Here is a 56,867-nt window from a genome sequence, read left to right as displayed (position 1 = left end):
TCGCCCTGCTGCCGGACGGCGGCTGCCCCGAACTCGAACGCGCCCTGAGCTTCGAGGAGTTGGCGGCCCGTCGGCCGCCGTCGGCCTCGCCCCTGCGCTCGCCCGCGCTGATCGGCGCGGACCGTGCGGCCGGGGTGACGGTGCACCGCCTGGTGCCGGGGGCCCGCTCGGGCGCCGAGCTGGCGCTGGACGGGGAGTTCGACGACGAGCTGTGCCGCGAGGCAGGCCGTGCGGTGGGCGCTCTGCACGGGCTGGGCCCCGCCGAGGACGTGGACACCGGTGAGGCTCCGCTGCCGCCGCTCGCCTGGTTGAAGGCGCTGCCGTGGAGTGCCGTCCAGGAGCGGAGCATGGCGCAGATCGCCGCCTGGCAGCTGGTCCAGGACGACACCGAGGTGGTCGCGGCCCTGCACCGGTTGCGGGACCTGGAGAAGACCGTGCCGCACGCGCCCACGCACTGCGATCTGCGCTTCGACCAGTTCATCCGGGCGGAGGAAGGCACCGGGGACCTCTACCTGTGCGACTGGGAGGAGTTCCGGCTCGCCGATCCCGCGCGGGACGTGGGCGCGTTCGCCGGGGAGTGGCTCTTCCACGCCGCGTACTCCGTGTTCGCGCCGACGGGCGAGGGCACCGGGCAGCCGGAGCCCGCCGCCGGGTTCGGGCTGACGCACGAGGAGATCGTCACGCGCGGCTCGGCGAGCCTGCGCCGCCATCTGCCCAGGATCGGCGCCTTCTGGCAGGGCTACCTGGAGAGCCGTACACCCGACGCCGGGCTGCCCGAGCGGGCCGCCGCGTACGCCGGGTGGCACATGTACGACCGCCTCATCGCCACGGCCGAGTCGCACGCCACGCTCAACCCGGTCGCACGGGCCGCGGCCGGCATCGGCCGGACGGTTCTGCTCGACCCGGCGACTGCGGCGCGCACGCTGGGCCTGACCTTGCCGGGAACTGTCGTCTCGGCCCCCGTCCTCCCGGGCCCTCCCCTCCCGGACCACCCCCTCTCGAACGGGAGCAGCCCCCGATGACCCTCGCCGCCCCCCTCACTCCCGTCACCCCCCTGGACCCCCCGGTGCCTGCCGCTTCCCCCGTCGCCCGGCACCGGGGTCTCGCCCCACGGCTGGCCGCCGCGCTCACCGACGTCAGCGTCGTGCCGGGTGCCCGTGAGGCCGCCGTCGCCGGGCGTACGGTGACCGCCGACAGCCCGCGCGATCTGCGGGGCCGGCTCACCAACGCGCTGTACGAGGAGCTCCACGCGGGCCGCCATCAGGGCGGTGCCCTCCCGGACGGTCCGCCGCCCCGGCGCACCCTGCGCGACCCCGAGCTGGAGCGTCGGCTCGCGGCTGCCGTGCCGCATCGCAGCACGCCCACCCGGGGCCGCCTCGTCGAGGTGCTGCGGCGGCCGGACGGCGACCAGCTCGTCGTACGTCTTCCGGAGGTCACCGCGCGCGTGCCGGCCGACCGGCTGCTGAGCCCGGCCACGCCGCCCGCGCCGGGCGAGTACGTCGAACTCGCGCTGGACGCCGCACGGCCCGCGCTGTCCCCCGGGTTCTTCTACGTCATGGGGTCGCGCCCGCTGCCCCGGCCCGCCGGACCCGTACGCCGTCTCTTCCTGCACGCGCGGGACGCGGACGCGGCGGTCGTGCTGTGGGGCCTGGCACTCGACGCGCTGGAGGCCGTCGGAGCCCGGTATCACGCGAAGGTGCTCTCCGATCCGCAGGACTTCCCGCGCCGCGATTCCGTGGTCGTCTATCTGCACGGCGACCACCGGCCCGGCGAGCGCGCGGTCGCGGACGCCGTGGCTCCGCACGCGGCCACCCTGACCGGCGCCGACACCTCGGTCTTCACCGAGGAGCCGGTTCCCGGTGTCGCCGCCGCCTGGGATCCCGAGGATCCGCGCCCCGGCCAGAGCGGCATGAGCTTCGGCCAGCACCGCGCCTTCGCCCTCGCCTCCGGGCTGATCGCGCACGCCCTGGCCAACGGCTCCGAGGGCGGTACGCGTGAGGAGTACGTCGTACGGGCCTTCCGCGAGGCGGGAATCGACCCGCTGCATCCCCAGAACAACCTCGACACCCGCTCGGGAGACGGACGATGACCACCAGCACCACGACCACCGAAGCCTCCGCGCTCCCCGAGGCCGGCGGGCTCGGCACCGCCCTGACCACCGCCTACAGCGACGCGATCGCCGAGGTGTACGACGAGATCTACCCCTCCACCCCGGACCTGGAGGACATCGCCGACTTCCTCCTCACGCTCACCGCACCCGGCGGATGCGTCCTCGAACTCGGCGTCGGCACCGGCCGGGTCGCGCTGCCGCTGGCCGACAAGGGTTTCCGGGTACACGGCGTCGACTCCTCCGAGGGCATGCTCGCCCGGCTCGCCGAGAAGGACCCCGAGGGTCGGATCACCCCCGTGCACGCCGACTTCGCCGCGCTCGACCTGGGCCGTACCTTCGACGTCGTCCTCGCGCCCTTCAACTCGCTGTGCTGCGCGGTCACCCCGGACGAGCAGATCGCCCTCATACATGCCGTGGCCCGGCACACCGCGCCGGACGGATGCGTCGTGATCGAGACGTTCGACCCCAGCGACTACCACGTCCAGAAGAAGAACGAGATCAGCACCTATCCCGTCGCCGGGCGCGGAGCCATGATCGAGTCCATCGGGGTGCTGCCCGCCTCGCAGAACATGATGGTGCACAACACCCTCTTCCTCGACGGTGAGCCGCCCAAGTCGGCGACCACGGTGATGCGTTACCTGTGGCCGAGCGAGCTGGACCTGCTCGCCGGGATCGCCCGCCTGGAGCTGTCCGCCCGCTACTCCGGCTGGCGTGAGCAGCCCTTCGACGGGGGCGACAGCCGCAAGATGTGCGTGTCCGTGTACCGGCCGCTGCCGTGAGCCTGCGGCCGGAGACGGGGGTGCGGCTGATCACCGAGGAGCTGCCCGGACGCGGGCTCGTGGCCGTGGCGCTGACCGTGCGCGCGGGCGGCGACGACGACCCGGCGGGGCGGCACGGGATGGCGCACCTCGTGGAGCACCTGATGTTCCCGCGCGACGACGATGCCGACGGATTCGTGGCCCTCGTCCAGGAGGCGGGCGGCATGTGCAACGCCGAGACCCACCGCGACCACACGGTCTTCCACACCGTCGTCCCCGCCGACGCGCTGCCCGACGTCCTCGCCCTGGAGGCCCGACGGCTGCTCCGCTTCGGGCCGTCCACCGCGACCGTACGCTCCGAGGCGGCCGTCATCGGCGAGGAGATCCGCGCCGCCGACGCCGGGAACCGCCTGTGGGACACCGTCCTCGCCGCGCTCCACCCCGGTGCCCGGGACGCCTACGGCACGACGGCGGAACTGCGGGACGCCACGGTGGCGGAGGCGGAGACCTTCTTCCACCGCCACTACCGGCCCGAGCGGGTCGTGCTGTCCGTGGTCGGGGACGTGGACGCGGGGCGGGTGGGGGAGCTGGTGGAGCGAGAGTTCGGCGCGTGGACGACGCCTGCCCCGGAGATCGCTTCCGCCGCCGAGGCACCCGCCCAGCGGGAAGCCTCCCGCCGCCACCCGCCCGGCGCCACCTCCTCCCTCCCTTACGCCCGCAACGGCGTCGCGATCGGCCACGCCCTGGCCGACCCGAACCGACGGGGCCTCGGTCCGTACCTCGCCCAGATCGTGCTCTGCGAGGTGCTGCGCCGCCGGATTCCCCGACTGATCGCCCGTACCGGCGCATGGGACGGAGCGAGCGTGCACGCCGGCTACCAGGGCCAGTGGCTCGCCTCGGCCGCGCCCGACCTCGCCCTCGTGCTGCTCGGCCGGGCGCCGGGCGCCGGTCCCGAGGACGCCCTCGACCCGTGGCTGGACACGCTCGCCGACATGGCCGCCACCCCGCCGGACGAGCCCGAACTCAGGCGCGCGGTGGCCGTGTTGCGGGCGGCCTGCTACCGCCAGTCCGACTCACTCGCCACCCGCGCGGTCACCCACGGCCGCGCGACCCTCCTCTTCACCCCGGCGGGCGACACGACCCCCGACACCATCCCGGCCCGCCTGGCCGCCGTCACCGCCGCCGATGTGTCGGCCGCCGCTCGGGACCTGTTGGGCGCGTCCAGGTCCGTGCATGTCTTGGAGGGAGGAGCCGTATGACCGCGTGTTTCTTCGCCTGGGCGGGTGGTGCGGGCTCCGACGCCGCCCCGGCCCGCCTGGCCGCCGTCACCGCCGCCGATGTGTCCGCCGCCGCTCGTGACCTGCCCGCCGCGCCCAGGTCCGTCCCCGTTCCGGAGGAAGTCGCCGCATGGAAGGGAGCCGCCCTATGACCGCGTCACCCGCCCCCGGTCCCACCCTGCGCACCGTCCTGCCGAACGGCCTGGACACGGTCGTCGTGACCGTCCCGGACGCGCCCCTCGCCGAGATCCGCCTCGTCCTGCCGTACGCCCGTACCGAACCCGCCCTCGCCGCCGTGCAGGAGCTGCTCGCGGCCGGGCTCGGCACCGCTGGCGTCACCCGTGACCGCCGGGCCGTCGCCGACCGGGCGGCCGGTCTCGGTGCCGAGTTCAGCACGGTGGTGACCGCCGAGCAGCTGGTGCTGTCGGTGAGCGTGCTGGCGGAGGGGCTGGCGGGCGCCCTGGAGCTGCTCGCCGATCTGCTGCTGCGGCCGGCGTACGACCACCCGGCCGGGCCGCCGTCACGAAGCGGACCCGCACCGCGGGCGATCCCCGGCCCCCGCACCCGTCTGCGCCGCGCCCAGCTCCGCCATGCCTTCGGCGGCCCGCACCCCTTGGTGGACGACGGCCACCCCACCGGCACGGCAGAAGACGTCGACCTGCTCGCCTTCCACCGCCGGGCCGTCGTCCCGGACGGTGCCGTACTGCTCATCCTCGGCGGCCAGGACCCGGACCGCGTCCTGGCCGCCGTACGGGAGGAGTTGGCCGAGTGGACCGGCGGCCCCTCCGGGCTCACGCTGCCGCCGTTCCCCCGCCCCGAGCCCACCCCCGGGCGCCTCGCCCTGCACGACCCGTCCGCCGACCAGGCGCTCCTGCTCACCGCGGGCCCGGCCGTTCCCGTCCCTGACCCCGGCCACACCGCGCTGCACCTCGCCCAGACCGTGCTCGGCGGCCACGCCACCTCCCGGCTGACCCGGCGGCTGCGTGAGCGGCACGGGCTCGCGTACGCGGTGGACGCCCGGATCAGGCAGAACGGCGCGGGCTGCTGGCTGGAGGTCGACTGCGTCGGTGCCGTCGGCACGGGGGACCGGCTCGCCGAGGAAGTCGCTGCCGCCATGGGTGAGTTGGCCCAGGCCGGTCCCACCCCGGAGGAGGCGCACCGGGTACGCCGGTACGCGGCCGGGTTCACCCGGTTCGCCCTCGCCACCCGGGCGGAGGAGGCGAGTGCCCTGGCGGGGTTCGCGGCGAGCGGGATGGACCTGGACTGGCTGACGCGCTACCCGGACGCCATCGCCGACGTGACGGACCGGCACATCGCCGAAGCCGCCGCCCGCTTCCTCGACCCGGCCCGCACCCTCGTGGCCACCCTCGACCGCACACCCACAGGAACCCGCCCGTGACCGCACCCATGACCGCACCCATGACCCCATCCGACCTCGCACCCGAGCCCGCCCCCACCCCCGTCCCCGCAGTCCCCTCCGTCCCCGCCGTCCTCTACCCCCTCCAGCCCGACCACCCCGAACTCGTCGCCCCCTTCGCCGAGTTGGTCGCCCGCACCGACGCGCGCCGCCTCTGGCTCTGCCAGTCCTTCCGGTCGGAACCGCACCAGGTGCTGGCGTACCTGGCGGGACTGGGCCACACCGTCCCCGTGGGCACGGCGGTCACCCTCCTCCCCCTGCGGCACCCGTACGAGGCGGCACTCCAGGCCCGTTCCCTGGCCCTGCTCACCGGGCGGCCGGTGGTGGCCGGGTACGGCATCGGCACCCCCGAGTTCGCGCACGGGCTCACTCCGGAGCCGTATCGCAGCCCGCGCACGGCGGTCGGGGAGTACGTCACCTCCGTACGGGCCCTGCTGAACGGCGAGAGCGTGGCGCACGACGGCCCGTACCACCGGCTGCACGCGGCGCTCCCGCCGGTCGGGCCGCACGCGCCGGTGGAAGTGGGCGCCGGGGTGCTCCGCCCCGGCATGGCCCGTACCGCGGGCGCCACCGCGGACGTGGCGATCACCTGGATGACCCCGCCGGACTACCTTCGCGACACCCTCGCACCGCGACTGGCGGCCGGCGCCGCCGAGGCGGGCCGCGCTACCCGCCCCCGTATCGCCACGGCCGTCCACGTCGCCGTCCGCCGCCCGGGCCGCGACCCGCGCCGCATGGCGGAGGCGGCCGCGGGCACCCATCTGCGCGCCCCGCACTACGCGGACATGCTGCGTCGCGCCGGCCTGGACGTCGACGGCCCCGACCCGGCGGCGGAACTCCTGCGCGCCGACGTGGTCGTCACCGGCACCCCGGACGAGATCGCCGCGACCCTGGCCGCCTATCGCGCCGCCGGCGTCGACGAGATCCTCCTCAACCCCACCGCCGTCCTGCTCACCGAGGGCGTCCACGCGGCGGTGGCGGACCTGGAGGAGATCATCGCCGCCTGCCGTTCGACGGACCGTACGTCGTCTGGCTTGGTTCGTTCGGTCCTTTGAACGAGAGCCGGACAGTCGTCGCGAGAGTGCCCTGGCCGCGACTCGCGCGGAATGGAGCGCTTGTACGGATCTTGGTCGACTCTGCGATCGAGGTTCGGTGGAGAGGGTGTAATGGGTGTTTGGAGGCAATCCGTCATGTCTTCACATGCTCAGCGGAGCGTGGCGTTGCGCACTCGTTAAGTAGTTCGGCTTGACGCTGGGGGGCGACGACGCGTTGGCTTTTCAGACACCTGGGCGCAATGGCGCGTCCGTGTCCCGAAGGCACCAGAAGTGAGCTCCTCTATGCGTCCCTTGCGCCCCCTGCGTCGTACCGCCACCGCCGTGGCCGCCGCATCCACGATGACCCTCTCGCTGGCCGCGTGCGGGGCTCTGGGCGTCACCGGGGACAGCAGCGAGGCGAGCCCGACCAAGGGGAACGACGTCACCGTGGGGCTGCTGCTGCCGGAGACGGCGAACACGCGCTACGACAAGTTCGACTTCCCCATCATCAGGAACAAGGTCCTGGAGCTCACCGACAAGCAGGGCCGGGTCGTCTACAAGAACGCGGACGCGGACGCGTCCAAGCAGACCGAGCAGCTCCAGCAGATGATCGACGACCAGGTCGACGTGATCCTGCTGGACGCCGTCGACTCGCACGCCATCGCCGGCGGAGTGCAGAAGGCCAAGGACGCCGGGATCCCGGTCATCGCCTACGACCGCCTGGCCGAGGGACCGATCGACGCGTACGTCTCCTTCGACAACGAACTGGTCGGCGAGGTCCAGGCGCGCACCCTGCTGGAGGCGATGGGGGAGGTCGACTCCTCCGACAAGATCGTCATGATGAACGGCTCGCCCACCGACCCGAACGCCAAGCAGTTCAAGGCGGGCGCCCTCTCCGAGCTCAACGGCACGGTGGACGTCGCCAAGACGTACGACACCAAGGACTGGAAGCCGGAGAACGCCCAGGCCAACATGGCCGAGGCGATCAAGGCGATCGGCGCGAACAACATCAAGGGCGTCTACTCCGCCAACGACGGCATGGCCGCCGGCGTCATCAAGGCCCTGGAGGCCGCGGGCGTGACCGAACTGCCGCCGATCACCGGGCAGGACGCCGAACTCGACGCCGTCCAGCGGATCGTGAGCGGCGAGCAGTTCATGAGCGTGTACAAGTCGTACCCGCAGGAGGCCGAGAGCGCCGCACAGATGGCCGTGGCCAAGGTCCAGGGCAAGGACATCCAGTTCGACTCCCTCACCCAGGACCGGGTCGACAGCCCCACCGACAAGGACATCCCGTCCCTGCTGGTACCCGTGGTCGCGCTGACCAAGGACAACATCAAGAAGACCGTCCTCGCCGACGGGATCTACGAGCTGTCCGAGATCTGCACGGCCGAGTACAAGGCGGGCTGCACGGCGATCGGGCTCAGCAAGTAGGGCTCGCGGACACGCCCTGAAGCGGGGCCCGTCGGTCTTCCGGCGGGCCCCTGCTTCTGCCCGTTCACACCACCCGCGTGAACTCCACCGTCACCTCCGGCGGCCCGCCGGGCACACCCCGGTAGATCCCCTTGTGCGGAGTGACGTCGTCGTAGTCACGCCCCCGGCCCACCACCACATGGGACTCGTCGGCCCGTGTCCGGTTCGTGGGGTCGTAGCCGCACCAGTCGCCCGCCCAGTACTCGATCCAGGCGTGGCTCTGCCCTGCCACCGGACGGTGCAGTTCCGCCTCTCGCTCGGGGTGCAGATAGCCGGAGACGTACCTCGTCGGCAGCCCCAGCCCGCGCAGCAGGGCGATGGTGACGTGGGCGATGTCCTGGCAGACGCCCGCGCCCTGCTCCCAGGCCTCCGCGGCGGACGTGTTCACTCCCGTCGCGCCGGGCAGATACGACACCCGGTCCGCGACCAGCGACGACACGGCGACCGCCGTCCCGTGCGGATCGAGGCCGGCCGCCGCCTCCCGCGCCTTCTCGATCAGCCCGGCCGGGACCGTCGTACGCCCGGTCGTGTTCGCGAACTCCAACAGGCGGGAGCTCGCCGTCCGTTCGGCCACCTCCGCCCACCCGGGCGCCTCGGGGAGCGGGCCCGGCGGATGGGTCTCGACCAGGCTGGAGGCGGTGATGGTGAGGTCGGCGTGCGGGTCCATCAGGTCGAAGCCGGTGACCTGGGTGCCCCAGTAGTCCCAGTACGCCCAGGTGGTCGCCGCCGGGCTGATGGTGACCCGGGCGTCCAGGGTGGTCTGGCTGGGCAGCGTCAGCGGGGTCATGCGGACCTCGTTGTGCGAGGACGCGGCGGGCTGGGCGTAGGGCACGCGCGTGACGTGCTTGATGCGGAGGCGGCGCGACGCGGTGGGGTCCGCGGTCAGGGGAGCCGTGGTCATGGTCACGCTCCTTCCTGGGCCCACTCGACGGGCCCCTGGTACGGGAAGAACCGGTCGGCCACGGCGTCCATCGAGGCCATGCAGGCCTGCTGCAAGTCCCGCAACAAAACGGGCAGTTGGTCTTCCAGGGCGTGCGTGTCCAGGTATTCGAGGCGGGTGCGCATCCGGCCGATCGGGCGGCGCGCGGGGTCCTGGCGGGGCCGGCCCAGCGCGGTGAGGCACTCCTCGGCCGTGGTCAGGGCGTGCAGCGCCGAGCGCGGGAACTCGCGGTCCAGCAGCAGGAACTCCGCCACCCGCGGGGTGTCGCCGAAACCGCCGTACACGCGCGCGTACGCCTCGTCCGCGCCGGACGCGCTCAGCAGGGTCGGCCAGTCGGGTGCGTGGGCGGCGTCCAGCACCCGCACCGACAGCAGCCGTACGGTCATGTCCACCCGCTCAAGGCTGCGGCCCAGCACGACGAAACGCCAGCTGTCGTCCCGGCTCATGGTCGAGTCGGCAAGACCGAAGAACAGCGCCGCGCGTCTGCGCACCAGCTCCAGATAGGCGTACGGCCCCGTCCGCCGGGCCGCCAGTCGCTGGTCGGCGAGCGCGTGCCACGTCGAGTTCAGGCACTCCCACATCTCCGACGAGACGGCCTCGCGGGCACTGCGCGCGTTCAGCCGGGCGGCGCCCAACGCGCCCTCGATGGAGCCGGTGGAGCGGGCGTCGAAGGCCAGCTGGTCGAGCACCTGCTGCATGTCCACGGGCTCACCACCCGCGTCCATACCGAGGATCGCGTACAGCGACCGGCAGGCCACGTCCTCGTCGCGCCAGGGGTCCTCCAGCATGCGGTGGAGGTAGGCGTCGAGGATGCGGCCCGTGGCGTCGGCGCGCTCGACATACCTTCCGGTCCAGGTCAGCGCCTCGGCGATGCGGGAGAGGATCACGTCGTTCACTGCTGCTGCGCCCCTTCCTGTACGACGGTGGGGGTGCCGTCGGGTCCGAGCTGACGTGGGGCGACGTCGGGCAGTACGGCTGCCGGCGCCGCCGGTCGCTCCGCCGGGCCCTCCGCGAGCACCCAGGTGTCCTTGGAGCCGCCGCCCTGACTGGAGTTGACGATGAGGTTGCCCTCCTGGAGAGCGACCCGGGTGAGGCCGCCGGGCAGCACCCAGACATCGTTGCCGTCGTTGACGGCGAAGGGCCGCAGGTCGATGTGGCGCGGTGCCATCCGCTCGCCCGCGAGGGTGGGGGAGGTGGACAGGGCGACCGGCCGCTGGGCGATGAAGCCGCGCGGATCGGCGATGACGGCTTTGCGAGTGCGTTCGATGGTGTCCCGGTCGGCCTTGGGGCCGATGACGATGCCCTGCCCGCCGGCGCCGTCGACGGGCTTGACGACGAGCTGCTCGATCTGGTCGAGGACGGCCTCCAACTGGCCTGGCTCGTCAGGCCGGTAGGACTCGACGTTGGGGAGGATCGGTTCCTCGCCGAGGTAGTACCGGATGAGGTCCGGGACGTAGGTGTAGAGGAGCTTGTCGTCGGCGATGCCGTTGCCCACGGCGTTCGCGAGTGTGACGTTGCCCGCCATGGCCGCGCCCATGATGCCCGGGCAGCCGATCACCGAGTCGGGGCGGAAGTGGAGGGGGTCGAGGAAGTCGTCGTCCAGGCGCCGGTATACGACGTGGACGGGCACCTCGCCGCGCGTCGTCCGCATCCAGACCCGGTTGCCGCGGCAGACGAGGTCGTGTCCCTCGACGAGCTGCACACCCATCAGCCGGGCCAGCAGGGCGTGCTCGAAGTAGGCGGCGTTGTTGGGCCCGGGGGTCAGGACGACCACACGCGGGTCCTCGACGCCGTCGGGGGCGGCCGCGCGCAGGGCGGCGAGCAGCTTCTGCGTGTACCCGTCGACGGGCAGGACGTGCTGCTCGGCGAAGAGGGAGGGGAAGATCCGGGTCATGGCACGCCGGTTCTCGATGACGTACGAAACGCCACTGGGCACACGGACGTTGTCCTCCAGCACCCGGAAGTCCCCGGCCTCGTCCCGCACGAGGTCGATGCCGGCGACATGGATCCGGACCCCGCCCGGTGGTTCGATCCCGTGGGCCGCTCTGTGGAAGTGCGGGGAGTTGAGCAGCAGCCGCCAGGGCACGACGCCGTCCTCGAAGGCACGGGCGTGCCCGTAGGCGTCGGCGAGGTAGGCCTCCAGGGCCCTGACCCGTTGGCTCACCCCGCGTTGTATGAGATCCCATTCGAGGGCGTCGAGGATGCGAGGCACGAGGTCCAGCGGCCAGGGCCGCTCCTCGCCCGCGAAGGCGTACGTCACGCCCCGGTCGGTGAACGCCCGGGCCATCTGGTCGGCCCGGAACCGGAGTTCACCGGGCTCGATCGGCTGAAGTGCAGCCAGCACCGGCTCATAGGCGGTCCTGACCTCACCCGGCCGCTCAAACATCTCGTCCCACGCGTCGGCCAACGCGTACGCGTCAAATATGTCCGCCATGGCCTGACGTTAAGTGCGGTCTGTAACACGGTGATCTCTGACTGATTTCCGGGAGGTGCACGCGGAAGGCCGGCGTCCGGGTCGCCGGGGCGGTCGGGTTCACCGCCCGGGGTGAACCGGGGGCGGCTTTGCTGCGCACACGGCAAAGGCTGGGATGAGACCATCAGCTTGTTGCAACTCGACCGGCGGAGGCCCGGAAATAGCGGGGCGTACCGGTGGTTTACGGCGCCCGACCCGGCGGGAGCCGTGTTGCGGAGCACGGCCGGTCCGCGCATAGTTGCGCTGCGGAAGCGCGAGCGAACCGTACGCCCGAGGGGCTGTGCACGGTGGGCCCCTCGACCAGGGCCACGCCCTGTCGAGGCGCCCCGGCAGGGGTGCCGGCACCGCGCACCGGAGGCGGCGAGCCGGCGAGAGAGGCAAGAACCGGGGGTGGATGGGCGATGGCCGGGCACGGGACGGAGGAGCATCCACACGGTGCCGACCGACTGTGCGAGGCCGGGGATCGCGTGTATTCCCGGGCCGTACGGCGCGGCCGTGTGCCGCGCCCGGACGCCGAGCAGGTGCCCTGCCTGCTGGAGTTGGCGCTGCTGCACCCCGACCCCGACGACATGGACTGGCTGGTCCCGACGTCCCCGCAGGAGGTCATGACGCGGCTGCTGCGCGGGGTGTACGACGAGGTCAGCGCGAGCCAGCGTCGGGTGGGCTCGGCGGTGGCGGCGTTCGAGTGGTACGCCGGACTCGGCCCCCAGCCGCCGCAGGCATCCGGCGCGGAGGGCACGGCGATCCGTGTGCTGGACGGCCCCTCCCGCATCCAGGCGGCCCTGGACGCGGCGACGGAGGCGTGCACGACGGAGGTGCTGACCGTGCAGCCCGGCGGCATCCGTCCCGAGCACGAGCTGACGGAGGGCCTGCACCGGGCACTGGCGCTGCGCGGGCGGGGCGTGCGGATGCGCGACCTGTACACGCATGTGGCCCGGCACGGCCAGGGCCTGCTCAACTACCTTGAGCTGATGGGCGATTCGGTCGAGGCCCGCACACTGGACGAGGTCATCGACCGGCTGATCCTCTTCGACCGCACGGTCGCCTTCATCCCGGCGAACACCGACCGCACGATGGCGTTGGAGCTGCGGCACCCGGCGCTGGTGAACTACCTGCTGACCGTGTTCGAGCGCCTGTGGCGGCTGGCGATCCCGCTGACGGCGCCCCTTCCCGACACCGGCATCGAGGGCATCTCCCACCGAGAACAGTCCATCGCCGCGCTGCTCGCCGAGGGCCACCAGGACGCGGTGATCGCGGAACGGCTGGGGATAAGCGTGCGGACCTGCCGGGCGCACATCGCGCGGTTGTCGGAGACGCTGGGGGCGGCGAACCGGACGCAGCTCGGGGTACGGATCGCACAGGTGGGGCTGGACCGTCCGCGGGCGTCGTCGTCCGAGGCGGCGGTGATCAGCGTGGCCGGGGTACCGGGGGTGCCTGGAGCGTCGGGGATTCCCGGGGTCCCTGGTCAAGAATCCCCGACTGGCCGATGAGATAGCCGAGTTGGGCCCGGCTCTCGCTGCCCAGGGTCGCCGCGAGCTTGGCGATGTGGACGCGGGCGGTGCGGATGTTCATACCGAGGCGGTCGGCGATGACGGCGTCGGTGTGGCCCTCGACCAGGAGGCTCGCGATGGCACGCTGGCGGGGGGTGATGCCGTTGAGCGTGGGTTGCCGGATGGCCTCGGGGTACATGGGGGTGGCCAGGCGCCAGAGGCGGTCGAAGGTGGTCACGAAGAAGGCGATCAGGGCTGGGTGGCGGACTTCCAGTGCGACCGAGGGGGTGTTGCTGACCGGGATGAAGGCGACGGACCTGTCGATGACGATGAGGCGGTCGGTGACCTCGTCGAGGGTACGGGCCTCGACGTCGCCCTGGAGCTGTTCGTAGCGCGCGATCACATACGGCACATGGCGCTGGGTGTGCTGGTAGAGGGTGCGGATGCGGCCGCCACGGTCGAGCAGGGCCTGATCACGGTCCAGCGAGATGGCGTGAGCCGCCTCATGGACCTCGCTCTTGTGGGTGCTGGGCTGCACGGAGAGCACCTCTTGGTCCGCTTCGGCCATGACCCGTGAAATGGCCCGGTTGATCTGGACGCCGCCGCTGAGCATCTTGGTCGCCGAGGTGTCCGCGGTCGTGGGGCGCCCGGCGTCGATCTGCATCAGCGGTGCGAACGCCTCGCTCAGCCGTTCCTCACGTCGTCGCTCGTCGGCGATACGGTCCCCGGAGGCGCGCAGCATCCGGTGCAGGGCGACGGCGGGCGCGACCGGCTCCAGCCAGCCGAGGTCGTCGAGGACGGTGTGCAGCAGGCCGAGGTCGACGAGGCAGGGCGCGGGTTCGAGGTGCGCGGCGGATACCCGGCCCTCACGCAGGGCCTGTTCGTACAGCTTCCTGCCCGCTGCACACAGGTCCTCCGCACCGTGCGTGTGCCCCTCGGTCACGTGTGACTGCCTCCCGCCGGCGTCGAGTGGTCCTGCTCCAGGATCCCCGACTGGGCTATGAGGTAGCCGAGTTGGGCACGGCTGCCGCTGCCCAGGGCGGTGGCCAGCTTGGCTATGTGGGCCCGGCAGGTGCGGACGTTCATGCCCAGTCGGCGCGCTATGGCCTCGTCGACGTGCCCCTCGACAAGGAGCTTGGCGATGGAGTGCTGGATTTCTGTGATGCCGTCGGGGGCGGTCTCGTAGGGGGCGCCCGCGCTCAGCGGGACGGCCCGGTCCCACATGAACTCGAAGACCTTGATCAGATAGCGGATGAGCCCCCGGTCGCGGACCTCCAGGGCGGCCTTCTGGTCGTCCCGGGTGGGGATGAAGGCCACGGACTCGTCGCAGACGATGAGCCGCTCCACCACTCCGTCGATGGTCCGGTGCTCGACCTTGCCGTCGGAGAGCTGATCCACGTAGGCCAGTCTCTCGGGGCTGTACCGGGCCGTGTGCGGATAGAGGGTCCTGATCCGCACCCCGCGTTCGATCAGCGGCCGGTCGCGCTCCAGCCCCTGGATCAGGCTTCGCTCGGGCCGGTGGCCGCTCGGCTGGACCGTGAGCATCTCGGTCTGGCACTGGGCGGTGGCCAGGTTGAGCGCCCCGTTGATCCGGGCGCTGCCCTCCAGCACCGTGATCGAGTCGCTGGCCGCCGACTGAGTGCTGAGCGCCATGAACGGCGCGAAAACGTCGGACAGTTCGATCGACAGCCGCCTGCGCTCGGTGATCTCGTGCTCTATGGGGTTGAGCCGCTGGGCGAGGGCGACCGCCGGAGGCACCGGGCGCAGCCAGTTCGGGTCGTCGGGATCGGGGTGGAGGAGGGAGAACTCCTCCAGACACGGGGCCGGTTCCGCGTCCGTCCGAGAGATACGTCCCGCACGGATCGCGTTTGCGTAGAGTCGGCCACCTTCCTCACACAGCTCGGTCGCCGCATGGGGATGTGTCGTATTAGTCCGATTAGTTCCCAAATCTCCACCCCCCAGGGTCCTGAACATGCAGGAACATGATGCATCGATTGTGTGGCCATGAGGTGCCTGAATGAGCCATCGTCTTACTCGACGGGGGAAGAGGGGACCTTCAAGTGAGGACGAAGCCGACTATGCGTAACAAAATGCTTCGCTCGGTGCTTGTCGCCATCTTCTCCACCGTCGTGGCCGTCGCAACTCTGAGTGGCCTATCCGGTGCGAAGGGTGATGCCCGGGCAGGGGACAGTGTGTGGCCGGCGGGCCCGAGGACCCACGTCCTGGCGGACAGCGTGTGGCCGGCCGTGGCGGCCGACTCCGAGGGAGCCGGGAGCTGACGTGACGACCCCACCAGACGACCGCTCCTTCCGCAGAGAAATGGCCACCGCCTACCGCTCCGGCTGGCACTTCATCGACTTGGTCACCGCGATCCCCCACTCCGGTGACTCCCTGATGGTGACCGTCTTCGGTGAGCCGGTCGTCGTCACGCGGGACGACGAGGAGGACGTCCGGGCCTACCGGTGTCTGCGGCGGCCTCGGGGGGCGCCGCAGCCTGTGCGGTGTGCCGTCCGATACGGAATGATCTTCGTCAACCTGGATCAGCGCGACCACCGGCTGGTGGAGCCCGAGGCCCCGGCCCCAAGGACCATCTCAGCCACCCCCCGCAGTGCCTGACGCGATTCCCCCGTCGTAACAGATCGCTCAGGTGCTTCCCCCCGCAGCGGCGTCACCGTGACCTGAACACGGTGACGCCGCTGCAGTTTTCTGGGGACATTTCCCGGTATCCGCCCGTTCCGGCGGTGGCCGAAACCGGGCGCCCGGTATTCAGCCACCGGCACCCCGTCGCCGCGTCACCCTCGCCCCGTCACCCGCGCCCCATCGCCCGAGTCAGCTCGATCTCGATCACCACCCGCTCGGGATTCGGCGTCGGCGTCCGCCCGTACCGCACCGCGTACCGCTGCTCCGCGTCCCTGACCCGCTCCGGCTCGGTCCGCACGAACGCCCGCCCCTCCAGCGTCGCCCACCGTCCGCCGTCCATCTGGCAGACCGCGACGCGCGCCCCGTCCGGGCCGGCGGCCAGTACATGGCGCACCTTCCTGCTCGACTTGCGCGTGATCACCCGAGCAAGTCGCGCCTCGGGGTCGTATGTCACTCCGACGGGCACGACGTGCGGGGTGCCGTCCGGGCGCAGGGTCGTCAGGGTGCACAGGTGCCTCTCCTGCCAGAAGGTGAGGTACGGCGCGTCCGGCGCGCCAGGATCCTGGGGGTGTGTCGCCATGGCCCGGAACCTAGCCGTACCAAGCCTCTCCCGACTACCTTGAGCGGAATAGACTCAACTTTGTGTACGCTGATTCAGTCAGCACTGAGCCGGTGCTCAGTCAGTACTGGGAGACGCTGACGCCAGGAGGAGAAAGCGAACGTGGACGCCGAGCTGACCAACCGGAGCCGGGACGCCATCAGGGCGGCCGAGCAGCGGGCCGTGACCGACGGGCACCCCGATCTCACCCCTGCCCATCTGCTGCTCGCTCTGCTCCAGGGGCAGGACAACGAGAACATCGTCGATCTGCTGGCCGCCGTCGAGGCCGATCAGGCGGCCGTGCGAGCCGGTGCCGACAAGGTGCTCGCCGCGCTGCCCAGCGTGACCGGGTCCACCGTGGCGCCCCCGCAGCCCAGCCGTGAGCTGCTCGCCGTGATCGCGGATGCCCAGGCGCGGGCCAGGGAGCTCGGGGACGAGTACCTCTCCACCGAGCACCTCCTCATCGGCATCGCGGCCAAGGGCGGCCAGGCGGGTGACGTGCTCACCCAGCAGGGAGCCGGTGCGAAGAAGCTGCTGGACGCCTTCCGGAAGGCGCGCGGCGGGCGCCGGGTGACCACCGCCGACCCCGAGGGGCAGTACAAGGCGCTGGAGAAGTTCGGCACCGACTTCACGGCCGCGGCCCGCGAGGGCAAGCTCGATCCTGTCATCGGGCGGGATCAGGAGATCCGGCGTGTGGTGCAGGTGCTCTCCCGCCGTACCAAGAACAACCCCGTCCTCATCGGCGAGCCCGGCGTTGGCAAGACGGCCGTGGTCGAAGGCCTCGCCCAGCGGATCGTCAAGGGGGACGTGCCCGAGTCGCTCAAGAACAAGCGGCTCGTCGCGCTCGACCTCGGCGCCATGGTCGCCGGGGCCAAGTACCGGGGTGAGTTCGAGGAGCGGCTGAAGACCGTGCTCGCGGAGATCAAGGACTCCGACGGGCAGATCATCACGTTCATCGACGAGCTGCACACGGTCGTGGGCGCCGGTGCCGGCGGTGACTCCGCCATGGACGCCGGCAACATGCTCAAGCCGATGCTCGCCCGCGGTGAGCTGCGGATGGTGGGTGCCACGACCCTCGACGAGTACCGCGAGCGGATCGAGAAGGACCCCGCCCTGGAGCGCCGCTTCCAGCAGGTGCTGGTCGCCGAGCCGACCGTCGAGGACACCATCGCGATCCTGCGCGGGCTCAAGGGGCGGTACGAGGCCCACCACAAGGTCCAGATCGCCGACAGCGCGCTGGTGGCCGCCGCCACCCTCTCCGACCGGTACATCACCTCCCGCTTCCTCCCCGACAAGGCCATCGACCTGGTCGACGAGGCGGCCTCCCGCCTCCGTATGGAGATCGACTCGTCCCCCGTCGAGATCGACGAACTCCAGCGCGCCGTCGACCGGTTGAAGATGGAGGAGCTCGCGCTGGAGAAGGAGACCGACCCGGCCTCCCGCGAGCGCCTGGAGCGGCTGCGCCGCGATCTCGCCGACAAGGAGGAGGAGTTGCGCGGTCTGACCGCCCGCTGGGAGAAGGAGAAGCAGTCCCTCAACCGCGTCGGCGAGCTGAAGGAACGGCTCGACGAGGCGCGCGGGCAGGCCGAACGTGCCCAGCGCGACGGCGACTTCGACACCGCCAGCAAGCTGCTCTACGGCGAGATCCCGGACCTGGAGCGGGACCTGGAGGCCGCCTCGCAGGCCGAGGAGGAGGCCGCCAAGTCCACGATGGTCAAGGAGGAGGTCGGCTCGGACGACATCGCCGACACCGTCGCCGCCTGGACCGGCATTCCGGCCGGGCGCCTCCTGGAGGGCGAGACGCAGAAGCTGCTGCGCATGGAGGAGGAGCTGGGCAGGCGGCTGATCGGTCAGACGGAGGCCGTGCAGGCGGTGTCGGACGCCGTACGCCGCACCCGCGCCGGCATCGCGGACCCGGACCGGCCCACCGGCTCCTTCCTCTTCCTCGGCCCGACCGGCGTCGGCAAGACCGAGCTGGCCAAGGCCCTCGCGGACTTCCTCTTCGACGACGAGCGCGCGATGGTCCGCATCGACATGTCGGAGTACGGCGAGAAGCACAGCGTGGCCCGGCTGGTCGGCGCGCCCCCCGGATACGTCGGCTACGAGGAGGGCGGCCAGCTGACGGAGGCGGTGCGCAGGCGGCCGTACAGCGTCGTGCTGCTCGACGAGGTCGAGAAGGCGCACCCCGAGGTCTTCGACATCCTCCTCCAGGTGCTGGACGACGGACGGTTGACGGACGGTCAGGGCCGTACGGTCGACTTCCGCAACGCGATCCTGGTGCTGACCTCGAACCTGGGCAGCCAGTTCCTGGTGGACCCGATCACCAGCGAGGCGGAGAAGAAGGAGCAGGTGTTGGAGGTGGTCCGGGCCTCCTTCAAGCCCGAGTTCCTGAACCGCCTGGACGACCTGGTGGTCTTCTCGGCCCTGGCGAAGGACGAGCTGGCCAAGATCGCCCGGCTGCAGATCGACCGCCTCGCCAAGCGCCTGGCCGAACGCCGCCTCACTCTGGAGATCACCGACGAGGCCCTGGCCTGGCTCGCCGACGAGGGCAACGACCCGGCCTACGGCGCCCGCCCCCTGCGCCGCCTCGTGCAGACCGCCATCGGCGACCGCCTGGCCAAGGAGATCCTCTCCGGCGAGATCAAGGACGGCGACACGGTGCGGGTGGACGTCTTCGGGGACGGTTTGATCGTGGGGCCCGCGACAGGCAAGAAGCTGTGATTTGCGGGTACCCGGTAGGGCCGGGTACCCGTCAGTAGTGACCGGAGTCTGACCGGAGTATTGACCGGATCGAGTCAGCCGAGGGCTGACAGTCCCGTCAGGGCTTGCAACCCCCCTCCCCGCATGGGGGAGGATGGCGGAATCCGTACGAAGGGAAAATCACGGTGAGCATCGACCCGTCCTCGATTCCGAACTTCGGGGGCCAGCCCGAGCCGCAGCCCCAAGGACCGGCGGGCCCCGTCGTCCCGGATCAGGACCTCGTGAAGCAGCTCCTCGACCAGATGGAGCTGAAGTACGTCGTCGACGACGAGGGTGACCTCGCGGCGCCGTGGGAGCAGTTCCGTACGTACTTCATGTTCCGCGGCGAGGGTGACCAGCAGGTCTTCTCGGTGCGGACGTTCTACGACCGGCCCCACCAGATCGACGAGAAGCCCCAGCTTCTCGAGTCGATCGACGACTGGAACCGCCGGACGCTGTGGCCCAAGGTGTACAGCCACACGCACGACGACGGCACCGTCCGCCTGATCGGCGAGGCGCAGATGCTGATCGGCACGGGCGTTGCCCTGGAGCACTTCGTCTCGTCGACGGTCAGCTGGGTGCGGGCCGCCATCGAGTTCGACAAGTGGCTCGTCGAGCAGCTCGGCCTGGAGCAGGAGATCAACGAAGCGGAGAAGCCGGAGGACGACGAGGAGTAGTCCTCCTCCACACGGATTCGGCAGAGCCCGGCCAGGGCACCGGCCACCACGGCCGAGTGTCGGGCCGGGTTTGTGCTGTCTGCGGCCGTCCACAGGTTGTGGACGGCCGCAGCGCTCAGCCGGCCAGTGACTTGAGCCGCCGCACCGCCTCCTCCAGCACACCCGTCTGCTTGCAGAACGCGAACCGCACGAACGGTGCGCCCGCCTCCCGGTGGTCGTAGAAGACCGCGTTGGGGATGGCGACGACCCCGGCCAGCTCCGGCAGGGCACGGCAGAAGGCGAAGCCGTCCCCCTCCTTGGACAGCGCGGCGCCGAGGGGGCGGATGTCGGTGGTGATGAAGTACGTGCCGGCGGGCTTGAACACCTCGAATCCCGCCTCCACCAGCCCCGCCGCCAGCAGGTCCCGCTTGGCCAGCATGTCCGCGCGGAAGTCCGCGAAATAGCTGTCCGGGAGGGCGAGCGCCTCGGCGACGGCGTACTGGAACGGCCCCGACGAGACGTACGTCAGGAACTGCTTCGCCGAGCGCACGGCCGTGACCAGGGCGGACGGCGCGGTCACCCAGCCGACCTTCCAGCCGGTGAAGGAGAACGTCTTGCCCGCCGACCCGATGGTCACCGTCCGCTCCCGCATACCCGGGAAGGTGGCGAGCGGCAGGTGCTCGGCGTCGTCGAAGACCAGGTGCTCGTACACCTCGTCGGTGACCACGAGCAGATCCCGCTCCACCGCCAGCTCGGCGATCGCGGTCAGCTCCTCGCGGGTGAGGACCGTGCCGGTGGGGTTGTGCGGGGTGTTGATCAGCAGCAGCCGGGTGCGGTCGGTGACGGCGGCGCGCAGTTCGTCGAGGTCCAGGCGGAAGCTTCCCTCGCTCGGCCGCAGGGTGACCGGCACCCGCGTCCCGCCCGCCATCGCGATGCAGGCCGCGTACGAGTCGTAGTACGGCTCGAAGGCGATCACCTCGTCGCCGGGCTCCAGCAGGGCCAGCAGGGCGGCGGCGATCGCCTCGGTGGCACCGGCGGTGACCAGGACCTCCGTGTCCGGGTCGTACGACAGCCCGTAGCGCCGCTCCTGGTGCGCGGCCACGGCGGTACGCAGCTCGGGGACGCCCGGGCCCGGCGGGTACTGGTTGCCGCGCCCGTCGCGCAGCGCCCGTACCGCCGCCTCACGGACCTCCTCGGGTCCGTCGGTGTCGGGGAAGCCCTGACCCAGGTTGATGGAACCGGTCCGCAGGGCCAGCGCGGACATCTCGGCGAAGATCGTCGTCCCGAACTCGGCGAGCCGGCGGTTGAGCAGGGGGCGGGAGGTGGAGGTCATGCCCGTCATCCTGCGCTCAAGCTCTGGAGTTCCTCAACCTACGTCCGGAGGTTGGTACCTGCGGCGGAACCCGGCGCACCATCTCTGAGCAGGGGAAAGCGGTTGGCATCTGTCGTCGTCCGTCGGCGTCGGCCGCTGCGTCGGGCGCCTCTGCCGGAGGGCTGCGTAGAGTACCTGCGGTCATCGATTGGAGAAGACGTTGAACGCGGTCGAGTTCCCTCTCAGCGCTCGGGTGCGTGGGGCCCGGCGATGGCTCGTGGCCACGACCGTGGCGGGTGCCGTACTCGTGGGGACCGCCGTGGCATCCGTGGTCGCCGACGCCTCCGGCTGGGTGTCTGTGCCGCGGGCGATCCAGGCCGGTCTGGTGCTGGTGACGCTGTTCGTTCTGCCCGTCGTATGGGTGGGAGTGCACGCTGTGTGGGCGCTGCGCGGGCGGGCCGAGCTGTTCAGCGCCGCCGGAGAGCACCCGCGGCGGCGTCCCACCGACCGACAGTTGGTGAATCACCTGCGCAACGAGCACCCGCTCATGCCGCTGTGGGGGATGGTTGCCGTCCTGGGCGGCCTCGGCACGCTCTGCCTCGGGTTCGCGCTTCCGTTCGCCCTGGCGGACGGCGCCGTACTGGCCGGTGTGCTCCTCGGGGCCGGGCTCGCCGTGTCCCTGGCCGCTCTGGCCCTTGCCGTGCCCGGTTTCCGCCGCGCCGCGCGCCAGGGCGCGGAGGACCGAAGGCGGCGTACCGAGCTGTGGTACCTGCCCACCGCCGTCGAACGCCGGCTCACGATCCCCCTCCTCGGCGCCGGCGACGGGGCACACCCCGGAGCCTGAACAGTCGTTGGGGAAGACCACGGCCCACAGGCGGCCCAATGAGCCGGACGGCCCCTGAACTGCACTTCTGTGCAGGTCAGGGGCCGTTCCTCGTATCGAACCCTCTGAAGTTCCTCAACTCTGCTTTGGGTCGTGAGACGGCCGGGCATCTGACCCGCACACACCGAGCGGGAGGTGCCCACGGGGGGACGCCTCGCTCCGCTTCGGGGGAACGGAAGGAGCTGACGCCATGATCGGGATCTTTATCGTTGCGCTGGCCGCAGTGTTGCTCGTGGTGCTCGTCGCGTCGATCGCCCGCGCCGGTCGGCGTTCGGGCCGCCGTACGTCCGCGCGCAGGGGCAGCTCGTACGACGGCGGAGGCGGCGGCTGGTGGGTCGGCGGGGGCGACGGCGGCTCCGGGGGTTCGTCCTGCGGAAGCAGCTCGTCCTGCGGAGGCGGGTCGTCCTGTGGAGGCGGGGGCGGGGGCGGATGTGGTGGCGGAGGCAGCTGACACGGGGCAGCTGAGCTCCCTGAGAAGGGGGAACCGCATCCGGACGGAGCGGGGCCGGTACCTGGGACCGGCCCCGCTTTCCTGTTCCCCCGACGGCCTTGCGTACGGCTCACGGCGGGCTGCTCCGCGCCCCGGCGTACGCCGGAGTTGAACAGTTGAGCTGATAAGCCCTCTGAGGGATGGAAAGCCCACGAACTTGGGTAAAAACGCTGTGGGGGCGCCACTGTTCATGATTCAGTTATTTTCCCCAACGCAGCCCCTCGGACGTCCCGCGGACACCCCTTCTGACCGGCCGACCGGGCTGACCGGGCCGACTCCCCGAGCCGGCCTGGGTGCGCCGGAGACCGATACCTCCCTTCTTTGCGTGCTTGCGGAGCCGACCCATGCTCACGACCCTGAACACCGCCTATACCGACACGCGCGCGACCGACCTCGCCTGGGCCCTGGGGCGGGAGCCGCTGCCCGCGCTGGCCGCGTTGGATCTCGAACTGGCCGGTGCCAAGCTCCAGTTGAGACTGCTCGGCGCGTCCCACCAGGTGCTGGTGGAGGAGGAGCGGGGCGACTGTTCGGAGACGGTGGCCTGTATGCCCGGCAGCAGCACACCGTTGCCGCTCGGGGTGGCCAAGCGGGCGGGTGACTGGGAGTACGAGTTCGCGGCCCGGGTGGAGATCCTGTCGCCGGGCCAGTTCGCGGGCCGTGCACAGGAGTTGCTGGCCCTGGTCGCCGACCACCCGCACGGCCTCGCCGGTGTGTTCCCCGGCAGCCCGCACGCCTTCACCGCACTGCTCGCCCAGTACCACCAGGGGCAGGTGCACTGGCGGACATGGCACGCCTACCCGCAGGACGGGCAGTTGGTGGCCACGCGGACGAGGGTGGGGGTACGGCCCCGCGATCGGAGACGCAAACGTCCCGAGCCTCAACACCACACGTGTGGGTGACCGAGCGTGCCCGCACCGTGACGTACCGTCGGCAAAGTGATCGACCCGCACGCGCCCGCACCACCCGGCGCTCCGCCACCCTGGGCCGGCCCGCCGCGGCTCCCGGTCCGGCCGGGCACCGGACGGTTCCTGGTCCTCGCGTGCGTCTTCGTCTGCGCCGCCTGCGGACTCGTGTACGAGCTCGAACTCGTCGCCCTGGCCTCGTACTTGATGGGTGACTCGGTCACCCAGGCCTCCGTAGTCCTGTCCGTCATGGTCTTCGCGATGGGCATCGGCTCCCTCGTCGCCAAGCGGCTGCGCCCCTTCGCCGCGGCCGGGTTCGGCGCCATCGAGGCCGGCCTCGCCCTCGTCGGCGGCTGCAGCGCGCTCGCCCTGTACGCCGTCTTCGCCTGGACCGGCGACTGGGGCGGCCCGTGGGCCGAAGGCCCTCGCTACCTCCTCGTCGCCTTCTCCCTCACCATCGGCCTGCTGATCGGCGCCGAAGTGCCGCTGCTGATGGAGCTGATCCAGCGCATCCGGCGCCAGGACGCGGGCGGTGCCGTGGCCGACCTGTTCGCCGCGGACTACGTCGGCGCGCTGGTCGGCGGCCTGGCGTTCCCCTTCCTCCTGCTGCCCCTGCTGGGCCAGTTGACCTCGACCCTGATCACCGGCGCGGTCAACGCCGTCGCGGGCTGTGCGCTGATCCTCGGCCTGTTCCGGGGGGACCTCACCCTCCGCGCCCGCTGGCTGCTGGTGATCGCCAACCTCACGGTCCTCGGCGTCCTCGCCTCCGCCGCCGTACTCGTCGACGACTTCGAACGGGCGGCGCGGCACGCGGTGTACGGACGGGACGTACGGGTGGCGCTCCAGACGGACGTCCAGGAGGTCGTCATCACCGGCGGCACGCACGGCCGCCCTCTCGACCTCTTCCTCGACGGCCGCCTCCGGGTCAGCGGCCGGGACGAACGCCACTACCACGAGGCGCTGGTCCACCCCGCGATGAGCGGCGAGCACACGCGCGTACTGATCCTCGGGGGCGGGGACGGGCTGGCGGCGCGTGAGGTGCTGCGCCATGCCGGGGTGCACCGGGTCGATGTCGTCGAGGTCGACCCGGAGGTGGTGCGGCTGGCGCGCCGGGACCCTCCCCTGTCCCACCTGAACGGGCATGCGTACGACGACGAACGCGTCCACGTCATGACGGACGACGCCTTCCGCTGGCTGCGGGCGGCGCCGCCCGCGACGTACGACGTCGTCATCTCGGACCTGCCCGACCCAGGCATCACGGCCAGCACGAAGCTGTACTCGCAGGAGTTCTACGGCCTGGCCCGCCGCGCCCTGACCCCCGGCGGTCGCCTCGCGGTGCACGCCGGGCCGGTCTCCTCCCGCCCCCGCGTCTTCTGGACGGTCGACACGACCGTGCGCGCCGCGGGCCTACGCACCGTCCCCTACCGCGCCACGGGCCACGACTCCGGCTTCGCCTCCGGCCCGGACCGCTCGGCGGGCCCGACCCGGGCACCGCACGACTGGGGCTTCATCCTGGCGAGCCATGAGCAGCGGCCGGTGCTGCGGCTCCGGGGCGGGCAGGGGGCGCCGCGGCTGGGGACGTTGACGGAGGAGGGGCTGATGGCGGATGCGCGGGCGGTGGAGGGGACGCGGGTCGGGGGGTTGGGGGCTTCGACGTTGGTGCACCCGCGGTACTGACGGGGTGGTCGGTTGACGGGGTGGTGGGTCGAGGGGCGGGAGGGTACGCCAGGCGGGAGTGCGGGCGGGGCGAATCCCAGGATGCGCGGGTGCGTTTCGCTTCGTGCTGGGTAGGCTCGGTGACCATGGAGCATGAGGTGTTCGTTCCGGTTGTGGCCGAGCGGCTCAGGGAGGTCCTGGCCGACCCCGCGCGGGTGGCCCGGGCGGTTCCCGGGCTTCAGCAGGACGCCGGTGCCGAGCCCCTGACCGGGCGGCTGAAGATGCGGATCAGCGGGCACACCATCACGTACCGGGGGGTCGTACGGCTCTCCGCGCGCGAGGACGGTTCGTACGCCTTCGAGGGTGACGCCGGTGAGGCGCGCGGCAGCGGCTCGGTGAAGCTCGCGCTCACGCTGCGGCTGGTGGAGGCGGACGGAGGCTCGACCGTGCGGTTCGAGGGGACGGCCTCGGCGGACGGGCGGGTCTCGGAGTTGCCGGGGGACGCGGTGGGGGCGGCGGTGACGCGGCTGCTGAGCCGGTTTGCGGAGAGCCTGGGGGGTGCGGCGGGGGAGGAGCGGGCTGAAGGCGGCGAAGGTGAGGGGCTGGAGGAGGGCCTGGCGCCGGGGGAGTTCGAACCGCGGGTGACCAGTGAGTTCGAGACGACTCCGGATGCGGATGACTCGCCAGCGCCAGCGCCTGCGCCTGCGCCTGCGTCTGCGTCTGAGCCTGTGTCTGAGCCTGCGGCGGAGGAGAGTGTTGGTGAGCCGCCTGTTGCCGAGGCGGCGCATGCTCGGCGGACGATGATCGGGCGTAGTGCGGAGGAAGTGGACCATGCGCCGCCTCGGGGGCGGTATGCGCCGGTTCCCGCGCCGCAGACGGTTGCGCCGAACTCCACGTTGCGGTGGGCGGCTCCGGCGGCGGCGATTGTGGTGGCTTCGGCGATTGTGGTGGGGCGGATGTTGCGGCGGCGACGCTGAGCGTTGCCGTTGAAGGCGTGCGCTCTTCAGGCGCCTTGATCGTCCCAGTAGGGTCGTCCCGTGAGTAACGATGACATCACGCTGACCGCGGGTGACGCGGAGGTGGACGTGCTGCCGGGGAACGGTGGGCGGGTCGGAGGGCTGCGCGTCGGGGGGACGGAGCTGTTGCGGCAGGGGGAGCGGTTCGGGTGTTTCCCGATGGTTCCCTGGTGCGGGCGGATCCGGGACGGGCGGTTCCTCGACGGGGCCGTCGTGCGGCAGATGCCGCTCAACGCGCCGCCGAACGCCATCCACGGCACCGTGCGGGACGGCGCCTGGAGCGTCGCCCGGGTCGCCGAGGGCGAGGCCGTCATCACGTACGACCTGGTCGAGCCGTGGCCGTACGCCGGCCGCGTCACCCATGTCGTCGCGCTCACCCCGGACAGCCTCAGCCTCACCATGTCCGTCGAGACGTACAACGCGTCGTTCCCGGCTCAGATCGGCTGGCACCCCTGGTTCAACCGGAACCTCGGCGGTGACGGCGCCCAGGATGTACGGCTCGATTTCTCGCCCGCATGGCAGGAGGAGCGCGGGGACGATCACCTGCCGACGGGGAACCGCATCGATCCCAAGCCCGGGCCCTGGGACGACTGCTTCGGCATGCCCGGCGGTGTCGACGTCACCCTCACCTGGCCGGGGCAGCTGGAGCTGAAGGTCGGCAGCCGGGAGGAGTGGGTCGTCGTGTACGACGAGCAGGAGGCCGCCGTGTGCGTCGAGCCGCAGACCGGGCCGCCCAACGGACTGAACAGTCTGCCTCGCCTGGTCACGCCCCTGGAGCCGCTGGAGGCGACGACCGTCTGGAGCTGGCGGCGGCTGTGAGCGCGGCCTTTAAGCTGGCCGCATGACTGACGTACGTGGCGAGCTGCTGCAGCAGATCAAGGACAAGGCCGTGGTGCACGGCAAGGTGACCCTGTCGTCGGGTCTGGAAGCCGACTACTACGTCGACCTTCGGCGCATCACCCTCGACGGGGAGGCGGCCCCCCTGGTCGGGCAGGTGCTGCTCGACCTGACCGCGGAGCTGGAGTTCGACTCGGTGGGCGGGCTGACCATGGGCGCCGACCCGGTCGCCGGCGCGATGCTGCACGCCGCCGCCGCGCGCGGGAAGCGGCTGGACGCCTTCGTCGTGAGGAAGGCGGCCAAGGCGCACGGGCTGCAGCGGCAGGTCGAGGGGCCGGACATCGCGGGGCGGCGCGTGCTCGTCGTCGAGGACACCTCCACCACCGGGGGCTCGCCGCTCACCGCCGTCGAGGCCGTGCGGGCGGCCGGCGCCGAGGTCGTGGCCGTCGCGACCATCGTCGACCGGGCCACCGGCGCCGCCGAGAAGATCCAGGAGGGGGCCGGTGTGCCGTACCTCTTCGCCTACTCCAAGGACGAGCTCGGTCTCGACTGACGGACGGGGCCGAGGGGCGCTCGGAGCATCCCGGTTCGTCTGGAAAGATGGGGCCGACGATGACGTCACACCCCCCAAGGTCTAGGTCAGGGCCGTAAGCAGAACGCCGTACGCAGTACGTCAACCCGCACACTCCAAGGAGCGGACAGATGCCCATCGCAACCCCCGAGGTCTACAACGAGATGCTCGACCGGGCGAAGGCAGGCAAGTTCGCCTACCCGGCCATCAACGTGACCTCCTCCCAGACCCTGCACGCGGCCCTGCGCGGTTTCGCGGAGGCGGAGAGCGACGGCATCATCCAGATCTCGACGGGTGGCGCCGAGTTCCTGGGCGGTCAGCACAGCAAGGACATGGTCATCGGCGCCGTCGCCCTGGCCGAGTTCGCGCACATCGTCGCCAAGAAGTACGACATCACCGTCGCCCTGCACACGGACCACTGCCCGAAGGACAAGCTCGACGGGTACGTACGGCCGCTGCTCGCCGTGTCCGAGGAGCGCGTCGCGCGCGGTGAGAACCCGCTGTTCCAGTCGCACATGTGGGACGGTTCGGCCGAGACCCTCGCCGACAACCTCTCCATCGCGCAGGAGCTGCTGGAGCGCGCCCGCGCCGCGAAGATCATCCTTGAGGTCGAGATCACCCCGACCGGTGGTGAGGAGGACGGCGTCTCGCACGAGATCAACGACTCCCTCTACACGACCGTCGACGACGCCATTCGTACGGTCGAGGCGCTCGGTCTCGGTGAGAAGGGGCGCTACCTGCTCGCCGCCTCCTTCGGCAACGTCCACGGCGTCTACAAGCCGGGCAACGTCGTGCTCCGCCCCGACCTGCTCAAGGAGCTGAACGAGGGCGTCGCCGCCAAGTACGGCAAGGCCTCGCCCTTCGACTTCGTCTTCCACGGCGGCTCCGGCTCCTCCGAGGAGGAGATCGCGATCGCGCTGGACAACGGCGTCGTCAAGATGAACATCGACACCGACACGCAGTACGCCTTCACGCGTCCGGTGGCGGCCCACATGTTCCAGAACTACGACGGTGTCCTGAAGGTCGATGGTGAGGTCGGCTCCAAGAAGACCTACGACCCGCGGACCTGGGGCAAGCTGGCCGAGGCGAGCATGGCCGCGCGTGTGACCGAGGCGTGCGGCAACCTGCGCTCCACGGGTACGAAGATCAAGTAACCCGCGGTCTTCGCGACGAGCCCGGTGCTACGGCGCCGGGCTCGTTGTATATCTGGGTCATGCCCGATGTCCGGCTGGCCTCGCCGCAAGGCAAGTGGATCCTGCTCACCACCGTGCTCGGCTCCAGCATGGCCATGCTGGACTCGACCGTCGTCAACGTCGCCCTCCCGCGCATCGGCGAGGACCTGGACGCCGACCTCGCCGCGCTCCAGTGGACGGTCAACGCGTACATGCTCACCCTGGCAGGGCTGATCCTGCTGGGCGGTTCGCTGGGGGACCGGTACGGGCGTCGCCGGATCTTCGTCATCGGGGTGGTGTGGTTCGCCGCCGCCTCACTCCTCTGCGGGCTCGCCCCGAACGCCGGGGTGCTCATCGCGGCCCGGGCCCTGCAGGGCATCGGCGGGGCGCTCCTCACGCCGGGCTCGCTCGCGCTCATCCAGGCGTCCTTCCACCCCGACGACCGGAGTCGGGCCGTGGGCCTGTGGTCCGGGTTCGGGGGGATCGGCGCGGCGATCGGCCCCTTCCTGGGCGGCTGGCTGGTGGACGGACCCGGCTGGCGCTGGGTGTTCCTGCTCAACGTCCCGCTGGCCCTGCTGTGCGCGCCGATCGCCGTACGGCACGTCCCCGAGTCGGGCGACGGCACCAAGCACGGCCGCTTCGACGTACTCGGCGCGGTCCTGGGCGCCGCCTCCCTCGCCCTGGTGACGTACGCGCTGATCGAGGCACCGCAGGGCGGGCTGGCAGTGGCCCTGACGGCAGTGGCGGGCGTGGCGGCCGGCATTGCCTTCGTGGTCGTCGAGAAGCGCCGCTCCGACCCGATGATGCCGCTCGACATCTTCGCGTCCCGCCAGTTCACCGCGGTCAACGTCGTCACCCTGTGCGTGTACGCGGCCCTCGGCGGCTTCTTCTTCCTCGCCGCGCTCCAGCTCCAGGTCGTCTCCGGCTACTCAGCCCTCGGCGCCGGTACGGCACTGCTCCCGACGACCGTCCTGATGCTGCTCCTCTCCGCCCGCTCCGGCGCCCTGGCCGACCGCATCGGTCCGCGCATCCCGCTCACCGTCGGGCCCCTGCTGTGCGCGGTCGGCATGCTGCTGATGCTGAGGGTCGGCCCCGACGCCACCTACGCCACCGACGTCCTCCCCGCCGTCCTGGTCCTGGGCTTCGGCCTGGTCACCCTGGTCGCCCCCCTGACCGCGACCGTCCTCGCCTCCGTGGACGTCTCCCGGGCGGGGCTGGCCAGCGGCATCAACAACGCGGCGGCCCGCGCGGCCGGCTTGCTGGCGGTGGCCGCGCTGCCCCTGCTGACCGGTATGGGCCAGGAGGCGTACCGCTCCCCGGACGCCTTCAACGACGCGTTCGACCAGGCGATGGTCCTGTGCGCGGGGGTCCTGGTCGCCGGCGCGCTGCTCGCTTTCGCGACGGTACGACGCCTGCCGCCGGACTGCACCCGCCCGGAGTGCCGTACGCATGGTGGGGTGACGGCGCCGCCGTTGGAGGGGGTGCGGAGCAGGGGGCGGTTGTAGGTGGTGTTGGTTTCGCCCCCGCCGCCCCTCCCCGTCCCCTCACTGGGGGCTCCGCCCCCAGACCCCCGGTATCGGCCCTGAAGGGGCCTCGTCCTCAAACGCCGGACGGGCTAAGACAGCCTCTCCGGCGTTTGAGGAGCGGGGGTCCAGGGGGCGGAGCCCCTGGGGATGGGACGGGTAGGGGCGGCGGGGGCGAGGAAACCCCGGTGGTCGCGAAAGGGCACCACGGCGCAGCCACACCGCACTGCCGTACCCGCCCATGGGCCAGACTGGACCCCATGGCCATTCACGAAAACCTCCTCGGGGGCCCGCCCCCGACCCACCTCCCCGACGACCCCGGCCCGCGCGAGCTCCTCGCCGCCGGCACCGCCCCCGCGGAGGTCGCCGCGAAGTACCCCACCTCCTCGCTGGCCTGGGCCCAACTGGCCGACGACGCGTTCGAGCGCGGCAGCGTCGTGGAGTCGTACGCCTACGCCCGTACGGGCTACCACCGCGGCCTGGACGCCCTGCGCCGCAGCGGCTGGAAGGGCCACGGCCCCGTCCCCTGGGAGCACGAGCCGAACCGCGGCTTCCTGCGCGCCCTGCACGCCCTCGCCCGCGCCGCCGGAGCGATCGGCGAGCAGGAGGAGTACGAGCGCTGCACGCAGTTCCTGAAGGACTCCTCGCCGACGGCGGCCCAGACGCTGGGCTAGCGAAGTCGGACGCGGAAGCGACCGTCGTCAGGGCCCGCCCGGCAGGTGTGACCAGGCGGGCCTTGCGATGTCCCGGGCGATCCCTGAGTATGCCGGGTGGGGACCGGGGCCCCTTTGCCGATAACGGCAGGGCGGACCGCTACCCGGAGCAACACAGGAGACAGCAATGTCCCACCAGGCTCACACACCGGTGAGGGCATCCGCGGAGACGTCCATGGAGACGTCGGCGGAGGCCCAGGAGCCCCAGGAGCCCGAGACCCCGCATCTCGACTTCGCCGGCACGACGCCGTACGAGGACTACGTCAAGGCGGACGTGCTCACCCACCTCCAGCACACCCTCTCCGACGACCCCGGAGAGATGGTCTTCCTGGTCACGACCCAGGTGATGGAGCTGTGGTTCACGGTCATCGTCCACGAGTGGGAGACGGCGGCACACGCCCTCCGCGAGGACCGTCCGGCCGTGGCGATCGACGCCCTGAAGCGTTCCGTACGGGAACTGGACGCCCTGAACGCCTCCTGGAAGCCGCTCGGCCAGCTCACGCCGGCCCAGTTCAACGCGTACCGCAGCGCCCTCGGCGAGGGCTCCGGCTTCCAGTCGGCGATGTACCGCAGGATGGAGTTCCTGCTCGCCGAGAAGTCCGCGTCCATGCTGGTCCCGCACCGCGGCGCCCCGCGCGTCCACGCGGAACTGGAGAAGGCGCTGCACGAGCCGAGCCTGTACGACGAGGTGCTCCGGTTCCTGGCCCGGCGCGGCTGCGCGATCCCCGAGGCCGTCCTCACGCGCGACGTCTCGCAGCGGTACGTCCCCTCCGACGAGGTCGAGGCCGTCTGGACCGCGATCTACGCGGGCGACCAGAACTCCGAACTCACCCGCCTCGGCGAGGCGCTGACCGACGTGGCCGAGCTGGTGTGGCGCTGGCGCAACGACCACCTGGTCGCCACCCGTCGCGCGATGGGCGCCAAGGCCGGTACGGGCGGTTCGGCCGGGGTGGCCTGGCTGGAGAAGCGCGCGCAGAAGAACGTCTTCCCGGAGCTGTGGACGGCGAGGTCCCATGTCTGAGCAGGTGGCGAGGGCGGCCGCGCTCGACGCCGCCGACGAACTGGCGGGCATCCGCAAGCGGTTCGTACTCGAAGACGAAGTGGTCTACCTCGACGGCAACTCCCTGGGCGCCCTGCCCGCGAACGTCCCCGGCCATGTCGAGGACGTCGTACGGCGACAGTGGGGCGAGCTGCGGATCCGGTCCTGGGACGAGAGCGGCTGGTGGACCGCGCCGGAGCGGATCGGCGAACGGATCGCTCCGCTGGTCGGGGCGGCGCCCGGCCAGATCGTGGTCGGCGACTCCACAAGTGTCAATGTTTTCAAGGCAGTTGTCGCCGCCGTGCGGATGGTCGGAGACGACCGCGACGAGATCCTCGTCGACGCGACGACCTTCCCCACCGACGGTTACATCGCCGAGTCGGCGGCCCGGATGACCGGCCGGACGCTGCGGCCGGTGACGCCGGCCGAGGTGCCGGCGGCGCTGGGGGACCGTACGGCCGCCGTCCTGCTGAACCACGTCGACTACCGCTCGGGACGGCTGCACGACCTGCCGTCCCTGACGGCAGCCGTGCACGCGGCGGGCGCGCTCGTCGTCTGGGACCTGTGCCACAGCGCGGGCGCGCTGCCGGTCGGGCTCGACGAGCACGGCGTGGACCTGGCGGTCGGCTGCACCTACAAGTACCTGAACGGCGGCCCGGGTTCACCCGCGTATCTGTACGTACGCCGTGACCTTCAGGACCGCTTCGACTCCCCGCTGCCCGGCTGGAACTCGCACGCCGAGCCCTTCGGTATGCGCCCCGCCTACGCACCGGCCTCCGGCGCCCTGCGCGGCCGCGTCGGCACGCCCGACATCCTCTCCATGCTCGCCCTGGAGGCGGCCCTGGAGGTCTGGGACGGCGTGTCCGTCGACGCGGTGCGCGCGAAGTCGCTCGCGCTGACGGACTTCTTCCTGGAGTGCGTCGGGGCGTATGCGGGGGAGGGGCGCGTGGAGACGCTGACGCCGGTGGCCCACGCGGAGCGCGGCAGCCAGGTGGCGTTGCGGTGCGAGGACGCCGGGGATGTGATGAAGCGGCTCATCGAGCGAGGGGTCGTGGGCGATTTCCGGCATCCGGATGTGCTGCGGTTCGGCTTCACGCCGCTGTATGTGGGGTTCTCGGACGTGGAGCGGGCGGCGCGGGTGTTGGGGGAGGTGCTGTCGGGGGAGGCGCTGCGCTGACCCCGCTTGCCCCGGTCACTCTCTAGGCGACGTACACCCCCGCCACGGCAGCCGCATGCGCGGCTTGCGCGGCGCGCTCCGCGGCGGGGGCGTCCGGGAGCACTCCGGTCGTCAGCAACTGGTAGTAGAGGGGCGCCGACACGGCCCGTACGACCGCCTCCGCGTCCGTCCCGACCGGCAACTCCCCCCTGGTGACGCCCTGGTCCACGCACGGCGCCCACTCCGTCACCCGCACCTCGTAGAACCGCCGGAGCGCGCCCGCCGTCCGTGCGTCGCACGTCGCCGCGGCGATGACGGCACGGAACAGCGCGCCCTGCCGGGGGTCCGCCAACGTCCGCTGGACCAGCGCCGCGTTGGCCCGCAGGTCCCCCAGCACGGACCCGGTCTCCTCGCGCGGCGCCGACTGCTCGGCCATGTCGGCGAGCAGATCGGCCACGAGCCCCGTCACCGAGCCCCACCGCCGGTACACGGTCGTCTTGCCGACCTCGGCGCGGCGGGCGACGTCCGCGAGGTCGAGGCCGTCGAAACCGTGCTCCGCCAGTACGTCCCCGGCCGCCCGCAGCACGGCCGCACGGACACGCGCGGTGCGCCCTCCGGGACGTACGGTGCCGGGTTCGGCGGACATATCGGCCTCCTTGGTGTGTCTTCGGTGTGTCTTCGGTCTGCCTGCGATCCGGGGTGCGATCCGCGATACCAGCGTAACGAAACAGCAGAACCGTTTAACCCTCACGGTGCGTGACATCCGCGTGTCGACGCACGTCACCCGCCTGGTACCGTCCCCGCCAACGGCCGAATCCCCACCCTGGTCCGCCACACCCCCGCCACCGTCCAAATCCTTTACGCCGCTGAGAGGTTGGAGCATGCCGGACGACGTCGCAGCAGCCCGGAGCGCCGCGGAGGAGGAGTCAGCCTTCTCGCACCCGCCCGTCGACCCCGACGCCATCGCCACTTACGGCGACCATCCCGATCAGGTGATCGACTTCTACGCGCCACGCGGCGAGGCAGGTCCGGGCGGCCCGGCGCCGCTGGTCGTTCTGCTGCACGGCGGGGCTTGGCGGGCGCCGTACGACCGACGGCATGTCACGCCGTTCGCGGACTTTCTGGCGCGGCGGGGGTTTGCCGTGGCCAATGTGGAGTACAGGCGAGGCGCGGAGACCGGGGAGGGTGCGGGCGGCTCTGCCGGTTCCGGCGGTGGCCCGGTCGCCGGGCGCTGGCCGGAGACCTTCGACGATGTCGCCGCCGCGCTGGACGCGCTGCCCGCGCTGGTACGGGAGCTGCTCCCGCAGGCCGACGCGCGCCGGACCGTGCTCACCGGCCACTCGGCGGGTGGCCACCTGGCCCTCTGGGCGGCGGCGCGCCATGTCCTTCCCGCGGACGCCCCTTGGCGCACCGACCGTCCCGCGCTTCTGCGGGGTGTGGTCGCCCTGGCCCCGATCGCCGACTTCACGGTCGCCGACAAGCTGGACGTCTGCGGCGGCGCCGCACGCCAACTCCTGGGCGGTGCCGAGGAGTTCGCCGAGCGTCGGCCGTACGCCGATCCCGCGCTCCTGCTCCCGACCGGCATCGCGACGACCCTCGTCCAGGGCCGCACGGACGATGTCGTTCCGCACGCCGTCGCCGAGTCGTACGCGGACGCGGCGGCCAAGGCGGGGGAGGTCGTCGGGCTGACGCTGCTGGAGGACGTCGGGCACTTTCCGCTGATCGATCCGGCGGCGGACGCCTGTGCGGTGGTGGTGGAGGAGATCGCGCAGCTGGCGTGGTGAGGCGTCTCGTAAGGGCGCTCTGACCCCCCTACCGGACAGCCCCTCTGATACCCGTAATACCTGAGAGCTACGTCGCAGATGAGCTCCCTGGCGTGACGCGGACGACGAGTCGCGATCCGTAACTTCCCCACCAGGCAAGCCCGATGGCCGGGCGGACTGGAAGGGAAGACGACCATGGGGCGTACGACGGGGGCGGCCGAGGCGAGCGAGCCGAAGAAGTCCGACGGTACGGACAGAGCGCGCCACACCCGCCGCCGCACCCACGGCTGGCGCCGAGCCCTCCTCGCCACCCTCATCACCGGCGCCGTGGTCGTCCCGCTGTCCGGCGCCGCCCGCCCGGAGATCCCCGCCCCGGCCCCGGCCGCCGTCGCCGCACCGGTGACGTCGGTGACGCTGGACGAGGCGTACGCGGCCAACCGTGCCAACGCCGCCGAGGCGTCCCGCATGGCCGCGGCCCACGGCAACCGTGAACGGGCCGCAGCGGACCGCGCGATGGCCGACCCGTCCCGTCACTTCCTCACCTTCGACGGCCGCGGCCTGGGCCTCGCTACGGAGGTCTTCGGCGACCTGGCCCACGCCGACCGCATCGCGGTCCTGGTCCCGGGCTCCGACACGTCCATCGACACCTACGACCGCTTCCGCGAGGCCGCCGGTGCCCTGCACGAACGGCTCGGCCGGGAGGCCCCGCAGGGCACCCGCACCGCGGTCGTCGCCTGGCTCGGCTACGAAACCCCGGCCACGGTCAGCACCACGGTGGCGACGGCGGGCCGAGCCGAGGAAGCGGCCCCGAAACTGCGGGAGTTCATACGACAGCTGCGCGCGCTCACGGAGAACAGCGGCCGGTACGAGCCGGGCGCACGCACGGACGGCAAGCCGACCGGCTCGCCCCACCGCCGCCCCCACATCTCCCTCCTCTGCCACTCCTACGGCTCGGTGGTCTGCGGCCGTGCGGCCTCCGACCTGGACGTGGACGACATCGCGCTGATCGGCAGCCCCGGCACGGGCGCGGACACCGCCACGGCCCTGCACACCCCGGCCCGGGTCTGGGCGGGCCGCGGCAGTGACGACTGGGTCGCGGAGGTCCCGCACATCGAGATCGACCTGCTCGGCACGACCGTCGGCTTCGGCACCGACCCGGTGTCCCCGTCCTTCGGCGCACGGGTCTTCGCGGCGGGCGGCGGCGGCCACAGCGACTACTTCAGGCCGGGGTCGACCTCCCTGGCCAACCTGACCCGCATCGTCCTGGGCGAGACCTCGGAGGTGACTCATGGCTGAGTCGATGTCTGTGTCCGCACCGCCGTCGGTGTCCGCATCGCCGCCCGTGTCGATGCCCGAGCCCTCGCCCCGCCCCGGCCGTCTGCGCGGCGCATGGCACGGCATACGCACGGGCGCCGGCCGCGTCGACGCCGCCACCCCCGCCGACCGGGACCGGGCGGTCGACGCCCTGCGAGCCTTCGCCATCCTCGGTGTGGTTCTCGGGCACTGGCTGGTCACGGCCCTGGTGGTGGACGGCGACGGAGTGGGCCTGCATACGGCGAGCCCGCTCCAGCACCTGCCCTGGCTGGCCCCGATCTCCTGGATCTTCCAGACCCTTGCCGTGTTCTTCCTGGTCGGGGGTCATGTGGCGACCCGGAGCTACCGGTCGGCCCGACAGCGCGGGACGACGTACGGACAGTGGCTGCGGTCCCGGCTGTCCCGTCTGTTCAAGCCGGTGGCGGCCGTCCTCACCCTGTGGACGGTGGCATCGGTCCTGCTGCTGCTCTCGGGCACGGACACGGCCACCATCCACACGCTGCTCAAACTGGCCCTGTCCCCGCTGTGGTTCCTCCTGGTCTTCGCGGCGCTGACGGCGGTGACGCCCCTCCTCCTGCACCTCAACCCGTTGTGGCCCCTGGCCGTCGTCCTCCATGTGGACCTCCTGCGCTTCGGATTCGGCGCCCCCGCCTGGCTCGGCTGGGTGAACGTGGCGGCAGGCTGGCTGGTGCCGTACACCCTGGGTGCGGCCTGGACCCGGGGCGAGCTGGAGCGCCGCCATGGGGGTCCCCTCGCTCGAGCGAAGTCGAGAGTGGGGGAGGGCTGGATCCTGCTGACGGGCGGCGCGGTCGCGACGGCCGCGCTGGTCGCCTGGGCGGGCTATCCGGCGTCGATGGTCGGCGTCCCGGGTGCCGGAGTCTCCAACCTCAACCCGCCGACACTGGCCGCGGTCACCTTCGGCCTGGCCCAGTGCGGCCTGGCCCTGCTGCTGCGCGAGCCGCTGCGCCGCGCGATGCGACGCCCCCTGGCCTGGGCGGCGGTGGCCCTCGTCAACCTCTCCGCGATGACGATCTTCCTCTGGCACCAGACGGCGCTGATGGCCACCACGGCCGCGCTGCTGCCGACCGGCCACCTCCCCGGCCTGCACACCCTCCCCGACCACCTCGGCTGGGTGGCGGCCCGTCTGATCTGGCTCCCGGTCTTCGCGCTGGCCCTCGCGGTCTGTTGGGCCGCCTTTCGCTCCTACGAGCAGGGCGGACGCAGCGGAAAGGGGCGGGGCCGCTCGCGGGTCGTGCGGGCACACCGTCCGTCAGATCGGGCGGCGGCGACTGGCGTCCGCCGTGCCTAAGGTGGACGACGTGACGGAAACGGGGACCCAGCACCCGCTCGCGGGCCGAGTGCGACGCTGGCTGCGGGTGTTGCGCGACGATCTGTGGACCGGCCGGGCGGATCCGCTGCCCCCGTCCACCTGGCTGCGCTGGCTGCCGCACGGCGTGCTCTGCCTTGTCGCGTTCGGTGTCACCTTGGGGGCTGTGGCGCAGCTGGGGGACAACGGCGGGGCGGGCCCTCAGGTCGCCTTCGCGATCGGGCTCGCGCAGGGCGGCGCCGTGGTCCTCGCGTTGTGGCGGCCGGTACCCGGGTGGTGGCTCTCGATGGGGGCCATGGTGGCGGGTGCCGTCGAGGTGCGTCGCCACCTGCTGGCCGGTGACGCGCAGGACTTCACCTGGCCCTGGACCGCGGCCGGGATCATCGGGCAGATGGCCGTGCTGCTGCTGCTCGCCCTGAGGGTGCGCACCCGGGTGTCGGTCGAGACGCTGACCTTGACCGTGCTCGTCACCTACGTCATCCAGGGGCCGTGGGGCGCGGGCAACTACCAGCCCACCGGGGTGCTCGCGATCATCCTGTTCGCGATCGTCGTGGTCCTCGGCGTCGCCCTGCGCGGCCGTCGCGAGGCACGCGCGGAACTCGTCGAGCAGACCACGCTCACCGCCGAGGAGCGCGCCCGGCGCACCCTGCTGGAGGAGCGCAGCCGCATCGCGCGCGAGCTGCACGACGTGGTCGCCCACCACATGTCCGTCATCTCGATCCAGGCCCAGGTCGCCCCGCACCTCGTCGACAACCCGCCCGAGGAGCTGAAGGAGAACCTCGACGGCATACGGCAGAACGCGCTGGAGGCACTGACCGAACTGCGCCGGGTGCTCGGCGTCCTGCGCTCCGAGCATCCCGACGGCGCGTACGCGCTCGACGAGCCCGGCGCGGGCGTCGCCCCGCACACCCCGCAGCCCACCCTCGACCGGCTCGACGCTCTCGTCGAGAACACCCGCGCCGCGGGCCTGGACGTGAGCGTCGAGGTCAGCGGCGAGCGGCGGCCGCTGCCGTCCGGTGTGGAACTGTCGGCGTACCGGATCGTGCAGGAGGCGCTGAGCAACGCACTGCGCCACGCGCCGGGCGCGACCGCCCGCGTCAGCCTCGACCACACCCCCCTCGGGCTGGACGTGGAAGTCGTCAACTCGCGGCCGACGCACCCGGCACCGCCGTCGCCCGGCGTCGGCCACGGACTGCTGGGTATGCGGGAGCGGGTCGCGATGCTCGACGGTTCCATGACGGCACACGCCCTGCCGGACGGCGGCTTCCAAGTGATCGCGTTCCTCCCGGCAACCCCCGAACCCACGGTCCCGGATTCCGACCCCCCGGACTCGGACGCCCCGGACTGCGAAGCCCCGGATCCCGCTGTCGGCACCGCCAACGACCCCAAGAAGGACTCCACATGACGAGCGGCACCATCCGGGTACTCATCGCCGACGACCAGCAGATGGTCCGGCAGGGATTCAGCGTGCTGCTCAACACCAAGCCCGACATCGACGTGATCGGCCAGGCGGTCGACGGCCTGGACGCGGTGGCGCGGGTCGCCGAACTCGTCCCCGACGTCGTCCTGATGGACATCCGCATGCCGGAACTCGGCGGCATCGAGGCCACCCGTCGCATCACCACGGCGACCCCGCACATCAAGGTGCTGGTGCTGACCACCTTCGACCTCGACGAGTATGTGTACGAGGCCCTGCGCGCCGGCGCCTCGGGCTTCCTCCTCAAGGACGCCTCGGCGGACCAACTGGCCGAGGCGGTGCGGATCGTGGCGGCCGGCGACGCGCTGCTCGCGCCCGGCATCACCCGGCGGCTGATCACCGAGTTCTCCCGCCTGGACAAGCGGCCCCGCGCCCCGCTCAAGGACCGCGTCGGCGACCTCACCGAACGCGAGACGGAGGTCCTCGCCCTGATCGCCCAGGGCCTGTCGAACGCGGAGATCGCGGAACGCCTCGTCGTGGCCGAGCAGACCGTGAAGACCCACGTGGGCCGCATCCTGGTGAAGCTGGGCCTGCGGGACCGGACACAGGCGGCGGTGTTCGCGTACGAGTCGGGACTGGTGCGGCCTTCCGGCTACTGACCCCGGGCACGACCAGCACGGATACCCGTAGTACCTGAGAGGGACCTGCGGGAACCCCTCTCACTGGGGACGACCGCGACACCCTGTGCGCCTACCGTTCTGTACGTGACCGAGACGACCCACATGCAGACACCGCCACCGGGGGACGGCGCCAAGCCGCGCAGCCCGGAGTTCCGGCTGGCCGCGGACGCCCTGCAAGGGCTGCGGCAGGACCTGTTCCACGACGCCTTCGTCTACCGTCCGCTGCCGCGGATGCGGGTCGACGGGCCGCTGACCCGTCGGCTGCCCGGCCGTCTGCGCGAGTACGCGGCCTGGACACCCCATGCCGTGATCACCACGGTGGCCCTGCTCACCCTGTTCATCGGCAGTGTCGACACCGACGGGCCGTCCCTGCTGGTCGGTCCGCTCTGTGCGATCCCGATTCTGCTGACCATGGCGCGGCCCGTCGGAGCGTTCTGGCTGTCCATGGCCGCCACTCCGATCGTCGCGGTGATCGGCGGCGCGGGCGAATGGCCGTGGATGCCGGGCAGCCTCGCCTGCCATCTGACCGTGCTGACGGTCGTGGCCCTTCGCACCAGGCCCCGCACGGCGGCGTGGATGTGGGGAGTGACGGGGGCGTACGGCCTCTTGGCAGACGCCGGTGGCGGCAGCGGCTACTACGGCACGAACACCGGCCCCATGATGGTCATCTCCACGATGGTCCTGCTCGTCGTCGCTCTCTGGCACATACGCCGCGACGCCCGGCAGGAGGTCACCGCCCAGCAGACCGAGACCGCGCACGAGCGTTCCCGGCGCACCCTGCTGGAGGAGCGCACGACGATCGCCCGCGAGCTGCACGACGTGGTGGCCCACCACATGTCGGTCGTCGCCATCCAGGCCGAGGCCGCCCCCTACCGGGTGGAGAACCCGCCGCCGGAGCTGGAGCGCGCCTTCGCCACCATCCGGGAGAACGCGGTGGCGGCCCTCACCGAACTGCGCCGCGTCCTGGGCGTCGTCCGCGCCGAGGACTACGAGGCCCCGGACGCCCCGCAGCCCACCCTCGCCGACCTGGACGCGCTGCTGACGAACGTGCGGGACACCGGACTGGCCGTCGAGAAGGCGGTGACCGGCGCGGTGCGTGAGCTGCCGCCGGGAGTGGAGCTGTCGGCGTACCGGATCGTGCAGGAGGCGCTGAGCAACAGCCTGCGGCACGCGCCCGGCGCGAGCGCCCGCGTCGAGATCGGGTACGTCCTCGGCGGCCTGGGCCTGCGCATAGTCAACGGCCCGCCGCCCGCGCCCGCCCTGGTGAAACCCTCACCCGGCGCCGGGCACGGCATCACCGGGATGCGGGAGCGTGTCTCCATGCTGAACGGTGAGATCACGGCGGGCCGGACAGAGGACGGCGGCTACGAGGTGGCGGTGTTCCTGCCGGTCACCACGACCACAGAGGACAACTCATGACCATCCGCGTGCTGATCGCGGACGACCAGATGATGGTGCGCGAGGGCTTCTCGGTCCTGCTCAACGCGATGCCGGACATCGAGGTCGTCGGCGAGGCGGTCAACGGCCGCGAGGCGGTGGACCGGGTCCGCGAACTCACCCCGGACGTCGTGCTGATGGACATCCGCATGCCGGAGCTGAACGGCATCGAGGCGACCCGCGAGATCGTCGCCGCCGACGGTGCTGCCAAGGTGCTGGTGCTGACCACCTTCGACCTCGACGAGTACGTGTACCAGGCGTTGCGCGCGGGAGCCTCGGGCTTCCTCCTCAAGGACGCCTCGGCACGCCAGCTCGCCGACGGTGTACGGGTGGTGGCGGCCGGCGAGGCCCTGCTCGCCCCCTCCGTCACCCGGCGGCTGATCACGGAGTTCTCGAAGCTGTCCGACTCCCCGCGTCTGATGTCCTCCGCGCACGCGGCGTACGGGGAACTGACCGAGCGCGAGACGGAGGTGCTGGTCCTGATCGCCCAGGGCCTGTCGAACGCGGAGATAGCCGAGCGCCTGGTGGTCGCCGAGTCGACTATCAAGACCCATGTCAGCCGCATCCTGGTGAAGCTGGGCCTGCGGGACCGCACCCAGGCGGCGGTGTTCGCCTACGAGGCCCGACTGGTCACCCCGGGCTGACGCGACCAGCCGCGCGGCATCCGGGTCGGACGTACGGTGAGGGGATGGAACAGCGCATCACTCTGATCACGCTGGGAGTCTCCGATCTGGCCCGGTCCAAGGCGTTCTACGAGGCGCTGGGCTGGCGGGGGCAGGAGGTCGCGGAGACCGTGTTCTTCCAGGCGGGAGGCCTGGGGCTGGTGTTGTGGGGCCGGGAGAAGCTGGCCCGGGACTGCGGTCTGGAGCCCGGGCGGGCAGGCGGTTTCGACGGGATCGCCCTCGCGCACAACGTCCGTTCCGAGGCGGAGGTCGACGAGCTGCTCGCGGCCGTGGAAGGGGCGGGCGGGACGGTGACCAAGCCGGCGGCCGTGAACGAGATCGGCTTCTACTCCAGCGCGTTCGTCGACCCCGACGGCCACGCCTGGGAGGTCGCCCACAACCCCGGATTCCCGCTCGCCGAGGACGGCACGATCACGCTCCCCGACTTCGGCGCGGCGTAAGAGGGGCCCTGCACCCCTGGTCAGGGAGGGGGAGGGCGTTCTAACGTCCGTGCATGGCAGCTCCTTCCGACCTCGCTTTCGACCCGTGGGACCCGGCGTTCCTGGCCGACCCGTACCCCGCGTACGCCGAGCTGCGTGCCCGCGGCCGGGTGCACTACTTCGAGCCCACGAACCAGTGGCTGGTGCCGCACCACGCGGACGTCTCGGCGCTGCTGCGTGATCGCAGGCTGGGCCGGACGTATCAGCACCGGTTCTCCCACGAGGACTTCGGCCGCACCGCGCCCCCGCCGGAGCACGAGCCGTTCCACGTCCTCAACGACCACGGGATGCTCGACCTGGAGCCGCCGGACCACACCAGGATCCGCCGGCTGGTGTCGAAGGCGTTCACGCCGCGCACGGTGGAGCAGTTGAAGCCGTATGTGCGGCAGTTGGCGGGCGAGCTGGTGTCCGGGCTGGTCGAGGCGGGCGGCGGCGACCTGCTGGCGGACGTCGCGGAGCCCCTGCCGGTCGCGGTGATCGCCGAGATGCTGGGCATTCCGGAGGCGGACCGGGCGCAGCTGCGGCCCTGGTCGGCGGACATCTGCGGAATGTACGAGCTGAACCCGTCGGAGGAGACGGCGACCAGGGCGGTCCGCGCCTCGGTCGAGTTCTCCGACTACCTCCTGGAGCTGATCGCGGCCCGCCGTAAGGAGCCCGGCGAGGATCTGATCTCCGGCCTGATCGCGGCGTACGACGAGGGCGACCGGCTCACAGAGCAGGAGATGATCTCGACGGCCGTCCTCCTCCTCAACGCCGGCCACGAGGCCACGGTGAACGCCACGGTCAACGGCTGGTGGGCGCTGTTCCGCAACCCCGACCAGCTGGCGGCCCTGCGCGCCGACCACTCCCTGATCCCCTCCGCGATCGAGGAGCTGATGCGCTACGACACCCCGCTCCAGCTCTTCGAACGCTGGGTCCTGGACGAGATCGAGATCGCCGGCACGACGATCCCGCGCGGCGCGGAGATCGCCATGCTCTTCGGCTCCGCGAATCATGACCCGCAGGCCTTCGAGGCCCCGGACAAGCTGGACCTCACCCGCAAGGAGAACCCGCACATCTCCTTCAGCGCGGGGATCCACTACTGCATCGGCGCACCGCTGGCCCGCATCGAGCTGGCGGCATCGATGACGGCGCTGCTGGAGCAGGCGCCGACGTTGCGCCTGTCGGCGGAGCCGGAGCGCAAGCCGAACTTCGTGATCCGGGGACTGGAGGGCCTGGTGGTGGAGCCGGCGTAGGACAGACTCGTAGGGTGCGTCTCCAGGCGCCGGTCCGGGCATTTCAGCCCGTCCGGCGTTTGAGGACGAGGCCCTTTCGGGGCCGATAGCGGGGGTCTGGGGGCGGCAGCCCCCAGGAGGCGGGGTCGAAGGGGCGGCAGCCCCTGGGGATGGGACGGGTAGGGGCGGCGGGGGCGAAACACCCCCACGGCACCCCCACCACCCCTCACGTCGTCAGATCCCGCCGCCGCAACCCCACCAACCCCCCGGCCACCAGCACAGCCGCCAGCCCGAGCAGGACCAGCACCGGCCCCCACTCCATCCCCCCACCCGGCAACTTCGGCAGATGCCCGAACGGCGACAGATCCAGCACCGCCTGCGGGACGTCGAGCGCAGGCCCCACCCAGCCGATCAGCAGCACCGCCCCGGCCACGCCCCAGGCCGCCATCGCGGCGCGCGGCAGCACCCCGTACAGCAGCACGGCCAGCCCCCCGACGACCCACACAGCCGGAAGCTGGACCAGGCAGGCGCCCAGGATCGGGCCGATCTGCTTGCCGTAGCCGACGGCGAAGCCCAGGCCGGTGAGGAGCATGATCAGTGCGGCACCGGCGAAGGCGATCAGCAGGTGGCCGGAGGCCCACCGCAGGCGGCCCACCGCGCCCGCCAGGATCGGCTCGGCCCGCATCGAGGTCTCCTCGCCGTGCAGCCGCAGGACCGAACCCACCACATACAACGCGGCGATCAGACCCAGCATGCCGACCATCGACGCCAGGAACGCGTCCGTCAGCCCCGACTGGCCGCCCATGCGCTCGAAGATCTCCCGCGCGTTGTCGTTGTCGCCGACCAGATCGGCCACCCCGTCGGTGAGCCCGCCGTAGATGACCCCGGCGAGGAAGAACCCGATGCTCCAGCCGAGCACGCTGCCCCGCTGCAGCCGCCAGGCCAGCGCACCCGCCGTGCGGAGCCGGCCGAGGGCGGGTCCCGGCCGGGTGGGCAGGAAGCTCATCCCCACGTCCCGGCGCCCGGCGAGCTCGTACGCCACCACGCCCTGCACCAGGGCCGCCCCCGCGAACAGCAGCAGCACCCACCACCGCTCGTCCGCGAAGGACCGCAGGTTCTCCAGCCAGCCCAGCGGCGACGCCCAGGTCAGCGCCGACGAACCGTCGTCCGACGCCGAGTCGCCCGCCGCCCGCAGCACGAACGCGGCGCCCACCAGCCCCGCCGTCAGCCCCCGCGCCAGCCGTGCGCTCTCCGTGAACTGGGCGACGATCGCCGCCAGCGTGGCGAACACCATGCCGACCCCGGCGAGGCCCAGCCCGAAGGCCAGCGCCCCGGAGGCGCCCTGTCCGGCGAGTCCGGCCGTCACCAGCAGGGCCAGTACGGCGTTCGCGACCGCCGCTGTCAGCAGCGCGGCCGTCAGGGAGGCCCGGCGCCCCACCATCCCGGACGCCACCAGCTCCTGACGGCCGCTCTCCTCCTCGTCCCGGGTGTGCCGTACGACGAGGAGCAGGCTCACCACGGCCGCGAGGGCGCCCGCGTACACGCCGACCCGCCAGGCCGTCAGGGCGCCGATCGAGTCGTCGAAGACGGGGCCGATCAGCGCGCGGAAGGAGGCGTTGCCCGCCGTGTCCTGCAGCAGCCCCGCGCGGTCGGCCGGGGAGTCGTACAGGTTCTCCAGGGTGTTCGGCATGGAGAGGATCATGAGTGCGTTCACGCCGACCCAGACCGGGATCATCAGCCGGTCGCGGCGCAGCGCGAAGCGCAGCAGCGTTCCGGTGCCGGCCAGTTGGCGCGAGCCTGTCGGCCGTACGTCGAAGGCGGTCGCGGTTGTGGTCATCGTGCGGCCACCCCTTCGCGCACGTCGTCCTGGTAGTGCCGCAGGAACAGCTCCTCCAGCGTCGGCGGCGTCGATGTCAGGGAGCGCACGCCGGACTCGCTCAGCGAGCGCAGTACGGCGTCCAGCTTGTCGGTGTCGACCTGGAGGCGGACGCGCCGGCCCTGTACGTCGAGGTCGTGGACGCCGGGGAGATGTGACAGTCCGTTGGGTGCGCCCGCCAGCTCGGCCGTGACGCTCGTCCGGGTCAGATGGCGCAGGTCGGCGAGCGAACCGCTCTCGACCGTACGGCCCTTGCGGATGATGCTGACCCGGTCGCAGAGCTCCTCGACCTCGCTGAGGATGTGCGAGGAGAGCAGGACCGTACGGCCCTTGTCCCGCTCCTCCTCCACGCAGCGCTGGAAGACCTCCTCCATCAGCGGGTCCAGTCCGGAGGTCGGCTCGTCGAGGATGAGCAGGTCCACGTCCGAAGCGAATGCCGCGACCAGGGCGACCTTCTGCCGGTTGCCTTTTGAGTAGGTGCGGCCCTTCTTCGTCGGGTCCAGCTCGAACCGTTCGATCAGATCCGCGCGGCGCTGGGTGTCCAGACCGCCGCGGAGACGGCCGTAGAGGTCGATGACCTCACCGCCCGACAGGTTCCGCCACAGCGTCACGTCACCCGGCACGTAGGCGATCCGGCGGTGCACCTCCACCGCGTCCGTCCAGGGGTCGCGGCCGAGAACCTGGGCGCCGCCCGAGTCGGCCCGCAGCAGGCCGAGCAGGACGCGGAGGGTGGTGGACTTGCCGGCGCCGTTGGGGCCGAGGAAGCCGTGGACCTCGCCGGCCTCGACGTCCAGGTCGAGCCCGTCGAGCGCGTGCGTCTTGCCGAACGACTTGTGGAGTCCGGAGACGGTAATGGCCTTCGTCATGCTTCAGAACGTACGCTTCTTTCAGAAATTTGTGAAGTTAAGGAAGCGTATGAAGCACGGATAGGATGAACGCATGACGGAAACAGCCGGCGACGGGCGGGACGTCGAGTCCGTGTCGAAGTTCGTGGAGTCCTTCGCGGCCCAGCTCGTCGAAGCCGGGATGCAGCGCATGGCCGCCCGGGTCTTCGCGGCGCTCCTCGCCTCCGACAAGGGTGTGCTGACCTCCGCCGAACTGAGCGAACAGCTGCAGATCAGTCCCGCGGCGGTCTCCGGCGCGGTGCGCTACCTCGCCCAGACGCACATGGTGTCCCGCGAACGGGAGCCCGGCTCACGGCGCGAGCGCTACCGGGTGCACGGCGACCAGTGGTACGAGGCCCTGACCAACCGCGAAGCCGTCCTCAAGCGGTGGGAGAGCGCCCTGCGCGAGGGGGTCACCAGCCTCGGCGCCGACACCCCGGCAGGCCGCCGCCTGGCCGAGACGCTCGCCTTCTTCGAGTTCATCGAGGGCGAGATCGCGGCGATGATGGAGCGCTGGCGGGAGCACCGGGAGGAGACCTTCGGGCAGGGCTGACCAGCGCCAGAACCGGCGTCGGCGCCAGCGCCGCCCCTGGGCCCGTCCACCGGCTCTCACCGCCCCGGCAACACCAGCCGCAACCCGCCTTCCCCCACGGTCCACGTCCTCCTCCGCACCGGCCCCGACACCGCCGTGTCCGCCCCGTACCGGAAGTGCGCGCCCGACACCGTCACGGTCCGCCCCTCGGCCCGCAGCGGTGAGGTCTCCGCGCCCACCGACAGCGGACGTACTTCCACCTTGGCCACGCCGGCGATCCCCGGTGTCACCGACACCGCCTCGACCGGCTGGTCGAGATCGACCAGGGTCGTGCCGTCCACCTCGATCCGCAGCCGCGACGGTCCGGACCCGGGCCCGGACCCGGTGCCGGAGGCGGGGCGCGTCGGCACCAGCGTGCGTACGAGCGACTGGCATGTTCGCAACCACGGCCGCCCCGCGCCGGACCCGGCACCCGGCCCTGAAGCCGGCCCCTCCCCCTCGGGGCCGTCCGGCGCTACGGGCTCCCGGACCGGCGGGATCCGCAGTGTGCCCAACACCACACCGTCGCTGTCGTCCACGAGCAGATCGAGCCGTCGCTCCGCGCCCTCCAGCACGGCCCGGGCCGCTGCCACCGCGCCCGTCGGTACCCCGAGGGATTTGGCCAGCGAGAGCGCACCCCCGACCGGCACCACCGACAGCACGCATTCGGCCAGCTCCCGCTGCCGGTGCAGCAGGGTCACCGCGCGGGTCAGCGCGTGGTCGTCGCCGACGACCACGGGCCGCCGCGATCCCCGGCGCGCCAGGGCCCGGGCGAACTCGTCGGGATCGTCCGGCAGGCACACTTTCGTGGCCGCACCCGCGCTGAGCACGTCTTTCGCGATCCTGACGGACTCCCCGTCCATCATCCGAGCGACCGGATCGATCACCACCAGCAGCTGGTCGGACATCGCGAAAGTCGCCACCTCGGCCATGCCTCGCTTCCTCGGGTAGCATCTTTGTGCAAGAGCCCCTTGCGCTATTGCGCCAGGGGCTTCGTCTATTCCGGGGCCATCCGGTACGACGGTTCGCGGCCAACGACGGTCGCGGCCGGCGGTGGTGCACGCGGCGGAACACTACGCGTGCACCCCTGACCTTGGACATGCCCCGCCCGGAAGGGGTGTACGCGCGTGCCCGCACTTGTGCTGCTCGGTGCTCAGTGGGGTGACGAAGGCAAGGGAAAGGCGACGGACCTGCTAGGCGGATCCGTCGACTATGTGGTGCGCTACCAGGGCGGCAACAACGCCGGCCACACGGTAGTCGTGGGTGATCAGAAGTACGCCCTCCACCTGCTCCCTTCCGGAATCCTGTCCCCGGGGTGCACCCCGGTCATCGGCAACGGTGTCGTCGTCGACCCGTCGGTCCTGTTCTCCGAGCTGAACGGGCTGAACGAGCGCGGCGTCGACACGTCGAAGCTCCTGATCAGCGGTAACGCTCACATCATCACGCCGTACAACGTGACGGTGGACAAGGTGACGGAACGCTTCCTCGGGAAGCGGAAGATCGGGACGACCGGCCGCGGCATCGGCCCGACGTACGCGGACAAGATCAACCGCGTCGGCATCCGGGTCCAGGACCTCTACGACGAGTCGATCCTGACCCAGAAGGTCGAGGCGGCCCTCGACGTCAAGAACCAGATCCTCACCAAGCTCTACAACCGCCGCGCGATCGCCGTCGACCAGGTGGTCGAGGAGCTGCTGGGCTACGCCGGCAAGCTCGCGCCGTACGTCGCCGACACGGTCCTGGTGCTCAACCAGGCCCTGGAGCAGGACAAGGTGGTCCTCTTCGAGGGCGGCCAGGGCACGCTCCTCGACATCGACCACGGGACCTATCCCTTCGTCACGTCCTCCAACCCCACCGCCGGCGGTGCGTGCACGGGCGCGGGCGTCGGCCCCACGAAGATCAGCCGGGTCATCGGCATCCTCAAGGCCTACACGACCCGTGTCGGCTCGGGTCCGTTCCCGACCGAGCTCTTCGACGAGGACGGCGAGGCGCTGCGTCGTATCGGCGGCGAGCGGGGTGTCACCACCGGCCGTGACCGCCGCTGCGGCTGGTTCGACGCGGTCATCGCCCGCTACGCCACCCGCGTCAACGGCCTGACCGACTTCTTCCTCACCAAGCTGGACGTCCTGACCGGCTGGGAGGAGATCCCGGTCTGCGTGGCGTACGAGATCGACGGCAAGCGCGTCGAGGAACTCCCGTACTCCCAGTCCGACTTCCACCACGCCAAGCCGGTCTACGAGAACCTGCCCGGCTGGTCCGAGGACATCACGTCGGCCAAGTCCTTCTCGGACCTCCCGAAGAACGCGCAGAACTACGTGAAGGCGCTGGAGGAGATGTCAGGGGCGCCGATCTCCGCGATCGGTGTCGGTCCCGGGCGGGACGAGACGATCGAGATCAACTCGTTCCTCTAGTTCGGAAGTGCTGAAGGTGCCTGGTGGCGGTACAGCCGTCCGTGGTTGCGCCACCAGGCCACCTTCCCGTCGGGTCCGCGCACGAAGTCGGAGCGAGTGCCGATCTGCTTGCCGTCGGCGTCGAGATCCAGTCCGAAGTCCCTTCGGTAGAAGGCGACACCGAGCTCGCCGGTCTCCCCCTGGGACTTCTGGGTTCCGCGCAGCCGGCCGTTGCGCCGGTCGACTTCGATGACGACGTCCTCCATGGCGCCCTCGTCGTTGATCCGCTCTGCCACGTAACGGCCCTCGTAAGGTGCCAGCTCCCGGCCGCTCAATGTGGTGGCCATGGCCGGCAGGTTGGTCACCCCGGCGAACCGGTTCAGGGCCCAGTCGTCGGTGAACAGGTCGTCCCTGAGCCGCGTCCCGCCTTCCGAGTTGGTCAGCAGGGTCAGCGCGAAGCCGCGGTCGGGGACCATCAGGAAGCCCGAGATCTGGCCCGGCCAGGTCCCGCCGTGCTGCACGATGCGTGGTCCCTGCGCCGTCGGGCGCAGCATCCAGGTGACTCCCATGCCGTCGAGTTCCACGACCAGCGTGCCGCCGGGGCCGGGCCGCGAGCGCATCTGGGCCAACGACGCCCTGCTCAGCAGCCGGGTGCCGTCGGGGGCCGTGCCGTTGCCGAGGTGGAAGCGGGCCCAGTTCAGCTGGTCGCGCACGCTGGAGATCAGGCCGCCGGTCGGGGTGAGGCTGCGGGGCAGGGGCCAGAAGGACGGCTCCAGTACGGCCTTGCCGTCGACGACGTTGTGGGACGCCGCGACGTTGAAGCCCACGATCTCGTCGCTGAAGAAGCGGCTGTGGTCGAGCCCGAGCGGATCGATGACCAGTTTGCGCACCGCCGCCTCGTAGGTCGTGCCGGTCAGCTCCTCGATGATCCGTCCGGCCACGCACAGGCCGGCGTTGTTGTAGGCGAACACCTCTCCAGGGGGCGTGAGTTGGGGCAGGCGGGCCATGGACGTCACGAAGCGGGCCAGTGCGTCGTCGCCGGGGCCGAAGTCCTGGTAGTCGTCGCCCAGCCAGCCGGCGCTGTGGTTGAGCAACTGCCGCACGGTGACCCGCGCCGACACGTCCGGGTCGGCCACCGCGAACTCGGGCAGATAGCGGCGCACCGGGGCGTCCAGCTGGACCTTGCCCCGCTCGGCCAGCCGCATCAGTGCCGTACCGGTGAAGGTCTTGGTGGTCGAGCCGACCCGGAAGACGGTGTCGCCGTCCACCGGGACCGGGTTGTCGACCTTGGTGACCCCGTAACCCTTGATGTACTCCTCGCCGTTCAGGAGCACGCCCACCGCCGCCCCGGGGATCGCGTAGGCCTTCATGGCCTCCTCGATCTTGGCGTCGAGCTCGCTGAACAGCGCCGCCCCCGTGCCGCCTGTGTCCCTTGTGCCCCCTGTGTCGCCGGTGTCGCCGCCGGAGACAGCGGATCGCGGGGACGCGGTCGACGCCGCCGCCGGAGCCAGCGAAACGGTCGCGCAGCCCACCGCGGCCGCCGCCTTCAGAAAGCCGCGGCGGGACCAGTGGGCGGGGCCTTCACTCACCGGTAACGCCTCCCGCAGCGCCGATACCGCCGATGACGAACGGTTTCGGTTTCACCGAGGCCACGCACCCGGTGTCGGGGGCCTCGGGGTTGTCGAAGAAGGAGGTGATCACCTTTGCCCCGCACGCGTTGGTGAACAACGTCCCCCCGTGGGCGAGTCCGGCCAGGGTCACCACCTTGGAGCGGGAAAGAGACTGGGCCGCGTAGCGCCCCCACTGAGCCCCGGTCTGGGCGTCGAAACTGCCGGACATGGCCAGGGTCGGGATGTCGCCGCGTGTGACCGTGCGAATGGCGTCGGGTGCTTTCGGGACGTCCCAGACCTGGCATGCCTGCCGCAGGAACGCCAGCTGGGGCGGCTGGGCCAGGACCGAGTGGGGGAGGCCCGGAAAGGCGCGCTGCCCGCGGGCGAGCTCTTCGCGGGGGGTCTCGAACGGAACCCATTCGCTGCACCACACGCTGAGCGACAACCCGTGAGCGAACACGCCTTCGGTTCCGGGAAGACGGGTGGCCGCCCACTGCTCGGCGACGCGCTGGAGGCGGCCGTGGGCCAGATCGTCGACGGTCAACGGGAAGACGTCGGCGTTGTGACTGGCAAGGACCATCCAGTTCAGCAGCGCCCCACCGTCGAGCACCACCTTCACCTTCCCGACCTGCGGCACCGTCACGTGCGTGGTGATCGGATCGGCCTCCAGCCGGCGGACCAGGCGGAGGAAGGTGGCACCGAGGTCCGGGTAGCGCTGCCGACAGGAGGGCTGGGCCGCGCAGGCACTCAGTCGGGCGTCGAACGACTCCTTCACGCTGCTCCACGTCCACCCGGGCGTCGCCACGGACGGCGGTACGACACCGTCGAGGGTCACCGAGCGGATTCCCTGCGGGAACATGCGCATGTAGGTGAGCGCCAGTTCAGTCCCGTAGGAATGCGAAAGGACATTCCACCGTGGGATTCCCAGTGCCTTGCGCAGATCCGCCACGTCCGCGGCGCTCTCGCTGGAGCTGTAGGCCGCGAGGTCGACTCCCTGGGCTGTCAGGCGATCGCGGCACCGGGCCGCCGCCTGGGCATAGAGGTCTCCGGTGGAGGGAGCGTCATAGAGCAGGTGGATGCGCTGCTTGTAGAACCGGTCGAGCTCAGGACACGTCAGCGTCGGCGGGGAAGAGAGCGTCCCGCGCTGGGACATGACGACCAGATCGCGGTCACGGTTCAGGCCGGCCTTGGTGAGTTCCGCGATGTCGCCGATGGCGTCCACGCCGGGCCCGCCGGCGAAGAACACGATCGGATCGGGGTGTGGCTTCGGCGATGCCGAGGGAACCCTCGCAACGGCCAGGCGAAGGGTTCGCGAGGACGGGCGGGCCCGGTTCTCCGGTACGACGAGGGACCCGCAGCGGACGTCGGTCAGTTCTTCCTCGTACCTGGTCGGGCACGGACCGGGCACGAAGTGCGACGCCGGCCGTGTCTGCGACGTCAGGGACCGGGGCAGGGCGAGCTCGGTCCCGGGAAAGATCCAGTGGCCGCGGTGACTGGAGGCGTATCCGTGCCGACGGGCCTCGTCCTCGATGGTCCGCCGGTTGAGGGTGTAGACGCTGTCCCACCGCAGTCCGCTACCGAGGGCCTGCCGGGCGATGTCCCACAACGTGTCCCCGGAGGCGACGGTGTGCGTGGCGGCCTTCGAGTCCGCGGTCGTGGACTTGTCGAACTCGTCGAACTCGTCGGACCCCTTGGCTGTCTGTCTCGGTGGCAGATCAGGCTGGGGGCGGCTGATGGGCGGGGGGCCACCCGCGCACAGCACCGTCAGACCGGTCAGGAACATCGCGGCTGCGGCAGCTGTGCGGCGGTTGCGTATGTGCATGTCGTCATGCTGCGGAGGCCGCACGCGCGCCGCATTCCGACACGGCCAATGGGGTCATGCACGGATGGAGCAGTGAGCGGGCGACGCGCGTGCCGCGCCCCTAGCGTGAGGGCTCAGGGAGCGATCAGGGGGCGACCAGGAGAAGGGGAACGTCATGCGCGTGCTGCTCAAGGCCCAACTCGACACGGAGAAGGGGAACGACGCCATTCGCAGTGGCAAGCTGCCCCAGGTCCTCCAGGAGCTGATGGAGAAGATCAAGCCGGAAGCCGCCTACTTCACCACCGACGGCGGGCTCCGCACCATGTTCTTCTTCTTCGACCTGAAGGATCCCTCCCAGATGCCGGTGATCGCCGAACCGCTCTTCTTCGAGCTGGGCGCCCGGCTGGACTACACGCCGGTGATGAACCTCGATGACGTACAGAAGGGGCTGTCCCAGCTGAAGCTCAGCTGAACACGATCATCGAACCCTGCGCCAGACTCCGCGTCGCCGCGGCGTGCAGCCCCAGCCACACATGCCGTTCGCGGGCGAAGGGGCTCGGGTCGTAGGGGGCGGGGTTGGCCGGTTCCTCCAGGGCGGTGGGGGCCGCCGGGGGTTGGGGGGCCGCCGGAGGGTTGGCCGGGTCGATGCCGATCACCTGGGCCACGAACTCCAGCTCGCGCAGGAGTGACTGGGAGGAGCCCAAAGGGCCGCCGCCCGCGAGGAGTTCGTCGCTGGAGAGCGGGGCCGGGAAGTCGACGGGGACGTAGGCGCCCGCGTGGTCGTAGTGCCAGACCAGGTGGGACTGCTGGGCCGTCGACTCGAACATCTCCAGGAGCTGCTCGTAGTCGCCGCCCAGGTCGTCGACCGGGGTGACCGGGAGCCCGCAGACCTGGAGCAGATACGCCCGGCGCAGGAAGTGCAGCGCGTCGTAGTCGAAGCCGGCGACCGGGGCGACGTCGCCGGACAGGCCCGGCATGTACTGGTACACGGGCACCGGCGGCAGCCCGGCCTCGGCGAGGACTTTGTTGTATTCCGCGAGTTCCTCGGCGAACGGGTTGTCCGGGGTGTGGCACAACACGTCGACGAGCGGTACCAGCCACAGGTCACAGGCCAAAAGAGGGCTCCTCAGGTAGCACAGTGGTCAGGGAAGGGTAGTCGGTGCGGGGCGTGGGCGGACCCCCTGTGCGGGATCGTCGTCCTGATCCGGATCCTCACTGTTCGTGCAGGTCCCATACCCATACTCCGGCGACCCACCGCCCCGGGCCGCCCACCAGCTTCTCCACGGTCTCACGCAGCGCGCCGTCGTTCGGCTGCGGGGCCAGCACCAGTACGCCCGCCCGCCAGTACGCCAGGTCCGCCCGGGCCTGCTCCCGCCAGGACTCGGCGACCGGAGGGACGTCGCCCGAGTTACGCACATCACGCAGCAGGTTGGCGGTGAAACGGGGCTCGGCGCCGTAGATGCCGATCCGTTCATCGCCGTAGGGGCCGTTGAAGTAGCCGCCCGCCAGCTTGAAGCCGAGGCCGGCCTCGGTCTGCCAGTGCAGCGCCTCCGCGTCGGAGGGATCGGGCAACGGCACCGGCACCAGCGACTCGCCCTCACGGACGTACGACTTCCAGGTCCCGTCCGCGATGAAGGCCGGGACGTCGACGCGGTCGACCGCCCTCAGCGGGGCCGGGATCAGGGGGAGCAGGGCGAGGCCGACGCCCAGCAGGCCGACGTAGCGGGTGGGCAGGTGGCGTGCCGTGAGCAGGCGGTCCACGGCGAGCGCGACCAGCATGCCCAGCGCGGGGGCGCAGATCATCGCGACCCGGCTCTCGATGACCGCCTCGAACAACGGCTTGTCGGCGAGGAGTCTCCAGGGGCCGGGGAGGGTGACATCGGTGAGCGGGATGCGGAACTCCCGCCCGAGGGACAGGAACGCGGCGGCCACGGCCGTGAACGCCAGCGCTTTGACCAGGGCCCGCTTCCACAGTCGTACGAGGATCACGAAGGCGAGCAGGACCAGCGGCCAGCCGTAGAAGGCGTTCTGCTCGGTGGTGTTGAAGGCCAGTTCCCTCGCCGTCTCCGCGTCGCCCGCCAGCCAGGAGCGCTCGGCGAAGGAGAGCAGGGCGAGGGGGCTGTTGAAGGAGCGGGGGTTGTGCTCGATGTCGGTGTAGCTCTGCGGGCCGGCGAACTGCCAGACCAGTGGGTAGACGACGAGGGGAAGACAGACGGAGGCGCCGATGAGCAGGCCTCTGAGGAGCGGGCGCCAGGATGCGCGTGCGGTGTCGCGGCGTACGGCGGCGTAGGCGGCGGCGAAGAGCAGCATGCCCAGCGCCGCGAGCAGCAACGGCTCCTCGCCGAGGAAGACTTGATAGGCCGCCATCAGGCCCAGGACGACGCCGTCCCGGACGACCCGGGTCCCCGTGCACAGGCGCAGGGCGCGGTCGATGATCAGCGGGATCATGAACAGGACCACGAAGTTCGGGTGCGCGTGGGCGTGGCTGACCATCGGCGGGGCGAAGGCGGCGAGGGACGCGCCGAGGAAGGCCGCGGTCCTGCTGCGGACGACGTGTTTGACGATCAGCCAGTACCAGGCGGCCGCGGTGGCGGCGAGGCCCAGCGTCATGACCAGGCTGAGGGTGACCGCGGGGCCGACGGTCAGGGTGAGGGGGGTGAGGGGGACGGACATGCCCAGCATGACCGTGTTGGCCATGAGGTTGACGCCGTCGGGGAAGCCCTGGAGGTCGGTGAAGAGGGGGTTGCGGAGGTGGGCGACGTTGTCGGCGGTGACCGCGAAGAACCACTCCCACTGGTTCTGGTCGCGGAGGGAGTCGGGGAGGTAGCGGTGGGCCGGGTCGAAGAAGCGGGCGGAGTAGAGGGCCACCGACATGAGGAGGAAGAGGAAGGGGGCGAAGAGGTCGGCGGGGCGCAGGGAGCGGGCCGCTATGCGCGTGATCTCGGAGAGGGTGCGGGCGTAGTCGAGGGGGCCGACCTTGGAGCCGGGCCGGTGGGACCAGCGGACGGGGACCTCGGCGATGGGGTGGCCGGCGCGGTGCAGGTGCCGTAGCACCTCCACGTCGATGGCCCAGCCGTTGACGCGGGAGGCGGCGTAGGCCTCGCGGGCGCGGTCGCCGTCGTAGAGCTTGAAGCCGCACTGGGTGTCGCGGATGCCGGGGACGGCGGTACGGCGTATGAGCAGGTTCCCCGCACGGCCCAGGAGTTCGCGCAGCCGGTGCTGGCGGTCGCCGATCGTGGCGCCGGGGACCGAACGGGAGCCGATCGCGGCGGAGTTGCCCTCGGTGAGGGCCTTGTCGAGCCGCTCGAGCTCTTCGATCGGCGTGGCGAGATCGGCGTCCGTGACGAGAACGCGGCGGCTCCGGGAGGCGGCTACGCCCAGGCGGAGGGCGTGGCCCTTGCCTCGGTTGCGGGGGGTGGTGACGAGGCGGATACGGGGGTTCCGGCGGGCGCGGGCCGTGACGAGGTCGGCGGTGGCGTCGGTGGAGCCGTCGTCGGCGACGATGATCTCCCAGTCGGGCCGCTGGGTGTCGTCGGTCAGGTGGTCGGTGAGGGTGTCGAGGGTGTGGGTGAGGCGGTGTTCCTCGTTGTAGGCGGGGATGACGACGGAGAGGTCGGGCACACCGGGTACGTCGGGTACGTCGAGGACGTCGGTGGGGTCGGCGCGGCCGGGTAAGTCGGTGAGGTCGGGGCTCTTGGCGGGGTCGGGGGTCTCCGGCCGCTCCCGCTCTTGGCTCATCCGGACGCCAGCCGCTCGATCAGCGCGAGGGAGTCCGCGTCGTGCGCGGCGATGATCGAGCGGGCCGTGGGCAGGTCGCGGTGCATCAGGGCGTCGACCAGGTCGGTGTGCCCGGACCACAGGTGGCCGCGCAGGTCGTCCAGGCGGCGCAGGTGCTGGACCGCGCAGACCCAGGACTGCACGCGCAGTCGGTGCAGGAAGTCGGCGAGGTAGGGGTTGCCGAAGAGGGCGCCGAGTTCGCGCCAGAAGCGCAGGTCGTAGCCGATCAGTACGGTGAGGTCGCCGGCGGTGGCGGCGCGCTGGGCCTCCTCGGCGCGGCGGCGTACGCCGACGACCGCGGCGAGGACGCGGGGGTCGGCGGGGTCGCGGTGGCCGGTGCGGCCGGGGGTGCGGCCGGTGGCGCGTTCGGTGGTGAGGATCTGGAACATGCCGTCGATGACCAGGCCGCGGGCCTCGATGATGCCGCGGTAGTCGTCGAGGGAGTACTCGTGGACGCGGAAGCCGCGGTGCTGGTCGGCTTCCAGCAGGCCCTGTGCGGAGAGATCGACGAGGGCCTCGCGGACGGGGGTCGCGGAGACGCCGTACTGCTCGGCGATCTCCTTGACGGTGAACTCTCGCCCTGCCTGCAGCCGGCCGGCCAGCACCTCGTCCCGTAGCGCGTCCGCGAGCTGCTGCCGCAGGGTGCTCCGGGTCACGGAGCCGTTGCCGCCGGTGCCGGGCATGGTCAGGGCGTCTCCCGTCGTCGCGATGAGGTGGCGTACACGTATATGTCTACGAGCACGCCACCTTACGCGTTCGGTTCGGCAGGACG

At 71.5% G+C, this 56,867-nt stretch carries 52 protein-coding genes (1 of these 52 cut by a window edge); 36 read left to right on the top strand and 16 right to left on the bottom strand.

Translation table 11 applies throughout. The features are described 5' to 3' along the window. The 8 genes from lxmK to BLU79_RS28235 all read left to right on the top strand — a co-directional run. Positions 1-1,022, top strand: partial view of a class V lanthionine synthetase subunit LxmK gene (lxmK, locus tag BLU79_RS28265; RefSeq protein WP_177001209.1) — the 3' portion only. 220 nt of this gene lie to the left of the window's left edge; only the last 1,022 of its 1,242 coding nucleotides appear in the window; its start codon lies beyond the left edge, outside the window; the stop codon is at positions 1,020-1,022. Continuing rightward, entirely contained in the window at positions 1,019-2,089 is a 1,071-nt protein-coding gene (locus BLU79_RS28260) for a T3SS effector HopA1 family protein (protein WP_093908736.1), read from the top strand. Before lxmK ends, BLU79_RS28260 begins: the two co-directional genes overlap by 4 nt. Then, positions 2,086-2,889, top strand: coding sequence for a class I SAM-dependent methyltransferase (locus BLU79_RS28255; RefSeq protein ID WP_093908735.1), 804 nt, complete (start codon positions 2,086-2,088; stop codon positions 2,887-2,889). The genes BLU79_RS28260 and BLU79_RS28255 overlap by 4 nt, the downstream gene beginning before the upstream one ends. Beyond that, positions 2,886-4,127 carry a M16 family metallopeptidase gene (locus BLU79_RS49780; protein ID WP_177001208.1) on the top strand — a complete coding sequence of 414 codons (1,242 nt, stop codon included), beginning with the start codon at positions 2,886-2,888 and terminating at the stop codon, positions 4,125-4,127. The genes BLU79_RS28255 and BLU79_RS49780 overlap by 4 nt, the downstream gene beginning before the upstream one ends. Continuing rightward, the gene (locus BLU79_RS48370) at positions 4,124-4,297 is read left to right on the top strand and encodes a hypothetical protein (protein ID WP_177001207.1); all 174 of its coding nucleotides are present in this window, start codon (positions 4,124-4,126) and stop codon (positions 4,295-4,297) included. Before BLU79_RS49780 ends, BLU79_RS48370 begins: the two co-directional genes overlap by 4 nt. Further along, positions 4,294-5,544, top strand: a complete 1,251-nt coding sequence (locus BLU79_RS28245; protein ID WP_093908733.1) for a M16 family metallopeptidase — start codon at positions 4,294-4,296, stop codon at positions 5,542-5,544. The genes BLU79_RS48370 and BLU79_RS28245 overlap by 4 nt, the downstream gene beginning before the upstream one ends. A 20-nt stretch (positions 5,545-5,564) precedes the next feature. Further along, positions 5,565-6,617 carry a F420-dependent peptide dehydroalanine reductase LxmJ gene (gene lxmJ, locus BLU79_RS28240; protein WP_093908801.1) on the top strand — a complete coding sequence of 351 codons (1,053 nt, stop codon included), beginning with the start codon at positions 5,565-5,567 and terminating at the stop codon, positions 6,615-6,617. 282 nt (positions 6,618-6,899) lie between these two features. Beyond that, positions 6,900-8,027: a sugar ABC transporter substrate-binding protein gene (locus tag BLU79_RS28235; protein WP_177001206.1), complete on the top strand. Its 1,128-nt coding sequence runs from the start codon at positions 6,900-6,902 to the stop codon at positions 8,025-8,027. A 64-nt stretch (positions 8,028-8,091) separates the two neighbouring features. On the opposite strand, the gene BLU79_RS28230 is transcribed toward BLU79_RS28235, so the two are convergent. Genes BLU79_RS28230 through BLU79_RS28220 form a run of 3 tightly spaced genes read right to left on the bottom strand, consistent with a single transcriptional unit; the run spans position 8,092 to position 11,440 of the window. Further along, positions 8,092-8,967, bottom strand: a complete 876-nt coding sequence (locus BLU79_RS28230; RefSeq protein WP_093908732.1) for a transglutaminase family protein — start codon at positions 8,965-8,967, stop codon at positions 8,092-8,094. A 2-nt stretch (positions 8,968-8,969) separates the two neighbouring features. Then, positions 8,970-9,902: an alpha-E domain-containing protein gene (locus BLU79_RS28225; protein ID WP_093908731.1), complete on the bottom strand. Its 933-nt coding sequence runs from the start codon at positions 9,900-9,902 to the stop codon at positions 8,970-8,972. Further along, positions 9,899-11,440, bottom strand: coding sequence for a circularly permuted type 2 ATP-grasp protein (locus tag BLU79_RS28220; protein ID WP_093908730.1), 1,542 nt, complete (start codon positions 11,438-11,440; stop codon positions 9,899-9,901). The genes BLU79_RS28225 and BLU79_RS28220 overlap by 4 nt, the downstream gene beginning before the upstream one ends. A 440-nt stretch (positions 11,441-11,880) precedes the next feature. On the opposite strand from BLU79_RS28220, the gene BLU79_RS28215 reads away from it, so the two are divergent. Next, positions 11,881-12,969 carry a helix-turn-helix transcriptional regulator gene (locus BLU79_RS28215; protein ID WP_093908729.1) on the top strand — a complete coding sequence of 363 codons (1,089 nt, stop codon included), beginning with the start codon at positions 11,881-11,883 and terminating at the stop codon, positions 12,967-12,969. Here BLU79_RS28215 and BLU79_RS28210 read toward each other — a convergent pair. Next, positions 12,887-13,912 (bottom strand): helix-turn-helix transcriptional regulator, encoded by a 1,026-nt coding sequence (locus tag BLU79_RS28210; RefSeq protein ID WP_093908728.1) that lies wholly within the window; start codon positions 13,910-13,912, stop codon positions 12,887-12,889. The two genes, BLU79_RS28215 and BLU79_RS28210, sit on opposite strands and share 83 nt — an antisense overlap. After that, on the bottom strand, positions 13,909-14,943 hold the full coding sequence (locus BLU79_RS28205; RefSeq protein WP_177001205.1) for a helix-turn-helix transcriptional regulator: 1,035 nt from the start codon (positions 14,941-14,943) through the stop codon (positions 13,909-13,911). The genes BLU79_RS28210 and BLU79_RS28205 overlap by 4 nt, the downstream gene beginning before the upstream one ends. Positions 14,944-15,249: 306 nt before the next feature. Here BLU79_RS28205 and BLU79_RS28195 point away from each other — a divergent pair, with 306 nt between their 5' ends. Next, positions 15,250-15,585, top strand: a complete 336-nt coding sequence (locus BLU79_RS28195; RefSeq protein ID WP_093908725.1) for a Rieske (2Fe-2S) protein — start codon at positions 15,250-15,252, stop codon at positions 15,583-15,585. 190 nt (positions 15,586-15,775) lie between these two features. Here BLU79_RS28195 and BLU79_RS28190 read toward each other — a convergent pair whose 3' ends face one another. Next, a complete protein-coding gene (locus BLU79_RS28190) occupies positions 15,776-16,189 on the bottom strand; it encodes a pyridoxamine 5'-phosphate oxidase family protein (protein WP_093908724.1) in 414 nt (137 codons plus the stop codon). Between the two features lie 141 nt (positions 16,190-16,330). Here BLU79_RS28190 and clpB point away from each other — a divergent pair, with 141 nt between their 5' ends. Further along, a complete protein-coding gene (gene clpB, locus BLU79_RS28185; protein ID WP_093908723.1) occupies positions 16,331-18,928 on the top strand; it encodes an ATP-dependent chaperone ClpB in 2,598 nt (865 codons plus the stop codon). Positions 18,929-19,092: 164 nt separating this feature from the next. Next, entirely contained in the window at positions 19,093-19,623 is a 531-nt protein-coding gene (locus tag BLU79_RS28180) for a YbjN domain-containing protein (RefSeq protein WP_093908722.1), read from the top strand. A 115-nt stretch (positions 19,624-19,738) separates the two neighbouring features. On the opposite strand, the gene BLU79_RS28175 is transcribed toward BLU79_RS28180, so the two are convergent. After that, entirely contained in the window at positions 19,739-20,944 is a 1,206-nt protein-coding gene (locus BLU79_RS28175) for a pyridoxal phosphate-dependent aminotransferase (protein WP_093908721.1), read from the bottom strand. A 247-nt stretch (positions 20,945-21,191) separates the two neighbouring features. Here BLU79_RS28175 and BLU79_RS28170 point away from each other — a divergent pair, with 247 nt between their 5' ends. The 12 genes from BLU79_RS28170 (at position 21,192) to kynU (ending at position 32,893) form a co-directional block, all read left to right on the top strand. Beyond that, positions 21,192-21,758 carry a hypothetical protein gene (locus tag BLU79_RS28170; RefSeq protein ID WP_143052530.1) on the top strand — a complete coding sequence of 189 codons (567 nt, stop codon included), beginning with the start codon at positions 21,192-21,194 and terminating at the stop codon, positions 21,756-21,758. A 229-nt stretch (positions 21,759-21,987) separates the two neighbouring features. Next, complete coding sequence (locus BLU79_RS28165; RefSeq protein WP_093908719.1) at positions 21,988-22,248, top strand: hypothetical protein; 261 nt, start codon at positions 21,988-21,990, stop codon at positions 22,246-22,248. A 383-nt stretch (positions 22,249-22,631) separates the two neighbouring features. Continuing rightward, positions 22,632-23,186, top strand: a complete 555-nt coding sequence (locus BLU79_RS28160; RefSeq protein ID WP_093908718.1) for a DUF2617 family protein — start codon at positions 22,632-22,634, stop codon at positions 23,184-23,186. A 36-nt stretch (positions 23,187-23,222) separates the two neighbouring features. Further along, entirely contained in the window at positions 23,223-24,866 is a 1,644-nt protein-coding gene (locus tag BLU79_RS28155; RefSeq protein WP_093908717.1) for a polyamine aminopropyltransferase, read from the top strand. A 125-nt stretch (positions 24,867-24,991) separates the two neighbouring features. After that, complete coding sequence (locus BLU79_RS28150) at positions 24,992-25,822, top strand: SRPBCC family protein (RefSeq protein ID WP_093908799.1); 831 nt, start codon at positions 24,992-24,994, stop codon at positions 25,820-25,822. 60 nt (positions 25,823-25,882) lie between these two features. Further along, complete coding sequence (locus BLU79_RS28145; protein ID WP_093908716.1) at positions 25,883-26,680, top strand: aldose epimerase family protein; 798 nt, start codon at positions 25,883-25,885, stop codon at positions 26,678-26,680. 22 nt (positions 26,681-26,702) lie between these two features. Next, positions 26,703-27,251 carry an orotate phosphoribosyltransferase gene (pyrE, locus tag BLU79_RS28140; RefSeq protein ID WP_093908715.1) on the top strand — a complete coding sequence of 183 codons (549 nt, stop codon included), beginning with the start codon at positions 26,703-26,705 and terminating at the stop codon, positions 27,249-27,251. 149 nt (positions 27,252-27,400) lie between these two features. Continuing rightward, positions 27,401-28,423, top strand: a complete 1,023-nt coding sequence (gene fbaA, locus BLU79_RS28135) for a class II fructose-bisphosphate aldolase (protein ID WP_093908714.1) — start codon at positions 27,401-27,403, stop codon at positions 28,421-28,423. A 59-nt stretch (positions 28,424-28,482) separates the two neighbouring features. Continuing rightward, positions 28,483-29,946 (top strand): MFS transporter, encoded by a 1,464-nt coding sequence (locus BLU79_RS28130; protein ID WP_093908713.1) that lies wholly within the window; start codon positions 28,483-28,485, stop codon positions 29,944-29,946. Positions 29,947-30,224: 278 nt separating this feature from the next. Continuing rightward, entirely contained in the window at positions 30,225-30,638 is a 414-nt protein-coding gene (locus BLU79_RS28125) for a DUF3151 domain-containing protein (protein ID WP_093908712.1), read from the top strand. Positions 30,639-30,804: 166 nt separating this feature from the next. Beyond that, on the top strand, positions 30,805-31,698 hold the full coding sequence (locus tag BLU79_RS28120) for a tryptophan 2,3-dioxygenase family protein (RefSeq protein ID WP_371131951.1): 894 nt from the start codon (positions 30,805-30,807) through the stop codon (positions 31,696-31,698). Beyond that, positions 31,691-32,893 (top strand): kynureninase, encoded by a 1,203-nt coding sequence (gene kynU / locus BLU79_RS28115; protein ID WP_093908710.1) that lies wholly within the window; start codon positions 31,691-31,693, stop codon positions 32,891-32,893. Before BLU79_RS28120 ends, kynU begins: the two co-directional genes overlap by 8 nt. 22 nt (positions 32,894-32,915) lie before the next feature. Here the strand turns inward: kynU and BLU79_RS28110 are convergent, their stop codons facing one another. Beyond that, positions 32,916-33,518, bottom strand: coding sequence for a TetR/AcrR family transcriptional regulator (locus tag BLU79_RS28110; protein WP_093908709.1), 603 nt, complete (start codon positions 33,516-33,518; stop codon positions 32,916-32,918). A gap of 235 nt (positions 33,519-33,753) precedes the next feature. On the opposite strand from BLU79_RS28110, the gene BLU79_RS28105 reads away from it, so the two are divergent. The 9 genes from BLU79_RS28105 to BLU79_RS28065 all read left to right on the top strand — a co-directional run bounded on the left by BLU79_RS28105 (position 33,754) and on the right by BLU79_RS28065 (position 43,207). Next, complete coding sequence (locus BLU79_RS28105) at positions 33,754-34,656, top strand: alpha/beta hydrolase family protein (protein WP_093908708.1); 903 nt, start codon at positions 33,754-33,756, stop codon at positions 34,654-34,656. Positions 34,657-34,830: 174 nt separating this feature from the next. After that, positions 34,831-35,931, top strand: coding sequence for an alpha/beta hydrolase (locus tag BLU79_RS28100; protein ID WP_093908707.1), 1,101 nt, complete (start codon positions 34,831-34,833; stop codon positions 35,929-35,931). A 52-nt stretch (positions 35,932-35,983) separates the two neighbouring features. Then, on the top strand, positions 35,984-37,258 hold the full coding sequence (locus BLU79_RS28095; RefSeq protein ID WP_177001217.1) for an acyltransferase family protein: 1,275 nt from the start codon (positions 35,984-35,986) through the stop codon (positions 37,256-37,258). 10 nt (positions 37,259-37,268) lie between these two features. Next, complete coding sequence (locus BLU79_RS28090) at positions 37,269-38,681, top strand: sensor histidine kinase (protein ID WP_093908798.1); 1,413 nt, start codon at positions 37,269-37,271, stop codon at positions 38,679-38,681. After that, positions 38,678-39,352: a response regulator gene (locus BLU79_RS28085; RefSeq protein ID WP_093908706.1), complete on the top strand. Its 675-nt coding sequence runs from the start codon at positions 38,678-38,680 to the stop codon at positions 39,350-39,352. Before BLU79_RS28090 ends, BLU79_RS28085 begins: the two co-directional genes overlap by 4 nt. A 105-nt stretch (positions 39,353-39,457) precedes the next feature. After that, the gene (locus tag BLU79_RS28080; protein WP_256333498.1) at positions 39,458-40,792 is read left to right on the top strand and encodes a sensor histidine kinase; all 1,335 of its coding nucleotides are present in this window, start codon (positions 39,458-39,460) and stop codon (positions 40,790-40,792) included. After that, the gene (locus tag BLU79_RS28075) at positions 40,789-41,454 is read left to right on the top strand and encodes a response regulator (protein WP_093908705.1); all 666 of its coding nucleotides are present in this window, start codon (positions 40,789-40,791) and stop codon (positions 41,452-41,454) included. The genes BLU79_RS28080 and BLU79_RS28075 overlap by 4 nt, the downstream gene beginning before the upstream one ends. 44 nt (positions 41,455-41,498) lie before the next feature. Beyond that, positions 41,499-41,933, top strand: a complete 435-nt coding sequence (locus tag BLU79_RS28070; RefSeq protein WP_093908704.1) for a VOC family protein — start codon at positions 41,499-41,501, stop codon at positions 41,931-41,933. A 53-nt stretch (positions 41,934-41,986) separates the two neighbouring features. After that, the gene (locus tag BLU79_RS28065) at positions 41,987-43,207 is read left to right on the top strand and encodes a cytochrome P450 (protein WP_093908703.1); all 1,221 of its coding nucleotides are present in this window, start codon (positions 41,987-41,989) and stop codon (positions 43,205-43,207) included. A 205-nt stretch (positions 43,208-43,412) separates the two neighbouring features. Here BLU79_RS28065 and BLU79_RS28060 read toward each other — a convergent pair whose 3' ends face one another. Next, complete coding sequence (locus BLU79_RS28060; protein ID WP_093908702.1) at positions 43,413-45,023, bottom strand: ABC transporter permease; 1,611 nt, start codon at positions 45,021-45,023, stop codon at positions 43,413-43,415. Then, positions 45,020-45,928: an ABC transporter ATP-binding protein gene (locus BLU79_RS28055; protein WP_093908701.1), complete on the bottom strand. Its 909-nt coding sequence runs from the start codon at positions 45,926-45,928 to the stop codon at positions 45,020-45,022. Before BLU79_RS28055 ends, BLU79_RS28060 begins: the two co-directional genes overlap by 4 nt. Before the next feature lie 73 nt (positions 45,929-46,001). On the opposite strand from BLU79_RS28055, the gene BLU79_RS28050 reads away from it, so the two are divergent. Continuing rightward, a complete protein-coding gene (locus tag BLU79_RS28050) occupies positions 46,002-46,499 on the top strand; it encodes a GbsR/MarR family transcriptional regulator (RefSeq protein WP_093908700.1) in 498 nt (165 codons plus the stop codon). A 56-nt stretch (positions 46,500-46,555) separates the two neighbouring features. On the opposite strand, the gene BLU79_RS28045 is transcribed toward BLU79_RS28050, so the two are convergent. Continuing rightward, positions 46,556-47,449, bottom strand: a complete 894-nt coding sequence (locus BLU79_RS28045) for a diacylglycerol kinase family protein (protein ID WP_093908699.1) — start codon at positions 47,447-47,449, stop codon at positions 46,556-46,558. A 195-nt stretch (positions 47,450-47,644) separates the two neighbouring features. On the opposite strand from BLU79_RS28045, the gene BLU79_RS28040 reads away from it, so the two are divergent. Then, positions 47,645-48,928, top strand: coding sequence for an adenylosuccinate synthase (locus BLU79_RS28040; protein ID WP_093908698.1), 1,284 nt, complete (start codon positions 47,645-47,647; stop codon positions 48,926-48,928). Here BLU79_RS28040 and BLU79_RS28035 read toward each other — a convergent pair. Continuing rightward, positions 48,925-50,496: a serine hydrolase domain-containing protein gene (locus tag BLU79_RS28035; protein ID WP_093908697.1), complete on the bottom strand. Its 1,572-nt coding sequence runs from the start codon at positions 50,494-50,496 to the stop codon at positions 48,925-48,927. The genes BLU79_RS28040 and BLU79_RS28035 overlap by 4 nt on opposite strands. Beyond that, a complete protein-coding gene (locus tag BLU79_RS28030; protein ID WP_093908696.1) occupies positions 50,489-52,339 on the bottom strand; it encodes an alpha/beta fold hydrolase in 1,851 nt (616 codons plus the stop codon). Before BLU79_RS28030 ends, BLU79_RS28035 begins: the two co-directional genes overlap by 8 nt. Before the next feature lie 154 nt (positions 52,340-52,493). Here BLU79_RS28030 and BLU79_RS28025 point away from each other — a divergent pair, with 154 nt between their 5' ends. Further along, positions 52,494-52,790 (top strand): hypothetical protein, encoded by a 297-nt coding sequence (locus tag BLU79_RS28025; protein WP_093908695.1) that lies wholly within the window; start codon positions 52,494-52,496, stop codon positions 52,788-52,790. On the opposite strand, the gene BLU79_RS28020 is transcribed toward BLU79_RS28025, so the two are convergent. From BLU79_RS28020 to BLU79_RS28010, 3 genes are all read right to left on the bottom strand, one after another. Continuing rightward, positions 52,783-53,433, bottom strand: coding sequence for a phospholipase D-like domain-containing protein (locus BLU79_RS28020; RefSeq protein ID WP_093908694.1), 651 nt, complete (start codon positions 53,431-53,433; stop codon positions 52,783-52,785). The two genes, BLU79_RS28025 and BLU79_RS28020, sit on opposite strands and share 8 nt — an antisense overlap. Positions 53,434-53,530: 97 nt before the next feature. Continuing rightward, complete coding sequence (locus tag BLU79_RS28015; protein WP_093908693.1) at positions 53,531-56,056, bottom strand: dolichyl-phosphate beta-glucosyltransferase; 2,526 nt, start codon at positions 56,054-56,056, stop codon at positions 53,531-53,533. Beyond that, a complete protein-coding gene (locus BLU79_RS28010) occupies positions 56,053-56,778 on the bottom strand; it encodes a GntR family transcriptional regulator (protein WP_093908692.1) in 726 nt (241 codons plus the stop codon). Before BLU79_RS28010 ends, BLU79_RS28015 begins: the two co-directional genes overlap by 4 nt. Positions 56,779-56,867 lie beyond the last annotated feature (89 nt).

Origin of the sequence: Streptomyces sp. cf386 (assembly GCF_900103585.1) — a bacterium.
Taxonomy (GTDB): Bacteria; Actinomycetota; Actinomycetes; order Streptomycetales; family Streptomycetaceae; genus Streptomyces.
This window is presented reverse-complemented; position numbering and strand designations above follow the sequence as displayed.

Bases quoted from the DNA above. Each gene is read 5' to 3' on its own strand.
- BLU79_RS28010 (WP_093908692.1), bottom strand. From the start codon at position 56,778: ATGCCCGGCACCGGCGGCAACGGCTCCGTGACCCGGAGCACCCTGCGG.
- BLU79_RS28220 (WP_093908730.1), bottom strand. From the start codon at position 11,440: ATGGCGGACATATTTGACGCGTACGCGTTGGCCGACGCGTGGGACGAG.
- BLU79_RS28025 (WP_093908695.1), top strand. From the start codon at position 52,494: ATGCGCGTGCTGCTCAAGGCCCAACTCGACACGGAGAAGGGGAACGAC.
- BLU79_RS28165 (WP_093908719.1), top strand. From the start codon at position 21,988: ATGATCGGGATCTTTATCGTTGCGCTGGCCGCAGTGTTGCTCGTGGTG.
- BLU79_RS28120 (WP_371131951.1), top strand. From the start codon at position 30,805: ATGTCCCACCAGGCTCACACACCGGTGAGGGCATCCGCGGAGACGTCC.
- BLU79_RS28255 (WP_093908735.1), top strand. From the start codon at position 2,086: ATGACCACCAGCACCACGACCACCGAAGCCTCCGCGCTCCCCGAGGCC.
- BLU79_RS28150 (WP_093908799.1), top strand. From the start codon at position 24,992: ATGGAGCATGAGGTGTTCGTTCCGGTTGTGGCCGAGCGGCTCAGGGAG.
- BLU79_RS28060 (WP_093908702.1), bottom strand. From the start codon at position 45,023: ATGACCACAACCGCGACCGCCTTCGACGTACGGCCGACAGGCTCGCGC.
- BLU79_RS28105 (WP_093908708.1), top strand. From the start codon at position 33,754: ATGCCGGACGACGTCGCAGCAGCCCGGAGCGCCGCGGAGGAGGAGTCA.
- BLU79_RS28190 (WP_093908724.1), bottom strand. From the start codon at position 16,189: ATGGCGACACACCCCCAGGATCCTGGCGCGCCGGACGCGCCGTACCTC.
- BLU79_RS28045 (WP_093908699.1), bottom strand. From the start codon at position 47,449: ATGGCCGAGGTGGCGACTTTCGCGATGTCCGACCAGCTGCTGGTGGTG.
- fbaA (WP_093908714.1), top strand. From the start codon at position 27,401: ATGCCCATCGCAACCCCCGAGGTCTACAACGAGATGCTCGACCGGGCG.
- BLU79_RS28055 (WP_093908701.1), bottom strand. From the start codon at position 45,928: ATGACGAAGGCCATTACCGTCTCCGGACTCCACAAGTCGTTCGGCAAG.
- BLU79_RS28205 (WP_177001205.1), bottom strand. From the start codon at position 14,943: ATGTTCAGGACCCTGGGGGGTGGAGATTTGGGAACTAATCGGACTAAT.
- BLU79_RS28245 (WP_093908733.1), top strand. From the start codon at position 4,294: ATGACCGCGTCACCCGCCCCCGGTCCCACCCTGCGCACCGTCCTGCCG.
- BLU79_RS28030 (WP_093908696.1), bottom strand. From the start codon at position 52,339: ATGCACATACGCAACCGCCGCACAGCTGCCGCAGCCGCGATGTTCCTG.
- BLU79_RS28130 (WP_093908713.1), top strand. From the start codon at position 28,483: ATGCCCGATGTCCGGCTGGCCTCGCCGCAAGGCAAGTGGATCCTGCTC.
- BLU79_RS28075 (WP_093908705.1), top strand. From the start codon at position 40,789: ATGACCATCCGCGTGCTGATCGCGGACGACCAGATGATGGTGCGCGAG.
- kynU (WP_093908710.1), top strand. From the start codon at position 31,691: ATGTCTGAGCAGGTGGCGAGGGCGGCCGCGCTCGACGCCGCCGACGAA.
- BLU79_RS28100 (WP_093908707.1), top strand. From the start codon at position 34,831: ATGGGGCGTACGACGGGGGCGGCCGAGGCGAGCGAGCCGAAGAAGTCC.
- BLU79_RS28015 (WP_093908693.1), bottom strand. From the start codon at position 56,056: ATGAGCCAAGAGCGGGAGCGGCCGGAGACCCCCGACCCCGCCAAGAGC.
- BLU79_RS28070 (WP_093908704.1), top strand. From the start codon at position 41,499: ATGGAACAGCGCATCACTCTGATCACGCTGGGAGTCTCCGATCTGGCC.
- BLU79_RS28125 (WP_093908712.1), top strand. From the start codon at position 30,225: ATGGCCATTCACGAAAACCTCCTCGGGGGCCCGCCCCCGACCCACCTC.
- BLU79_RS28085 (WP_093908706.1), top strand. From the start codon at position 38,678: ATGACGAGCGGCACCATCCGGGTACTCATCGCCGACGACCAGCAGATG.
- pyrE (WP_093908715.1), top strand. From the start codon at position 26,703: ATGACTGACGTACGTGGCGAGCTGCTGCAGCAGATCAAGGACAAGGCC.
- BLU79_RS28175 (WP_093908721.1), bottom strand. From the start codon at position 20,944: ATGACGGGCATGACCTCCACCTCCCGCCCCCTGCTCAACCGCCGGCTC.
- lxmJ (WP_093908801.1), top strand. From the start codon at position 5,565: ATGACCCCATCCGACCTCGCACCCGAGCCCGCCCCCACCCCCGTCCCC.
- BLU79_RS28230 (WP_093908732.1), bottom strand. From the start codon at position 8,967: ATGACCACGGCTCCCCTGACCGCGGACCCCACCGCGTCGCGCCGCCTC.
- BLU79_RS28260 (WP_093908736.1), top strand. From the start codon at position 1,019: ATGACCCTCGCCGCCCCCCTCACTCCCGTCACCCCCCTGGACCCCCCG.
- BLU79_RS28215 (WP_093908729.1), top strand. From the start codon at position 11,881: ATGGCCGGGCACGGGACGGAGGAGCATCCACACGGTGCCGACCGACTG.
- BLU79_RS28050 (WP_093908700.1), top strand. From the start codon at position 46,002: ATGACGGAAACAGCCGGCGACGGGCGGGACGTCGAGTCCGTGTCGAAG.
- BLU79_RS28160 (WP_093908718.1), top strand. From the start codon at position 22,632: ATGCTCACGACCCTGAACACCGCCTATACCGACACGCGCGCGACCGAC.
- BLU79_RS28095 (WP_177001217.1), top strand. From the start codon at position 35,984: ATGCCCGAGCCCTCGCCCCGCCCCGGCCGTCTGCGCGGCGCATGGCAC.
- BLU79_RS28110 (WP_093908709.1), bottom strand. From the start codon at position 33,518: ATGTCCGCCGAACCCGGCACCGTACGTCCCGGAGGGCGCACCGCGCGT.
- BLU79_RS28065 (WP_093908703.1), top strand. From the start codon at position 41,987: ATGGCAGCTCCTTCCGACCTCGCTTTCGACCCGTGGGACCCGGCGTTC.
- BLU79_RS28235 (WP_177001206.1), top strand. From the start codon at position 6,900: ATGCGTCCCTTGCGCCCCCTGCGTCGTACCGCCACCGCCGTGGCCGCC.
- BLU79_RS48370 (WP_177001207.1), top strand. From the start codon at position 4,124: ATGACCGCGTGTTTCTTCGCCTGGGCGGGTGGTGCGGGCTCCGACGCC.